This is a genomic window from Microcoleus sp. bin38.metabat.b11b12b14.051 (genome assembly GCF_013299165.1).
GTDB lineage: Bacteria > Cyanobacteriota > Cyanobacteriia > Cyanobacteriales > Microcoleaceae > Microcoleus.
The window spans coordinates 57,672-115,342 of record NZ_JAAFKD010000012.1; the positions used below are offsets into that span (position 1 = coordinate 57,672).

37 protein-coding genes and 1 tRNA gene (2 of these 38 cut by a window edge) are annotated in these 57,671 nt (G+C 45.7%); 28 read left to right on the forward strand and 10 right to left on the reverse strand.

The window, feature by feature from the left end; all coding sequences use genetic code 11:
- Positions 1 to 962, reverse strand: partial view of a serine/threonine-protein kinase gene (locus QZW47_RS14610; RefSeq protein ID WP_293128166.1) — the 5' portion only. 508 nt of this gene lie to the left of the window's left edge; only the first 962 of its 1,470 coding nucleotides appear in the window; its start codon is at positions 960 to 962; its stop codon lies off the left edge, out of view.
- Between the two features lie 696 nt (positions 963 to 1,658).
- Complete coding sequence (locus QZW47_RS14615) at positions 1,659 to 2,438, reverse strand: calcium-binding protein (RefSeq protein WP_293128167.1); 780 nt, start codon at positions 2,436 to 2,438, stop codon at positions 1,659 to 1,661.
- 225 nt (positions 2,439 to 2,663) lie between these two features.
- Between QZW47_RS14615 and QZW47_RS14620 the strand changes: the two genes are divergently transcribed.
- The 4 genes from QZW47_RS14620 to QZW47_RS14635 all read left to right on the forward strand — a co-directional run bounded on the left by QZW47_RS14620 (position 2,664) and on the right by QZW47_RS14635 (position 12,125).
- Positions 2,664 to 2,864: a hypothetical protein gene (locus QZW47_RS14620; RefSeq protein WP_293128168.1), complete on the forward strand. Its 201-nt coding sequence runs from the start codon at positions 2,664 to 2,666 to the stop codon at positions 2,862 to 2,864.
- Between the two features lie 364 nt (positions 2,865 to 3,228).
- Positions 3,229 to 5,613, forward strand: a complete 2,385-nt coding sequence (locus tag QZW47_RS14625; protein ID WP_293128169.1) for a GAF domain-containing protein — start codon at positions 3,229 to 3,231, stop codon at positions 5,611 to 5,613.
- A 313-nt stretch (positions 5,614 to 5,926) separates the two neighbouring features.
- Positions 5,927 to 11,383: an ATP-binding sensor histidine kinase gene (locus tag QZW47_RS14630; protein ID WP_293128170.1), complete on the forward strand. Its 5,457-nt coding sequence runs from the start codon at positions 5,927 to 5,929 to the stop codon at positions 11,381 to 11,383.
- 322 nt (positions 11,384 to 11,705) lie between these two features.
- The gene (locus tag QZW47_RS14635; RefSeq protein WP_293128171.1) at positions 11,706 to 12,125 is read left to right on the forward strand and encodes a hypothetical protein; all 420 of its coding nucleotides are present in this window, start codon (positions 11,706 to 11,708) and stop codon (positions 12,123 to 12,125) included.
- Positions 12,126 to 12,532: 407 nt separating this feature from the next.
- On the opposite strand, the gene QZW47_RS14640 is transcribed toward QZW47_RS14635, so the two are convergent.
- Together QZW47_RS14640 and QZW47_RS14645 are read right to left on the reverse strand one after the other, a co-directional pair.
- Positions 12,533 to 12,955: a thiol-disulfide oxidoreductase DCC family protein gene (locus QZW47_RS14640; RefSeq protein ID WP_293128172.1), complete on the reverse strand. Its 423-nt coding sequence runs from the start codon at positions 12,953 to 12,955 to the stop codon at positions 12,533 to 12,535.
- Between the two features lie 131 nt (positions 12,956 to 13,086).
- Positions 13,087 to 16,149, reverse strand: coding sequence for a PAS domain S-box protein (locus QZW47_RS14645; RefSeq protein WP_293128173.1), 3,063 nt, complete (start codon positions 16,147 to 16,149; stop codon positions 13,087 to 13,089).
- Positions 16,150 to 17,018: 869 nt separating this feature from the next.
- Between QZW47_RS14645 and QZW47_RS14650 the strand changes: the two genes are divergently transcribed.
- From QZW47_RS14650 to QZW47_RS14660, 3 genes are all read left to right on the forward strand, one after another.
- Positions 17,019 to 18,212 carry an NAD(P)/FAD-dependent oxidoreductase gene (locus QZW47_RS14650; protein ID WP_293128174.1) on the forward strand — a complete coding sequence of 398 codons (1,194 nt, stop codon included), beginning with the start codon at positions 17,019 to 17,021 and terminating at the stop codon, positions 18,210 to 18,212.
- A gap of 451 nt (positions 18,213 to 18,663) precedes the next feature.
- Positions 18,664 to 19,383, forward strand: coding sequence for an HAD-IA family hydrolase (locus tag QZW47_RS14655; RefSeq protein WP_293128175.1), 720 nt, complete (start codon positions 18,664 to 18,666; stop codon positions 19,381 to 19,383).
- A gap of 597 nt (positions 19,384 to 19,980) precedes the next feature.
- The gene (locus tag QZW47_RS14660; RefSeq protein WP_293128176.1) at positions 19,981 to 20,757 is read left to right on the forward strand and encodes an ABC transporter permease; all 777 of its coding nucleotides are present in this window, start codon (positions 19,981 to 19,983) and stop codon (positions 20,755 to 20,757) included.
- Positions 20,758 to 21,050: 293 nt separating this feature from the next.
- Here QZW47_RS14660 and QZW47_RS14665 read toward each other — a convergent pair whose 3' ends face one another.
- Together QZW47_RS14665 and QZW47_RS14670 are read right to left on the reverse strand one after the other, a co-directional pair.
- Positions 21,051 to 22,511, reverse strand: coding sequence for a serine/threonine-protein kinase (locus QZW47_RS14665; protein ID WP_293128177.1), 1,461 nt, complete (start codon positions 22,509 to 22,511; stop codon positions 21,051 to 21,053).
- Positions 22,512 to 22,870: 359 nt separating this feature from the next.
- Entirely contained in the window at positions 22,871 to 23,875 is a 1,005-nt protein-coding gene (locus QZW47_RS14670) for a LysR family transcriptional regulator (protein WP_293128178.1), read from the reverse strand.
- A 247-nt stretch (positions 23,876 to 24,122) separates the two neighbouring features.
- Between QZW47_RS14670 and QZW47_RS14675 the strand changes: the two genes are divergently transcribed.
- The 4 genes from QZW47_RS14675 to QZW47_RS14690 all read left to right on the forward strand — a co-directional run bounded on the left by QZW47_RS14675 (position 24,123) and on the right by QZW47_RS14690 (position 29,678).
- Entirely contained in the window at positions 24,123 to 24,836 is a 714-nt protein-coding gene (locus tag QZW47_RS14675; protein ID WP_293128179.1) for an NnrU family protein, read from the forward strand.
- A 45-nt stretch (positions 24,837 to 24,881) separates the two neighbouring features.
- Positions 24,882 to 25,259, forward strand: a complete 378-nt coding sequence (locus QZW47_RS14680) for a thioredoxin domain-containing protein (protein ID WP_293128180.1) — start codon at positions 24,882 to 24,884, stop codon at positions 25,257 to 25,259.
- Positions 25,260 to 25,688: 429 nt separating this feature from the next.
- Positions 25,689 to 27,734: an NAD(P)H-quinone oxidoreductase subunit 5 gene (locus tag QZW47_RS14685; RefSeq protein ID WP_293128181.1), complete on the forward strand. Its 2,046-nt coding sequence runs from the start codon at positions 25,689 to 25,691 to the stop codon at positions 27,732 to 27,734.
- 354 nt (positions 27,735 to 28,088) lie between these two features.
- Positions 28,089 to 29,678, forward strand: a complete 1,590-nt coding sequence (locus QZW47_RS14690) for an NAD(P)H-quinone oxidoreductase subunit 4 (protein ID WP_293128182.1) — start codon at positions 28,089 to 28,091, stop codon at positions 29,676 to 29,678.
- Here QZW47_RS14690 and QZW47_RS14695 read toward each other — a convergent pair.
- Complete coding sequence (locus QZW47_RS14695) at positions 29,623 to 30,054, reverse strand: hypothetical protein (protein ID WP_293128183.1); 432 nt, start codon at positions 30,052 to 30,054, stop codon at positions 29,623 to 29,625. The two genes, QZW47_RS14690 and QZW47_RS14695, sit on opposite strands and share 56 nt — an antisense overlap.
- A 248-nt stretch (positions 30,055 to 30,302) precedes the next feature.
- Entirely contained in the window at positions 30,303 to 31,178 is an 876-nt protein-coding gene (locus QZW47_RS14700) for a LysR family transcriptional regulator (RefSeq protein WP_293128184.1), read from the reverse strand.
- Positions 31,179 to 31,306: 128 nt separating this feature from the next.
- Here QZW47_RS14700 and QZW47_RS14705 point away from each other — a divergent pair, with 128 nt between their 5' ends.
- From QZW47_RS14705 to QZW47_RS14730, 6 genes are all read left to right on the forward strand, one after another.
- Complete coding sequence (locus tag QZW47_RS14705; RefSeq protein WP_293128185.1) at positions 31,307 to 31,684, forward strand: hypothetical protein; 378 nt, start codon at positions 31,307 to 31,309, stop codon at positions 31,682 to 31,684.
- A 69-nt stretch (positions 31,685 to 31,753) separates the two neighbouring features.
- Positions 31,754 to 32,458, forward strand: a complete 705-nt coding sequence (locus QZW47_RS14710; RefSeq protein ID WP_293128186.1) for a DUF4079 domain-containing protein — start codon at positions 31,754 to 31,756, stop codon at positions 32,456 to 32,458.
- Positions 32,459 to 32,476: 18 nt separating this feature from the next.
- Positions 32,477 to 32,827: a cupin domain-containing protein gene (locus QZW47_RS14715; RefSeq protein ID WP_293128187.1), complete on the forward strand. Its 351-nt coding sequence runs from the start codon at positions 32,477 to 32,479 to the stop codon at positions 32,825 to 32,827.
- Between the two features lie 104 nt (positions 32,828 to 32,931).
- A complete protein-coding gene (locus QZW47_RS14720; RefSeq protein ID WP_293128188.1) occupies positions 32,932 to 33,978 on the forward strand; it encodes a DMT family transporter in 1,047 nt (348 codons plus the stop codon).
- Positions 33,979 to 34,189: 211 nt separating this feature from the next.
- Positions 34,190 to 34,339 carry a hypothetical protein gene (locus tag QZW47_RS14725; protein ID WP_293128189.1) on the forward strand — a complete coding sequence of 50 codons (150 nt, stop codon included), beginning with the start codon at positions 34,190 to 34,192 and terminating at the stop codon, positions 34,337 to 34,339.
- Between the two features lie 50 nt (positions 34,340 to 34,389).
- Positions 34,390 to 36,417 (forward strand): bifunctional serine/threonine-protein kinase/formylglycine-generating enzyme family protein, encoded by a 2,028-nt coding sequence (locus QZW47_RS14730; protein WP_293128190.1) that lies wholly within the window; start codon positions 34,390 to 34,392, stop codon positions 36,415 to 36,417.
- A gap of 215 nt (positions 36,418 to 36,632) precedes the next feature.
- Here the strand turns inward: QZW47_RS14730 and QZW47_RS14735 are convergent, their stop codons facing one another.
- Positions 36,633 to 38,405, reverse strand: coding sequence for a DMT family transporter (locus QZW47_RS14735; protein ID WP_293128191.1), 1,773 nt, complete (start codon positions 38,403 to 38,405; stop codon positions 36,633 to 36,635).
- 483 nt (positions 38,406 to 38,888) lie between these two features.
- Here QZW47_RS14735 and QZW47_RS14740 point away from each other — a divergent pair, with 483 nt between their 5' ends.
- From QZW47_RS14740 to QZW47_RS14755, 4 genes are all read left to right on the forward strand, one after another.
- Positions 38,889 to 40,148 carry a transposase gene (locus QZW47_RS14740; RefSeq protein ID WP_293128192.1) on the forward strand — a complete coding sequence of 420 codons (1,260 nt, stop codon included), beginning with the start codon at positions 38,889 to 38,891 and terminating at the stop codon, positions 40,146 to 40,148.
- A gap of 52 nt (positions 40,149 to 40,200) precedes the next feature.
- Positions 40,201 to 43,641 carry an amino acid adenylation domain-containing protein gene (locus QZW47_RS14745; RefSeq protein WP_293128193.1) on the forward strand — a complete coding sequence of 1,147 codons (3,441 nt, stop codon included), beginning with the start codon at positions 40,201 to 40,203 and terminating at the stop codon, positions 43,639 to 43,641.
- The gene (locus QZW47_RS14750) at positions 43,638 to 48,527 is read left to right on the forward strand and encodes a non-ribosomal peptide synthetase (RefSeq protein ID WP_293128194.1); all 4,890 of its coding nucleotides are present in this window, start codon (positions 43,638 to 43,640) and stop codon (positions 48,525 to 48,527) included. The genes QZW47_RS14745 and QZW47_RS14750 overlap by 4 nt, the downstream gene beginning before the upstream one ends.
- A gap of 170 nt (positions 48,528 to 48,697) precedes the next feature.
- Complete coding sequence (locus tag QZW47_RS14755) at positions 48,698 to 52,735, forward strand: non-ribosomal peptide synthetase (RefSeq protein WP_293128195.1); 4,038 nt, start codon at positions 48,698 to 48,700, stop codon at positions 52,733 to 52,735.
- 468 nt (positions 52,736 to 53,203) lie between these two features.
- Here the strand turns inward: QZW47_RS14755 and QZW47_RS14760 are convergent, their stop codons facing one another.
- On the reverse strand, positions 53,204 to 54,559 hold the full coding sequence (locus tag QZW47_RS14760) for an inorganic phosphate transporter (RefSeq protein WP_293128196.1): 1,356 nt from the start codon (positions 54,557 to 54,559) through the stop codon (positions 53,204 to 53,206).
- Positions 54,560 to 54,626: 67 nt separating this feature from the next.
- On the opposite strand from QZW47_RS14760, the gene rplS reads away from it, so the two are divergent.
- From rplS to rplA, 7 genes are all read left to right on the forward strand, one after another.
- Positions 54,627 to 55,013, forward strand: coding sequence for a 50S ribosomal protein L19 (gene rplS / locus QZW47_RS14765; RefSeq protein WP_293128197.1), 387 nt, complete (start codon positions 54,627 to 54,629; stop codon positions 55,011 to 55,013).
- A gap of 135 nt (positions 55,014 to 55,148) precedes the next feature.
- Positions 55,149 to 55,221: transfer RNA gene (locus QZW47_RS14770), tRNA-Trp, on the forward strand.
- Positions 55,192 to 55,380, forward strand: coding sequence for a hypothetical protein (locus QZW47_RS14775; RefSeq protein ID WP_293128198.1), 189 nt, complete (start codon positions 55,192 to 55,194; stop codon positions 55,378 to 55,380). The genes QZW47_RS14770 and QZW47_RS14775 overlap by 30 nt, the downstream gene beginning before the upstream one ends.
- A 291-nt stretch (positions 55,381 to 55,671) precedes the next feature.
- Entirely contained in the window at positions 55,672 to 55,905 is a 234-nt protein-coding gene (secE, locus tag QZW47_RS14780) for a preprotein translocase subunit SecE (RefSeq protein ID WP_293128199.1), read from the forward strand.
- On the forward strand, positions 55,902 to 56,540 hold the full coding sequence (gene nusG / locus QZW47_RS14785) for a transcription termination/antitermination protein NusG (protein ID WP_293128200.1): 639 nt from the start codon (positions 55,902 to 55,904) through the stop codon (positions 56,538 to 56,540). Before secE ends, nusG begins: the two co-directional genes overlap by 4 nt.
- A gap of 3 nt (positions 56,541 to 56,543) precedes the next feature.
- A complete protein-coding gene (rplK, locus tag QZW47_RS14790) occupies positions 56,544 to 56,969 on the forward strand; it encodes a 50S ribosomal protein L11 (RefSeq protein WP_194061482.1) in 426 nt (141 codons plus the stop codon).
- Positions 56,970 to 57,246: 277 nt separating this feature from the next.
- On the forward strand, positions 57,247 to 57,671 hold the 5' portion of the coding sequence (gene rplA, locus QZW47_RS14795) for a 50S ribosomal protein L1 (RefSeq protein ID WP_293128201.1). The gene runs 289 nt beyond the window's last position; the window shows 425 of its 714 coding nt (coding positions 1-425); it begins with the start codon at positions 57,247 to 57,249; its stop codon lies off the right edge, out of view.

Genomic DNA, 57,671 nt, shown 5'->3' on the forward strand with positions numbered 1-57,671 from the left:
GTAAATACGGCTGACACGCCAAATATGACAGCCAAAATAATACCAACTAAACCTATTTTATGTTCTCGCGTCCAGGTACTCATTAATGTAAATAAGTTAGAAGGTGATGATAATAAAGTAGAAGCTGCCGGAGGGGGATTTGATGAAATTCTTAACTTGTTAACATCTTGCAACACTTCGGAGGCTAACTGGTAGCGCTTGTGGCAATCCGATCGCACCATTTTATCCAAGATTTTAGCAAAATCGTTGCTAACTTCTGCTTGATTGCGCCAAATAACTTCACCATCAGCATTTTTGGGTAACTGATTGGGAAATGTACCAGTCAGACATTCAATACCAATCATTCCCACAGCATATATATCGCTACAAAAGTTAGGATCTCCTAATTTTTGTTCCGGCGGCATATAGCCATGTGTACCAATTGAAACAGTTGCCGGTCTTTGCCCGATAGAGTTAGCTACTTGAGTGCTAATCTGTTTGACAGCTCCAAAGTCAATCAAAACTATTCTACCGTCAGAACTGCGCCTCATTAAATTAGAAGGTTTAATATCCCGATGGATGACTTTATGCTGCTGAATAAATACTAATGTTTCGATGATATCTTGCAAAATGGCAATAACTTCAAACTCGCGCAACCTGTTACCAGGGATAAGTTCTTTACTTAAATCTTTCCCTTCAATCAACTCTTGAACTAAATAAAATTCTTGATTTTCTTCAAAGTTATCCAAGAGTTCAGGAATTTGAGAATGAGTCCCTAGCTTGTGGAGGGTTTCTGTTTCTGTTTTAAATAAACGTCTCGCTACTTGTAAAGTATGCGGATCGTTGTGCGGTTTTAGTTGCTTGACTACACACCGAAGATTGCCCGATCGCTTTCGATCTTGGGCCAGGTAAGTTTGACCAAAGCTACCTTCTCCCAAGAGTTCTAGGATATAGTAACGTCCTGCAAGTGTATGTCCGATCATGAGATTGATGTTGGGTAGCGGTATTTGGCAAACTGAATTATCGATCGGGATTTACGCACTACGAAGCTAGAAACCGAATTTCTTCACAGGCAAGTCTTCGATCGAAATAAGCTTTTGCATAAGTATAGGTGAAAAATAAATATCCGCAGCGTAGAAATGTAGGAGTTTTTCAGAGAATGGCGATTGTTATGACATTTCGTACATTTCGTACATCTTCGGTATTAAACTGGCGCACGTCTAATGTTGACAATCCTGTTTCTTTAAACTCTTGTGGGGTGGGCTTTGAGCAGCGCCCCAAGTAACAGGCTGTCCGGCCTGTTGCACAATAATAACTATTTTTTGTAAACCTAAGTCACACAAAAGATGCCTGTTCCATAATACGGGTACATAACTGTAGGGACGCAGCACTCCCTCCGCTACGCTTCGCCCAAAGCCGTGTCAACAATCGCCTAAAAGTCATGAGAAATCTCGCTTTGACCCAAGCCTATAACCCCCGCGTATCCCCCTTATTAAGGGGGACTAAAGAGAAGATTCTTATCCCCCCCCTTAGCAAGGGGGGGTTAGGGGGGGTTAAGAGCCAAACCGCCAAACAGCAGTCTCTGAGTACGTTTTACCTGATTGTTAACACGGCTTTGATCGCTGCCGTGTCCATACTAGAAACTAGCCCGATCGCCCGTAAAGTCCGCCTACAAATAACTAAGCCAAAAACTGGAACTGAGAACCGTTTACTGCCAAAGCAAACGGACTCGCTTGTTCAAATGCACCCACAAGTTCAAAGTTATCCGTGTTTAAAACAACCCCCACAATCTGTCCGTTTCTGGCGTTAAGAATCACCATATCGTTGATAATTCCGTCGTTGTCGTAAGCGATCAAATTGTCGTCTGCGAAGAGGAGGTCTAATTCTGTTAAACCATCTGTCAAACCGATGCGATCGCCATCGTCAAACCTAAAATCCGTAATGACATCGGCTCCATTCACTCCAAATTGTTCGTTGCTTCTGAGGACAAATACGTCAGCACCAAGGCCTCCGGTGAGTACGTCAATTCCGCGATCGCCCACCAAGAAATCGTTGCCCTCATTGCCGTCTAAATCGTCGTCTCCTTGCCCTCCCCGCAAAATATCGTTCCCGGGCCCTCCAAAAATCAGGTCGTTTCCTGCGTCGCCCCTAACTACGTCATTGCCATCATTTCCATCCAGAGCATCGTTATCTTTGCCGCCGTAAATGATATCATTTCCGCCCCCACCGCCGATAACATCGTTGCCGTTATTTCCCAACAGCCGTTCGTTGGAATCCGAGGAACCTGCTATAGTATCGTTGCCGTCTAGGCCCCAAACTCCCCAGGAAAAAGACGACAAATTTCCATCCTCTACGTCAATCTCATCTGATGTAGGGAATCCCAAAAGCCGTGGCCCACCGCCAGCAAATACAGGAAATCCAGTCAAATCGCTGATGAGATTGTTAATCGTCAAAGCCATAGGTATATCCTTTTTCAAGTGCTACTATAGCAATCCTAAATCATTATCGAGTCCGTTCATCAGTGTAATTCTTGTAGGGGCAACCCCCCGTGGTTGCCCTCTTTAGTTGACGCTGGGGGTAGGCACGGGGGCACTACCCCTACAAATATGTACAAATCATTTAGGATTGCTATAGCTCTATTATAGATTTTAATTATTCTTTTGCCAAATACCGAGAAAATTGAGATGATCCCTCATCTTTATTTGCTAGATTACAGATTCACAACCTGCTTGCTAATTCGCAATTGGCAATTCCCACGGCTTTACCTAATTCAAGCTAAAGCTGCTATGTATCTAGCCTCTGACTTAAATAGTATTAATCGCTCGTTCCGCCGCCAAAAATGGATACAAGCCCCAGAATTAAGTCGTCGATATCCCAAAATTTGAAACGCTAGTTCAATCTCCCAGATTCATCTGCACCAGTCAACCTAAAATCTCAAACCTAAAATCTAAAATCTAAAATCTAAAATCTAGAATCTAAAATCGACTGATACTATCCGCTACGGCTTACCGCTTATAATGGGTGTTACCCACCAGGTGGTAAAAACGTTAATATCACCTATAACGTCGAGACTCAGAGGTTGTTTGTGAAGAAAAGTAAAACTCTCGCGCGCCGATCGCCCGAGAAAACACTCAGTTTCTGATACCCATACACAAACTTTACAAACAGGCTCTAAGTTCTTGAAAAAGCAATAAATCGCCGATCGCTCGCATTATTTAACAAAATCCACTGCTTTCAGGTGTTTTACTCATGTCTACTCCTAAATCGTCGGCCCATCCAAACAACAACAACTCCGTAAAATCACTGCCAACAGCAGGTATCATTCCCACAGAGCCGCACACTGAAAATCTGCCGGAACCAAGCATGGAAGAGATACTGTCCGCTTTAGCGGCGCAAGTACCCAGTGAATCTACTGAAATTGAACGTTTGAAAACTTGGAAACAAGATTTAGAGCGATTGTTTCAATTTTTAGGCGATCGCCGCGTTTTAATTGCAGTCATGGAACCCGGAACTTTTGCCATGCGTTATGCTAACGTGGCATTTTGCCGCTTGGCCGGTTGGGAGGGAACGCCTTTGGTAGCTCAATCTACTAACGGTTGGTTTGCAGAAACTGGCATCAGCTTGGTGGAACTGTTCGAGGAGTGCGATGCTAAAATAGCAGAGCAATTGTACCGCCGCCACCTTTTACACTGGGTATTTAAGCTATTTTATCAAATTGACCTTGACGGTTTGCGCGTGCTCGACGAACCAGTCACGGCCAGTGTCAAAAATGCCACAGGTGGAGAACCTAAATTTATTGAATTTTGGCTGGGTTCGGAACAGTTAAAAATTACTCAGATTGATGCAAAAATTGATGAGTTTTCTGATATTCCCTTAAATTTAATGTCGGTTCCCGAACGGGAAGCTTGGCTGATGCAGCCGAATCAACTGGCAAATTTAGCCGCTCGCCTAAATTTGGATAATTACCGCGTCGAAGGTTTGCTATTGCTAGAAGGTTTTGATGTCACCGTACAGGAGCAAATTCGGCGCCTGACTCAGTTATTGATCGATCGAGATTCCATGCTGCGGCCAGACAAATTTGAGAGAATCGATCGCTGTTTGCGATCGCTCTTTAATGCTGACGGCACTTTGCTAATGCGCCCCGACGGCGAACACGTACAGATATTAGTTGCCAAAGACGGCCAACATTTGCAGCCGGTTCTTTATTCAATGCAGTCCCTAGAATCTTCTCACTTTATGAAGGCCACCGCAGCAAATCAAGTTTGGAACGTCCCAGACTTGCGCCGCGAGTGCCGCACCGACTGCGAGCGAACTTTGCGGAAAATGGGCGCTCAATCGATGCTGCTGGTGCCCCTGGTAGTCAAATCTGTTACCCGCGAGGGCACCGGGCTGCGGATTTTGGGCGTCGTGGGGTTGTTGTGCGATCGGGCCAACCACTTCAACAACATAGACGCCCAACACGCCCAAGAACTCATTCCCGCCTTCATTGCAGCCCTGCGGCAAGCCATCCAACAGCGGTTTACCCACATTCACAACATCCACCCCGCAGTCGAGTGGCGGTTCGCCCAAGAAGCAGAAAGGCGGAGTTGGGGACTTCCTCAAGAGACGATCGTATTTGCAGACGTTCATCCGCTGTACGGAATTTCCGACATCCGCGGTTCCAGCGACGAGAGAAACCGAGCCATTCAAACAGATTTGCTCGAACAATTCCGCTTAGGTTTAGCCATAGCCGATGCCGTTTGTCAAACACAAACTACCCACCTCGGCGAGCAACTGCGGCTCGACTTGCTCGACTACATCGAGCATTTAAAAGAAAAAGTAACAGTCGATATGGAAGTGCGAGCAGCCGAGTATTTAAACGAGCGTTTAGAAGTATATTTTGACTATTTTGTGCAGTGCGGGCCCCTGGTTCTGGCAGCAGTTGAAGCTTACCGAGCCGCCTGCGAAAACGAACACAACTGCGTTTATGGCGATCGTACTCGCTACGATCAAATGCTCAACCTGATCGGCAACAAACTCCAAGAAACCTGGGCCCGCTGGCAAGAAAAAATGCAGCAAATCCTCCCCCACTACTGCGACATCGAATGCACCGACGGCATGGATCACATGATATATGTCGGAAAGGCGATCGACCCCAAATTCAGCCAATTTCACCTGCACAGTTTGCGATACGAACAACTGCGAGCAATTTGTGACTGCGGCCGCACAGTTTTTCGCCTACAAGCCGAGTCCCAAATTAACATGGAACTAGCACATTTAGTATTAGTACAGAATACCACTATCGACATATTTCACAATGAAAACACCGAAAAAATGTTCGATGTCAAAGGCACTCGCGACATCCGCTACGAACTCGTCAAAAAGCGGATAGAAAAAGCCGTTGACAAAGACGCACAAGAACGAATTACCCAGTCAGGAATGCTAACCGTAGTTTATTCCACCGAAGACGAATGGGAAGAGTATCAACAATATTTACGCTACTTGTCACGCGAAGGTTGGGTAGAAGCAAAAGTGCAAACTGGCATGGTAGAATCACTGCAAGGAGTCAGTGGTTTAAAATTCGCCCGCGTCCGTATTTTACCGGAACCCGAATCAATTGTTCATGTCAGTGAAGTTACGGTTGTTACCGATTGAAAACCGTTCTTAAATCCCGGTAATTGTAGGGTGCGTCAGGGTTCAATGTTTTGACTAAAGACTCATAATTTTCCCCCTGACCCACCCTACGGACTTACCACTGACAACAACGAACAGTACCGTGTTTTCACTTAGTGTCTGTGACCAGTAATTTCCAATAGCAAAAAAATACACGATTTGAATCACACCCAGTCAAGCTAAAATAGTGTTAATTTACTGACAATTACAAAAATTACGCAACACCGAAGAAACCAGGTTTCTGAACTCTCGTGCGTAATTCCTAAATTAGAGCCTTTACTTATTAAGTTAAATTATGTTGACATTATCAGAATACAAAATCAAATCTACTCTGCACGAAGGCGTCGAAACAATCATCTATCGCGCACAAACAGCCACAGACGGCGCGGCAAAAATTCTCAAAGTGCTCAAAGCCGAATATCCGACACTCGAAGCCATTACCAGACTTAAACACGAATATCAAATCCGCCAAAATTTAGACAGCGAACAAATCGTCAAAGCCATCAGCATCAAAACCTTTGACCACCGATTAGGACTGGTTTTAGAAGACTTTGGTGGCGAATCCCTTGCCCAACTCATGGAAAGAGAGAATTTGAGTCCGCAAGCAAATTTAAACATCGCCATCCCAATAGTCAAAGCCCTACAATACCTGCATTTACAAAACATTATTCACAAAGATATCAAACCCAGCAACATCATCATCAACTCCCAAACAAAACAAGTAAAACTTACCGACTTCGGGATAGCCACAAAACTCAACAAAGAAAACCCGCAATTCAACAATTCCAACTCAGTCGAAGGCACATTAACCTATATGTCACCCGAACAAACCGGGAGAATGAACCGCACCCTCGACTACCGCACCGATTTTTATTCCCTCGGCATCACCTTGTATGAAATGCTGACCGGAAAATTGCCTTTCCCCAGCAACGACCCCTTAGAAATAGTTTACAGCCACATCGCAGTTCAAGCCATTTCGCCGCATCAAATAAATCCCGAAATCCCCGCACCAATCTCGGAAATTGTCATGAAATTGATGGCAAAAAACGCCGAAGATAGATATCAAAGTGCCACAGGATTATTAGCAGACTTAGAAACTTGTTTACATCAGCTAGAAACCACAGGGGAAATAACAGATTTCATCCCCGGCCGCTTAGATATTCTCAGCCAACTGTTAATCCCCCAAAAGTTGTACGGTAGAGAACAACAAGTCAGCGAACTATTAGCAGCATTTGAACGTGTAGGGACGGGTTTAGCCAACAATTTGTTAGAAAAACCAACAACCTCAGAACAAAACCAGCCCTTATCAGGAACTAGCGAACTAATGCTAGTCTCTGGTTACTCAGGCATCGGCAAATCCGCCGTAGTCAACGAAGTTAGCAAACCCATTACTAAGTCAAAAGGTTACTTCATTAGCGGCAAGTTCGATCAATTCAAACGCAACATTCCCTATGCCTCATTAATCCAAGCATTTAACTCCTTACTGCGGCAATTGCTAACAGAAAGCGCAGCTTCATTAAAAACATGGCGCACCAAAATATTAACAGCATTGGGAACAGACGGCCAAGTAATTGCCGACGTAATTCCCGAACTGGAATTAATAATTGGCAAACAGCCAGCAGTGCGAGAAGTCGGCCCGGCAGAAGCACAAAATCGCTTCAATCGGCTGTTTAAAGAATTTTTGCGGGTTTTCGCGCAAAAAGAACATCCGCTAGTCATATTTTTAGACGATTTGCAGTGGGCTGATTCAGCAACATTGAAATTAATGCAACTGCTGATTACTGACCCTGAACAGCAGTATCTCTTAGTAATTGGTGCTTATCGAGATAATGAAGTTAGCCCGACTCACCCGTTAATTCAGACTGTAGAAGAGATTGAAAAAACTGGTACAATTGTCAACAATATCCTGCTGCAACCGCTGGATTTAGCAGATGTGACTGAGTTAGTGGCTGACACACTTAATAGTTGCACAGAAAAAGTCACAAATCTAGCAGAGTTGATCTGGAATAAAACGGGCGGCAATCCTTTTTTCTTGACGCAATTACTCCAAGCACTATATCAAGACAATCTTTTGAAATTTGATTTTAATGCCATTGCAGATGATGCAACTAAAGGAGGCTGGGATTGGAATATCGATGAAATTCAAGCGATTGGCATTACAGATAAAAGTGTCGTAGAACTCGTAGCTTCTCGGATTGAAAAATTGCCAGAATCCACGCAAGAAATTTTGAAATTAGCAGCTTGTGTGGGTGATAAATTTGCTCTAGATGTGCTATCTATTGTCAGCGAACAGTCGGCTAATGCTACAGCTACTGAACTTTATTGTGCTTTACAATCTGGGTTAATTTTGCCCTTGAGCGATGCTTATCGCATCCCTTTACTATTTACGCAAGCAGAGGCGGTTAATCTGAGTTTTGACACGTCGCGGGTGGGATATCGATTTTTGCACGATCGCGTCCAGCAAGCCGCCTATTCGCTCATTCCCGAAGATCAAAAGCAATCCACTCATTTAAACATCGGTCAGTTACTGCTACAGAACACTCCAGACGAAAAGCTCGAAGACAACATCTTTGATATCGTGAATCAGTTGAATTTCGGAATTGACACGATTAGCAAACCGGCAGAAAAGACGCAGTTAGCAAAATTAAATTTAATAGCTGGACGTAAAGCCAAAGTAGCGACTGCTTATGAAGGTGCTGTTAGGTATTTGTCGGTGGCTATGGGATTATTAGCAGAGGATTGTTGGCAAAGTCAGTATGAGTTAACGTTAGTAATTTACGAGTCAACAGCAGAAGCTGAATATTTAAACATTAACTATGAAGAATCGAAAAAATTAGTTAACATCATCATAAACGAAGCCAAAACTATACTGGAAAAAGTAAATGCTTATGAACTTCAACTCCAGTCTTACAATGTTCAAAATAGACTTTTAGAAGCACTAAATACAGGACTAGAAGTCCTTAAATTGTTAGGAATTTATTTACCTAAAAACCCCAATTCGCTAAATATTGTGGTTGGATTAATTAACACAAAACTGAGCTTGGGACTTAAACGAATTGACGATTTAGCTAACTTGCCAGAAATGACAAATCCCAATCAACAAGCAGCGATGCGGATTTTATCAGGGATTCTCGGCACTGCTATCCAGGCTAAGCCCCGACTGCTACCACTGCTGACATTTATGATGGTCAAGCAGTGCATTAAATATGGAAATTCTCCTTATGCAAGTATTGCCTATGTTTATTATGCCATAATTCTGTGCAGACTAGGAGATATTAGTTTGGGATACCAATTCGGCGAACTCGCAATTAGGCTGTTAAAAAGATTTCCATCCGGTTCAATTAAAAGTAGAGTTTATGCAGCCTTTGGTTCTTTTATTCAACATTGGAAAACAGATATTGAGTTAGGATTAGGCTATCTCATGGAAGGTTTTCAAATCGGCCTGGAAACTGGAGATTTGGAATATGTGGGTTATTGCATTGATGTATATTGTACTTATAAACTGTGGATGGGATATCCTCTCAATCTGGTTGAAGAGGAGACAGGTAAGTATCTGAAACTAATGCAGCAACTTAAACAAGAAAGCTCTTCAAATTATATAAGTATAGAGAGACAGACAGCCCTAAATTTGTCTGGCAAAGCTGTCGAACCATGCCATTTAGTCGGCGATAACTTTAATGAAATAAAAACGCTCCCCGTTCTAATAGCAGCTAAAAGCTTTTTTTTAGTTTGTTTGGTTTATAATGCCAAAGCTATGCTTAATTTTTTGTTCAAAAACTATGCCCAAACATTGGAGAATTCAAAGTTATTTGAGAAATATGAAGAAGCCGCAGCCGGACTTTATGTGGTTCCCATCAATAACTTCTACTACTCTCTCACTCTCCTCGCCTTGTATCCAGCAACTGGCAAAGGGGAGCAAAAGCAATATCTGAAAAGAGTGGTAAATTTTCAAAAAAAGATGAAAAAATGGGCAGTTGATGCTCCGATGAATTATCAACATAAATACGACTTGGTAGCAGCGGAAAAAGCGCGAGTTTTGGGGTATGATTGCCAAGCAATGGATTTGTACGATCGCGCAATTTCAGGCGCTGCCAAAAACGGTTATATTCAAGAAGAAGCATTAGCCTATGAATTAGCCGGAGAATTCTATCTATCTTTGGGAAAACAGATAATTTCTCAAGCATATCTGACTAAGGCTTATTACGGCTATATCCGCTGGGGAGCTCTAGCAAAAGTTAAGCACTTAGAGTCTATACATCCTTTCTTAGTAGCACAAACGCGGGCCGCAGAAACTCCAACCCTCGATGTCACCCGCACTACCACGGGAAGCACTATCAGTAACAGTTTAGGCAATTTATTAGATTTGAACGCTTTTGTCAAAGCTTCCCAAGCTATTACCAGTGAAATTGTTTTGGAAAAGTTATTGACTAAGTTAATCAATGTTTTGTTGGAAAATGCGGCGGCTCAAAAAGTAGTGCTGATGCTGCTAAAAAACGATATCCTCTGCATAGAAGCTACGGGCACTCCTACTCAGGATCAAGTGACACTTTTACCGTCTATTCCAGTAGAAACTTTTCAAGATATACCGCTGTCTGCGATTAATTACGTACACCGCAGTCAAAAGCATCTGGTTTTAGACAACGCGACTATTGCCGAACCTTTTAATGCGGATGCTTACATTCGGAAATATCAACCAAAATCAATCCTCTGTTTGCCGATTATTTATCAATCGCAGCGACGTGGAATTATTTATTTGGAAAATGCTTTGACGGTAGGAGCTTTTACGACAGAGAGGGTAGAAGTATTCAAAGTGTTGATTTCTCAAGTTGCGATTGCTGTAGAAAATGCTGGTTTATACGCACGGGAACAAGAAAAGTCTCAACAGTTAGAAAAATCTTTGAATGAATTGCAAGAGACACAACTGCGACTGATTCAGAGTGAAAAAATGTCGGCTTTGGGGAATTTGATTGCAGGGGTGGCTCACGAAATTAACAATCCGCTGGGTTATATTGCGGGGAATGTTGATGCTGCGGCTGAGGCGAGTTCGGATTTAATTGATTATTTGCAACTTTATCAAAAAAAGTTTCCGAATCCCGGAGATGATTTGCAGGAGAAAGCGTCGGATATCGATCTAGAATATTTGATGGAAGATTTGCCAAAAATGCTGTTATCGATGAAGTCTGGTACTGAGCGCATTCGCAATATTAGTACGTCTCTCCGCACTTTTTCCCGCGCGGATACTGTGAATAAGGTGTCGGCAAATATTCATGAGGGTATTGATAGCACTTTGCTGATTTTGCAGTATCGGCTGAAGGCTAAGGATTCTCGCCCTGCGATTCAAGTGATTAAGGAATATGGATATACGCCGCCTGTTAAGTGTTATTTTGGGCAGTTGAATCAGGTGTTTATGAATTTGTTGGCAAATGCGATCGACTGTTTTGACGAATTTAATGTGGGTCGCAGTTATGCTGAGATTGAGGCTGTACCGAATACGATCGCCATTATCACCCATGTCTCGCCGGATAACAACAGCGTGGTGATTCGCATCAAAGATAATGGCGCAGGGATGTCAACCCAGGTGAGGGCGCAAATATTTGACCATTTGTTTACTACGAAGGGAGTCGGGAAGGGTACGGGTTTGGGGCTTTCTATCAGCCGCCAAATTGTGGAGGAAACTCACGGTGGTAAGCTGAGTTGCGAGTCTGTGTTGGGTGCAGGTACGGAATTTGCGATCGAACTTCCTTTGAATTAAGGGACTCGGCGTGTTTTTAAACCCGGAGATCCCCCCTAACCCCCCTTAATAAGGGGGGGACAAGAGCATTCTCAAAGTCCCCCTTTTTAAGGGGGATTTAGGGGGATCTCCGGGGCAATCAAACACGGACTCGGCGGTTGAAACCGCGTCTACACGAACGAAGTCTGCCTCCGCAGACTAAGAGTGATTAACACATATTTTTAAATTTGTCAATGTCTAATTATCTCTGAAAAAGTCCGCTGTTTACCGTTTAAAGTAGGCAATATGCAGTTACATTGTTAGCTAAATTGTGTAATAACTGTATTTGATAGGAGTATTTCTAGTGAACGCTGCCGAACAAGCCAGAAATATAGAAGTTGCTAGCAAAATTGCTGCGGTTGTTAATTTATTCAAATCGGAATTCCCGGATGCGAAAGTTGATTTGAAACCTTGGATGAATGATCGGGATACTAGGGAACTTGTCGATCCAGATTCGATCGACATTGGCTTCCATTTTCCCGGTAGAAGTCGCTTGTTGCAAAGCCGCAGCATCTTGATCCAAATCCGATTTTACCAAGATCCGGTCGAAGATTCTCGGCGGGCGATCGGGGTTGAGGTGGCAGGTTACGATCATACTGGCGAGCAGTGGCGCTTTTCTACGGTGGAAAATTGGGGTTTTGTGGGTGAAACTGAGCCCGCTGCGGAATCGGCAGAAAAGCTCAAACACTTTTGTCGTGAGATATTTGGTTTGTTTAATGGCTAATATTAATTCCCGGTTAATTACGCATCATAAATCAGGTTTGTAGTGAGGACTTTAGTCCTTCTTGAATTAAATTCTCCTGGATGCAGAGGACTGAAGTCCTTACTACGAACCTAAGAGGACTGAAGTTCTTACTACGAACCTAAGAGGACTAAAGTCCTTACTACGAACCTAAGAGGACTAAAGTCCTTACTACGAACCTAAGAGGACTGAAGTCCTTACTACGAACCTAAGAGGACTGAAGTCCTTACTACGAACCTAAGAGGACTGAAGTCCTTACTACGAACCTGAGAGGACTGAAGTCCTTACTACGAACCTAAGAGGACTGAAGTCCTTACTACGAACCTGAGAGGACTAAAGTCCTTACTACGAACCTGAGAGGACTAAAGTCCTTACTACGAACCGAGTTTTTAGTTTTGATTGTCGCAATTGTCGATCGACCTACAGCCCACTGCATAAGCCGATTTGTAGGTTGTCGATCGCCTGCCAAACAAAGTATAGCGGTTATCGCGCACTTGTTCGTAAACGCGATCGCCCATCCACTTCATCCCCGGCATTGCGCGGTAAGCAGCCACAAACACCTCACCGGTGGGCAATATCCGCCCGATTTCCTCGGCAGCATCGCTACCTTGCCAGCGTTTTGCGGGATGATCTGCATCTATCAAAATCATCCCCATTTCGCAGTCGCCAGAAGTTATCCCAAAGCGCTGTAATCCATCCAAATCTTGCATTGAAATATACTCAAAATTCTGGCCTTTATCTAAGTTTTCTAGTAACTGTACCAAGGTGACACAGAGATTGCAATTGCCGTCGTAAATTACGTTGTAATTCATTTGTAATGGTAACTTGACTACTGTTCGCGAGCGTTCCCGCTCGCACTACTAATGACGAATGACCAATGACGAATGACCAATGACTAATGACTAATGACTACTGTCAACTGTCAACTGTCAACTGTCAACTGTCAACTGTCAACTGATCTTCTAGCGATAGGAATCTCGATCGCAAATTCCGTACCTTGGCCCGGTGCAGAATTGCACTTCAGCCGCCCGCCGTGTTTTTCCACCACAATTTGATAGCTGATAGACAGCCCCAAACCAGTACCTTTACCCGGTTCTTTCGTAGTAAAAAATGGATCGAACAGCCGTTGGTGAACCTCTGTCGGAATTCCCGGGCCGTTGTCAGCAATCCGAATCACAATATGAGAAGGACGGCGGCTCGAATCATCAGAAACAGCGTCCTGTTCGTATTTTACACCAGTACAGATCCGCAGCGCCGGCGAAGGACAAGAAGGAATATGCGCCAGTTCTCCCTCCGCCCACTGTCCAGTTTCCATTGCTTCTTCTAAAGCATCAATGGCATTGCCAATAATATTCATAAATACCTGATTTAACTGTCCCGCATAACACTGTACGCGCGGCAAATCTCCGAACTCTTTAAGCAGCACAATTTTTGGATGTCCGGCTGTTTCTTTGAACCTGTGCTGCAAAATTAATAAAGTGCTGTCAATGCCTTCGTGAATGTCAACCTGCTTTTGTTCCGCTTCATCCAAGCGCGAGAAATTCTTCAGCGACAGCACAATCTGGCGAATTCGCTCGGCTCCCATTTGCATTGACGTTAACAGTTTAGGCAAATCTTTGAGCATGAAATTTAAATCTATATCATCTATTTGTTCTCGAATTGCCTCTGTTGGTTGGGGGTATTCCCGCTGGTAAAGTTGCAGCATTTTTAGCAAGTCTTTAAAGTAATCGTCAGCGTGCATGACGTTGCCGTAAATAAAGCTAACTGGATTGTTGATTTCGTGAGCGACTCCAGCTACTAACTGTCCCAAACTTACCATTTTTTCATTTTGAACCATCATGCTTTGAGTTTTATGCACGTCCCGCAGGGCTTTCGCCAATTCTTCATTTTTAGTTCTCAATTGACTTTCGGACAGGCGGACTGCTTCTTCTGCTTGTTTGCGATCGGTAATATCTTTGCGAATTGCTACGTATTGGTGGGGTTCTCCCCGCGAATTTAAGAAAGGTACAATTGTAGTATCAAGCCACAATAATTTACCGTCTTTGGCTTGATTTTTGATTTCTCCTCGCCAAACGTTGCCCTGACGAATTGTTGACCAAAGCTGCTTGAAAAATTCGGTTGGGTGATAGCCAGAATTGACAAGTTTGTGGGTTTTGCCTATTAGTTCTTCTCGGGGATATTTTAAAAGTTCAGAAAATTGGTCGTTGACATAGGTAATAACGCCGAATTCGTCGGTATTTGAGACAATTGCTGATTGATCTAAGGCAAATTTTTCAAATTCTAATTCTTGGAGAGTTTGGCGCAATTCTGCTTCGGCTTGTTTGCGATCGCTAATATCGGTAATCATCCGCAAAACCCCGGCAAATTCGCCCTCAGCGTCGAACATTGGCGTTGCGGAGACGATCGCCCACAAGTGAGAGCCATCAGAGCGAGTAAACTCAAAATCGTGGCGCTCGCGAATGCCTTGCCGCCTGCGCTGTACATAACTTTCGGCTATTTCCCGAGATGCGTCATCGATAAACTCAAATAGCGATCGCCCCAGCATTTCTTCCACAGTATACCCCAGCATTTCGGCCATCCGACAGTTAGCAAAAGTCGTGGTGCTGTCGGCGTCAAACATCCAAACGCCCTCTGAAGCCGTCTCGACTATGCAGCGGTAATAACTCTCGCTTTCCCTGACTGTTACCTCTGCTTGCTTGCGATCGGTAATATCAGTTTCCACCGCAATAAAACCTTCTAGTTCCCCGGTTTCTTGATAAATAGGGGCGATCGAAAGCGCCACCCAATAACCCTTTCCATCCTTCCTGCAATTGTAAATTTCCTGATTGAAAGGCTCGCCCCTATCCAAAGCCGATCGCAATTGAGCAATAGTTACGGGATCTGTTTGAGGACATTGCAGCACATCACCGAGTTTTTGTCCCAACATTTGGGCCAGCGAGTAACCGCTAATCCGAGTAAATCCTTGATTCACCCATTCTATACAGCCTTCAGCATTAGTAATAATCACACCATTTTGCGTTTTTTGAGCAACGATCGCCAACCGCAACAATTCTGTTTCATTTTTTTTGCTTTCGGTAATATCTTGAGCAATACCCAAAATGTATTTAGGCGCGCCACAACCGTCAAACAAAGGAACTTTTTTAGTATGCAAAATCCGCTTTCCCCGGCGCGGAAGTTGAATAATTTCTTCCGGCACATCGAGACCTTTTCCCGTAGCAAATACTTCTAAATCTTGTGCTTGCAAGTAATTAGCCTGCTCTGCTTCAAACAAATCAGCAGCGTTGTTTCCCAACACTTCGTCGCTGGAATAGCCAAACAATTCTTCACTAGCAGCATTCCAATAAATAAATCTTTGTTCCACAGCATCTTTAATAAACACGCTAACCGGGAGATTTTGCAGTACCGCATTCAAAAAATCTTGAGTGTTTCGCAATTGTTCCTCAGCCCGCTTTCGCTCAGTAATATCCCACATTACTCCATCGATATACACAACCTGACATAAAGAATTTTCCAGCGGCGAAATCGCCGAAATCACCGCAGATAAAAATTCCTCAATTTCTGCTTGTTCCTCTTGTTTTCCTCTAACCTCATCCCCATCGCTACAAACAGCTTGGCCTTTTTCGTAAACCCAGGTAATTTCGCCGTCAGCCCGGACAATCCGGTATTCAACAATGTACGGAGTTCTGGTTGCTACACTTTTTTTGAGAGCAGCCTCCACATTTTTACGGTCTTGAGGATGGATAATGCTGGCAAAAGAACGCACGCGATCGTTGATAAAATCAGAGGATGGATAGCCAGATATTTCTTGAACACCCTCGCTCAAAAACGCCATTGTCCGTATTAATTCGCCATCAGGCCCCGTCCATTCGCAGTTACAGCAGTATACAGCACCGGGAATATTAGCTACTAAATTTTTATATCGTTCTTCGCTGCTTAACAAAGATGAGCCGTCTTCGCTAGGGCGAGCGCCGTTCTTAACTTTAGAAGAATTCGAGGAAATTTGCATGATTTTGTCACTTGTGAGTGCGGGGGCAAGTGTTAGAGTAGATCCCTGTATAAAAACTGAATTTAATTGGCGAAATAATTCGTTATTAACTAATATAGTACAAAATTACTTGTCCGAACATTCAAAAAATTTGAGGGCGGCTAATAGGCAGAGCTAATCAAAGATATTATGTAGAAGGCAGAAGGCAGTTCGGCAAGGGATTGTATAATTTGTATAACGGACGTAACGGATGTAACGGATGGATGTTCAGGGGAAAATTTTCCAACTCTCCCCCTCTCCCACTCTCCCACTCTCGTTACCGAAAAATGGGTCGAAAGCCCCGCCGTTCTAGGGCAACTTTCTCTCTTAATCAAGGTAACGATCCAAGGAACTCACGCAGAATATCTGTCTTTGTTCGCTTCGTCTTTTTTGGATACCGTTCCAACTGTTTCATTTCTTCCTCGAAAACTCTAACGTGCAGTTGTTTATCTGCCATCTTGTGTACCAATCTGATACACTAATTGTAGTGGAAAAGGTAATCAACCACGCTAAAAACCTTGTCGTCGAAAGACACGCTGCACCTTGACAATTGAATCTATGCGGTTCTACTGCATTGTTCTAGATTCCACCTCGCAGTAGGTAAAAGATTCAGAGGAACTAGACGAACAGTTTTTGAAACGATATGTTTCAAATCAAAAAAGAACTTGGAACAATCCAACTAGGGTAGGGCATACCCGAAGTCGCTTGGGGAGAGTCCCACCTCTGGGCTAGACACTGCAAGGTATCTGGTTTAAGTGGTCTCGGTGAGCCAAGAATCCTCGCGCCTTTAGGAGGAGGAGTGTCAAAATAAGATAAGTTGCCTTGCTATCGATCGCCCTCACACAAAAACCATGACTCAACAACAACCCCGGATTTGCATTCTCGGCGGAGGCTTCGGCGGACTCTACACAGCCCTGCGCCTGAGTCAGTTACCCTTCTCCAAAGCCGAAAAACCCGAAATAGTCCTAGTCGATCGGCGCGATCGCTTTTTGTTCGTTCCCCTGCTGTACGAACTCCTGACTGGCGAACTCCAAACCTGGGAAATCGCCCCGCCGTTTGCCGAACTCCTAGAAAACACAGGCGTGCGCTTTTGTCAAGGCACTGTCTCCGGCATCGACGTAGAGTCGAAGCGAGTGCAATTGCACGACGGGCCAGAAATTCCGTGCGATCGCCTAGTTTTAGCTTTAGGTGGCGAAACTCCCCTAGATATGGTCAAAGGAGCCGTTGAATACGCTTACTCGTTCCGCAGCCTAGACGACGCCTACCGCTTAGAAGAAAGACTGCGGTTTCTCGAAGCTAGCAACCCCGACAAAATTCGGATTGCGATCGTCGGAGCCGGTTACTCGGGAGTAGAATTAGCTTGTAAATTAGCCGATCGACTCGGAGAAAAAGGTCGCGTCCGATTAGTCGAGCAAGGCGACACGATTTTGCGGACATCACCCGAGTTTAACCGCGAAGCCGCCAACAAAGCACTAGAACAACGCAAAGTCTGGATCGACTTAGAAACAGCAGTAGAGGCGATCGAATCCGACACCATATCCTTACTTTACAAAGGACAATTAGACGTTCTCCCCGTAGACATAGTATTGTGGACAGTAGGAACCCAAGTCAGTCAAGCAGTGCGATCGCTCCCCCTCAAACAAAACCACCGCGGTCAACTAATAGTTAACTCCCAGATGCAAATTATCGACCATCCAGACATATTTGCCTTGGGAGACTTAGCCGAATGTCACGACGCCACAGGTCAAAAAGTCCCATCCACAGCTCAAACAGCCTTCCAGCAAGCAGACTACACCGCCTGGAATATTTGGGCATCCCTGAGCGATCGACCATTACTACCTTTCCGGTACCAGCCGCTAGGAGAAATGATGACATTAGGAATTGACAACGCCACCCTCACAGGTTTAGGAATCAAACTCGACGGACAACTAGCACACATTGCTCGTCGCCTAGCCTATCTCTATCGAATGCCAACATTTGACCACCAACTAAAAGTTGGTTTCAATTGGATTAGTAAGCCAATTCAAGAACTACTGAAAAAGTAATAGATCAGAAGGCGAATAGAATTCGCGTGTATACAAACAATGTCCGCCTCCGCGGATTAAAAAAAATAACTTAATTCCATTCGCCCGGTCTTCTTCTTCTTCTTCTTCTTCTTCAACCTGCGGAGGCAGGTTTTGTTTGTGTAGACGCGAATTCCATTCGCCCGGTCTTCTGGTTAATCCTATTACGTTACACAGGTTTTGTTTGTGTACACGCGAATTCCATTCGCCCGGTCTTCTTCTTCTTCTTCTTCTTATTCTTCTTCTTCAACCTGCGGAGGCAGGTTTTGTTGGTGTAGACGCGAATTCCATTCGCCCGGTCTTTTGGTTAATCCTATTACGTTACACAGGTTTTGTTGGTGTAGACGCGAATTCCATTCGCCCGGTCTTTTGGTTAATCCTATTACGTTACATCCCGTACATTGCTCGTTGCCGAACTTCCTTCTTCCAACTAATGACAAAAATTATCTTTTTAGATGCCGCTGGTACACTCTTTGACGTGCGCGGCAGCGTCGGCGAAGTCTACGGACAACTAGCCCAAAAATTCGGAGTAACAGTTAATAGTGAAGAGTTAAATGCAGCATTTTACCAAAGCTTCGCCTCAGCAACTCCGATGACATTTCCAGGAATAGAAGCAGCAAAAATTACCCAGCTAGAATTTGAGTGGTGGCTAGAAGTTTCTGCAAAATCATTCCAAATAGCAGGCATTCTCCATCAATTTTCAGACTTTCCCAAATTTTTTGCCAAACTCTACGATCATTTTGCCACCGCCGAACCTTGGTTCGTCTATCCCGACGTATTCCCAGCATTAAATAAGTGGCAAAAACAAGGAATTGAATTAGCAGTAGTCTCAAATTTCGATTCGCGACTTTATCCAGTATTAAAAGCCCTCAACTTAGCAGAATATTTCAGATCAGTGACAATTTCCACCGAAGTAGGTGCCGCCAAACCCCAGCCGGAAATTTTCACCGCAGCGCTGCAAAAACACAACTGCACAGCCGAGAATGTCTTGCATATCGGCGATAGCTTCAAAGCAGATTATTGCGGTGCTAAATCCGCAGGCTTAAAAGCAATTTGGTTGAACCGACAACAGGAAAAAGTAGAGTCAGGTAAATTGCCTTTAACTGAAACCAAATTAGAACAGTGCAGCAGCCTTGATTATTTAACCTTTTAATCTGATAATGAGCAAGATGTAATATCATGTCCGGTCAATTACCCGCCAAAGGTTCGTAATGAGGACTTTAGTCCTTCTTATTCTGCGGACTAAAGTCCTCACTACAAACCAATATTACTATGGTCTTTCGAGCGAAAAGGTTCGTAGTGAGGACTTTAGTCCTTCTTATTCTGCGGACTAAAGTCCTCACTACAAACCAATGTTACTATGGTCTTTCGAGCGAAAAGGTTCGTAGTGAGGACTTTAGTCCTTCTTATTCTGCGGACTAAAGTCCTCACTACAAACCAATATTACTATGGTCTTTCGAGCGAAAAGGTTCGTAGTGAGGACTTTAGTCCTTCTTATTCTGCGGACTAAAGTCCTGAGGACTTTAGTCCTTCTTATTCTGCGGACTAAAGTCCTCACTACAAACCAATATTACTATGGTCTTTCGAGCGAAAAGGTTCGTAGTGAGGACTTTAGTCCTTCTTATTCTGCGGACTAAAGTCCTCACTACAAACCAATGTTACTATGGTCTTTCGAGCGGACATGATATAATATTTAGTCCCGTTAATTGACAGGACTTGATATCAAGTATGCAAATCACCTCGCCCAACCATGAAAAAAACCTCAATTCAAACTATACTAACAGACACAATCACCGTATTTTGGGGAGAATGGCTAGATTTGCGAGTCCGAATCTTGCCCATTGTCGCCGCTGGTTTAACATCGCCATTAATTTACATTCTAGCTTTTGGTTTTGGTTTGGGTTCTTCCATGTCTAAACCTGCAATTGGCGGCAATTATCTAGAATTTATGCTGCCGGGAATGGTTGCGCTTTCATCGATGACAGTCAGTTTTACTGGCGCAGTATTTTCTATTTGTGGCGAACGACTTTATAGTAAAACATTTGAGGAATTGCTGCTGATGCCGGTACACCCGTTAGCTTTGCACGCTGGTAAAATGCTAGCGGGAATATTGCGGGGACTACTAACTTCGGTTTCGGTGATTTTAGTTGCAGTTTTGTTTACTCAAAAGCTGGTATTTCTGCATCCGCTATTTTTGTTAGTGATTGTTCTCAATTCCGCTGTGTTTGCGGGGATGGGAGTGATAGTTGGTTTAAATGTAAAATCTCTCGAATCAGTTGGATTGTACAACAATTTTTTGATAACTCCGATGTCATTTTTAGGTGCGACATTTTTTGACCCTACGTCGCTACCGATCGCCCTCAAAGGCATAGTTTATCTGTTACCGCTGACTTATGCCAGCATTGGGTTGAGAGCGGCTGCTTACGATATCGCCAAGTTTCCTTGGTACAGCATACCTGTTTTGTTGGTGGCTGCGATCGCCTTTTCTGCGATCGGTGCCCGCCAGTTTTATACCCAACAAGACTGAAGTCAGTTGTCAGTTGTCAGTTGTCAATTGTCATTAGCCACAGTAGTCGTAGGGTGTGTCGCACGAGAAGAATCCCTAAATTTCACCCCATATCTCATAGCGACGCACCTTACATATTGGGTGGACAAAAAAACCTAAAAATTCTATTGCAGCAAACTTTTTTCTCCTAAATCATATCAGATAGATTCCGGTCAATCACTGGCGATTAAATTAGTAGAGTGAGGACTTTAGTCCTCGGAAAGAAGGACTAAAGTCCTCACTACAAACCAGGCCTCTCGAATTTAAAATAAGGCTTAAAAAATATTAGAAAGTAACTTATAGATCAAGCGAAATATCGCTGTTGCCCCGATCGCCCCCAACGCCGCCAACCATCCGACAAACAACACGCCTGCGATCGGAGAATTCGGATAAATCGTCACTGCGGTACGCAAAGCCGGGAAAAACCACAGCAAGGCCAAAGTACCCCCGCTAATAATCAGCATCTCAGTTTGTTCGATCGATCTGCGGTACTGGCCGAAAATCATCCCCCCGACAATCATCCCCAACAATCCGATGCTGACACTAGGAGACGGTAGCAAACTCGTCAGGGCGATCGCCAGCAACCCCCCTTCAAAACCCGTAAACGCAGCCCCACCCAAAACATCCCAAATTGAAAAAGCCTGTCTCGGCGCAGGTTGTAGGTTTCCCGGAGGAGCCGCCACCACAGGAGGCACAGGAGGCTGCTGAGTCGGTGGTGGTGGCTGAGTCTGTAGGGGAGGCGGAGTCGGTATTGTTGGAGGCTGCACGACCATCGTAGGCTGTTGAGAATTGTATTTCAGAGCCGCTTCTACCTCGGCGGCCGATTGATAGCGCTGGCTGGGAGCTGGTAACAACATTCGATCGAGAACTTCAGCCAAACGCGAACTTACCTGCACGCGCGATCGCCAATTCCACTCATTTTGATAACTATCAAACAACTCCGTCGGCTGCAAACCGCTGAGCAAAGTAATGCAAGTCACAGCCAAAGCATAAAAATCTGTTGCTGGATAAACTTCTTGTCCGCTCATTTGTTCTGGCGGAGCGTAACCCAAAGAATAAATACCAGTCGAAGCCTTAGAAGTGCCCGCAGTTTGCGTCACCTGTTTGACAGCCCCAAAATCTAATAAATAAAGCCGACCATTTTTACCCCGCATAATATTAGCAGGTTTAATATCCCGGTGAATCGAACCGCGAGAGTGGACAAAATCGAGAACTTTCAAAATTTCCCGCAGCACCTCCATCGTTTCAGATTCCGAAAACTTGCCTTTTATAGCAAGTTCCTCCTCCAAATTTTCACCATCAATAAATTCTTGAACCAGATAGAAAAACTGATCGTTTTTTTCCGGCTGCAAACTCGGAACAGTCAGCTCAAAAAACGCCAGCAAACTTGGAATTTGCGAATGTTCGTTTCCCAATTCTTCCAGCACCGCCGCTTCCCGTTCAAACAGAGTTTGAGCGATTTTTAGCTGTGCCGGAGTCAGATTGACCGACGGCTGCAAAAGTTTAGCAACGCACTGCCGCATCGCCGGAGTATAGCGGTCTCTGGCCAAAAATGCCGCCCCAAAACCGCCTTGACCCAACAACCTCACGGGCAAATAGCGACCGCTCAAAATTAGGGGCATTCCGCAGGTTTTGCAATACCTTTGCTGCACTGTTTTCAGCAGGGAACTGTCATCGAGGTCTGAAAAATAGTTTTGAGGGCGGGGGCAGCCCGGGCGGGTGCAGTAAACTTCCATTTTGGTTTGGTAATTGGGAATTTGTAATTTGGAATTGGAATTGGAAATTGGAATTGGGAATTGGGAATTGGGAATTTGTAATAGATAATTAGTAACTGGGATTGCTAGTTGCTAATGGTTTAATTCCTAATTCTGCGCGCTCAAACTTTCCTTTTATGCCAATTTCAGTTTATTTTACCCTCTTTAGCTAGTTTTGGTATTAGCTTTTGGCATCAAACAAGCCAATTACCGATTACCGATTACCGATTCCCCATTCCCAATTACCCATTCCCAACTTGCAAATTTTTCCCAGGGTTATCAAACCAGATTATAATGTCTCAACTAATGGCGAACTGAGCGCCTGCGGGCGATGTAACAGATTAACTTCCCGCAGAGTTGGGAGTTGCTATTTCTATGAGTCCTAAATCCAGGCCCGCAGGTTCTTTTTTCTCCGGGATGGCAGAATAAGTAGCAAAGGAAGGCAAAATTTCATTGCTGAAAGCCTCTGCTGCTTTAGAACGGTAGCGGTTGGGGTTGTAAATCAGCGATAAAATCCGAGTTACTAAAACTTCGTCCATCCGAGATTTGTGCAAAACGCCCATCATCAACTCTTTTTCGATCGCCGAAACCGACACAAAAGCAGCACCCAACCCAGACTGAACGGCATTTTTAATAGCTTCTATCGAGTTGAGCTCCATCTCGATTTTCAGGCGGCGGGTATCAATGCCGCAGCGAGTCAGTACCTGATCGATGACTTTGCGGATAGTAGACTGCGAATCCAAGGATATAAACTGCAATTTATAAAGGTCTTCTTTTTGAATGCTGTCTTGTTGTACCATCGGGTGAGAAGGCGGGAGAATTAGAGCCAGTTCGTCCTCAGCGTAAGGAACAATTACTAAAGCTTCTACAAGTTCGGTAGGGATTTCTCCGCCAACAATTGCTAAATCGATTTGCCCGTTGGCGACACTCCACGCCGTGCGCCTAGTCGAGTGCACGTGAAGCTGTACCGCCACATCCGGGTACTTTTGCCGAAACATCCCAATCATTCGCGGTAGCAAGTATGTCCCGGTTGTTTGAGAAGCGCCGACGATCAAAGTACCGCCTTGGAGATTTTGCAAGTCTTCGAGAGCTCGACAAGTTTCTTGACAAAGCGATAGAATTTTCTCGCCGTAACTCAGCAGCAGGTGTCCGGCTTCGGTCAGTTGAGCCCGCCGCCCCCCCCGATCGAACAGCGGCACGTCCAACTGTCTCTCTAGGTTTTGCACCTGCAAGCTAACTGCTGGCTGGGATACGTAGAGGCTGTCGGCGGCGCGTTTGAAGCTTCCTTCAGAGGCGATCGCCTTGAGAATGCGTAACTGGTCTAAAGTGAAAGGAAGGTCAGACATATATCTAAATTGTCAGTTGTCATTTGTCAGTTAACTGTTGACGGTTGACGGTTGACGGTTGACGGCAAACAGCAAACAGCGATCGATCGGCAAACAGTGAACAGTCAACAGCGAACAGCGAACAGTCAACAGTCAACAGCGAACAGCGAACAGCGAACAGTTAACTGACTGATAACCGCTGAATGCTCCTATAGATACTTTGTGACACAATTTGGCCACGAATCAATAACTTTTCTTAATATTTGCAATGACGATCGACTTAGCGCTTGACTCCCACTTAGTTATTCTCGGACTTTTATTTGGTTTTGCGATCGCCCACAGCGGTTTAGCAGCCCTGCGCCCGAAAGGTGAAAAGCTGATCGGGCCGAGACTTTACCGCGTTTTGTTTGCCCTTGTCAGTTTGCCGCTGGCGGTGATTTTGGTTGTCTACTTTTTCAACCACCGCTACGACGGCGTGCAGCTTTGGCAAGTACAGGGCGTGCCCGGAGTTAAACCAGTGGTTTGGATACTGTCGGCAATTTCCTTTCTGTTTCTGTACCCAGCAACCTTCAACCTTCTAGAAATTGCCGCCATCCAAAAGCCGGAAGTTCACCTCTACCAAGCCGGGATCATCCGCGTCACCCGTCACCCGCAAATGGTGGGACAGGTGATTTGGTGCGTGGCCCACACCCTCTGGATTGGCACTAGCTTTACCCTCGTCACTTCCATCGGTTTGATACTTCACCACCTATTCGGAGTGTGGCACGGCGACAGCCGGCTGCGGGCTCGTTTTGGCGAATCCTTTGAAACCATCAAATCTCAAACCTCAATTATTCCATTTTTGGCAATCCTGCAAAAGCGTCAAACCCTTGATTTGCTTGAGTTCCTGCGCCCTTCCTACCTAGGCGTAGTCATTTTTACAGGCCTGCTGTGGAAAATTCATCCTTTTCTGATGCGTGTCACTGCGAACATATACTGGTAGCATGATCCCTAGGATAGAAAAAAAATTATTAAATTTTGAGGGATCATGGTGTTGTCGGTTAGCGAACGCACTTTTGCACAAGAGGTATTTCAAGCCTCTACCCCCGTTTTAGTTCACTTTTGGGCACCTTGGTGCGGTTTGTGCCGCGCGCTCGACCCCACGCTTACGAATTTTGAGGCACAGTGGGCAGGAAAAGTCAAGCTCCTAGGGGTGAATGCCGATCAAAGTTTGAAGTTGGCAACGACTTACCGGCTGACAAGTCTGCCGACACTGATTTTGTTTGAGGGCGATCGAGTTCTATTTAGATTTGAAAATTATCAAGGACGCGAGGAACTGCGGCACACTCTGGATTCCTGGATGCTCGCAACTCAGAATTATCCCCGAACTCAACGCCTGCAACGGCAGGAAGCATTGAACAGGTAACATTTCAAAAGCATTGGGCTCTTGTTGAAAAAGCATTGGGAATTGCCAGTTTGTCGATCGGCCATCCCATCCAAAATAAATATCGCCGTCTTGGGATTTCAAGACGGCGATATTTGTCTATAGCGGTTCTCAAGCGTGGTGAGGATAGCCCTATGCCCTATGCCCTATGCCCTATGCCCCATGCCCTATGCCCTATGCCCTATGCCCCGGAGAGTACCTCATCTTTCTGAGACTCGGCTATATATATCTTTAGACATAGATTTAAAGCGAACTAGATCGATCGGGAAAATAGGCAGGAATTCTTAAGAATTGTCGATCGGCAATACTTAAGAATTGTAGGGAGTCTTACTGCCCAGTCGTGCAGGCTTGTGTCACAATTGTTTACAGTTTTCGCAATATCTAGTAGAAACTTTAAACTACCTATCAGTCATGGAACTGCTTTATCAATACGCTTGGCTGATTCCAGTCCTCCCACTGGCAGGCGCAATGCTAGTAGGTTTAGGCTTAATCACCTTTAACCAAGCAACCAACAAACTCCGACAAGCGAATGCGATTTTAATCCTTTCGACCCTCGGAGGAGCAACGGTAATGTCTTTCGCATTGCTGTGGAGTCAACTACAGGGCCACGAACCCTACACCCGAACCATTCAGTGGGCCTCTGCTGGGGACTTCTCGCTGAATATGGGCTATATCATCGACCCCCTCACGTCGGTAATGCTGGCGATCGTCACTACGGTCGCTTTTTTGGTGATGATTTACACCGACGGCTACATGGCACACGATGACGGGTACGTGCGATTTTACGCCTACCTGAGCATCTTCAGCGCCTCAATGCTAGGTCTAGTAATCAGCCCCAACATCGTTCAGATTTACATTTTCTGGGAACTGGTAGGTATGTGTTCGTACCTGCTAGTCGGCTTCTGGTACGATCGCAAACCCGCTGCTGACGCTTGCCAAAAAGCCTTCGTCACCAACCGCGTCGGCGACTTCGGCCTGTTGCTGGGCATCCTCGGCATTTACTGGGCCACCGGCAGCTTTGAATTTGAGGTGATGGGCGAACGCCTCCACTCTTTAGTCGAATCCGGCGCCCTTTCCGCCACTCTGGCGACAATCTTCGGCGTTTTGATATTTTTGGGCCCAGCAGCCAAATCGGCTCAGTTCCCCCTCCACGTCTGGCTCCCAGACGCCATGGAAGGCCCGACACCGATTTCTGCCTTAATCCACGCCGCCACGATGGTAGCCGCCGGCGTCTTTTTGATCGCTCGGATGTATCCAGTGTTTGAAGGCTTGCCAGTAGTCATGAATTTGATCGCCTGCACCGGCTGTTTTACAGCCTTCATGGGTGCTTCGATCGCAATTACCCAAAATGACATCAAAAAAGGCCTCGCCTACTCCACAATCTCCCAATTGGGCTACATGGTAATGGCAATGGGAGTCGGCGCCTACAGTGCCGGACTCTTCCACCTAATGACTCACGCTTACTTCAAAGCAATGCTGTTCCTGTGTTCGGGTTCAGTCATTCACGGCATGGAAGATGTCGTCGGGCACAACCCCGCCCTCGCTCAAGACATGAGAGTTATGGGTGGCTTGCGGAAATATATGCCGATTACCGCTACTTGCTTTTTAATCGGCAATTTAGCAATCTGCGGCATTCCGCCCTTTGCCGGTTTCTGGTCAAAAGACGAAATCCTCGCCCAAGCTTTTCAAGCAAATCCCGCTCTGTGGGCTGTGAGCTGGGTAACTGCGGGGATGACCGCGTTTTATATGTTTCGGATGTATTTCAGCACCTTTGAGGGCGAATTCCGGGGCAATAATAACGCCATCAAGCAACAACTCCTGCAACCGGGTCTAGTTTTCGGCCCCGGAGCGATGAACGTTAAGGAATTGGCACCAACTGGCGAAAGTCACGACGCACACGACCATTTTCCTCACGAATCTCCTCTGACAATGGCTCTACCGTTGGTATTGCTGGCTGTACCTTCTGTGTTTATCGGTTTTCTCGGTACGCCGTTTGCCAATTATTTCGAGCAGTTTGTCCGCGCGCCAGGGGAGTCTCTGGAAGAAGTTTTGGAACACGCCGCTAAGTTTGATTTGACGGAATTTCTAATCATGGGCGGCAGTTCTGTCGGTATTGCTTTGCTGGGCATTACCTTGGCTTCTCTGATGTATTTGAGCCGGAAAATTGATGCCGGTGCGATCGCCCAAAAAATCAAACCGCTCTATGAATTCTCCCTCAACAAGTGGTATCTCGACGATATCAACGAAGTTCTCTTCGTCAGAGGCAGCCGTCGTTTAGCGCGGCAAGTCATGGAAGTGGATTTGCGAGTTGTCGATGGTTTGGTCAACTTGACAGGGTTTCTCACCCTGGTAACAGGCGAAGCTTTGAAATACTTTGAAAACGGCCGCGCTCAATTTTATGCCCTGATTGTGTTTGTGGCAGTGTTGGGTTTTGCGATCGTTTCTGGAGTTGGTTAAATCGATCGGGACACGGCATTCCCGTGTCCTCCATTTAGGTAGGGAAATGACACCACCAATTAGATAATACGGCGGTTGAAACCGCGTCTACAAAAACGAAGTCCGCCGGACGCCGACTGAAGAAAATAAGGTGATTTTAACCACCGGTTCTTCAACCCGCGAAGGCGGGTTTTGTTTTTGTAGACGCGAATTCTATTCGCCCGGTCTTCTTGGATTAAACTCAAATTGTGCGATCGTACAAATAGTAGCCAACACAGCAAAAAAAATAGTTTCGTATAAAGAAAGTATAAAATTTAGGCTAAAACAGCCAAAATGTGTTTAAACCTAATAATTGATGGCTAATTTTAAAACGCAATGGATACAGCTAACTTTCCCTGGTTAACAACAACAATTCTGTTTCCCATTGCTGCGTCCCTGCTGATTCCTTTGATTCCCGATAAGGATGGCAAGACGGTGCGGTGGTATGCACTAATTGTAGGTTTGATCGATTTTGCCCTACTTGTTTACGCTTTTTGCACTCAATACGACTTCAGCAATCCAGACTTGCAACTGGTAGAAAGTTATACTTGGGTGCAGCAACTCGATTTAAATTGGTCTGTCGGTGCTGACGGTTTGTCAATGCCGCTGATTTTGCTAACTGGTTTTATTACTACCCTGGCTACTTTAGCTGCTTGGCCAGTCACATTTAAACCAAAGCTATTTTACTTTTTGATGCTGACAATGTACGGCGGGCAAATCGCAGTTTTTGCCGTACAGGATATGTTGCTGTTTTTCCTGGTTTGGGAACTAGAATTAGTTCCGATTTACCTAATTTTGTCGATCTGGGGCGGGAAAAAGCGTCTCTACGCAGCTACCAAGTTTATCCTGTACACCGCAGGCGGTTCGCTGTTTATTTTGGTGGGCGCGCTGACAATGGCGTTTTACGGCGATACCGTGACTTTCGATATGCGGGCGATCGCAGCCAAAGAATTCGCCCCCAATGTAGAATTGCTCCTGTACACAGGATTCTTAATAGCTTACGGCGTCAAACTGCCAATTTTCCCCCTGCACACTTGGCTTCCTGACGCCCACGGCGAAGCAACCGCACCCGCCCATATGTTGCTAGCAGGAATTCTGCTCAAAATGGGTGGCTACGCCTTACTGCGGATGAATGCCGGAATGCTACCCGATGCTCACGCTACCTTCGCACCCCTCTTAGTAATTTTGGGTGTAGTGAACATTGTTTATGCCGCCTTAACCTCTTTTGCTCAGCGCAACTTGAAGCGAAAAATTGCCTATTCTTCAATTTCCCACATGGGATTTGTGCTGATTGGGATAGCTTCTTTTACCGATTTGGGAACTAGCGGCGCCATGCTGCAAATGGTTTCCCACGGTTTGATCGGAGCGAGTTTGTTCTTCATGGTAGGCTGTACTTACGATCGCACGCACACGCTGATGCTGGACGAAATGGGCGGCGTTGGCAAGAAAATGCGGAAAGTTTTCGCCATGTGGACTGCTTGCTCTATGGCTTCTTTGGCATTGCCGGGAATGAGCGGTTTTGTAGCAGAATTGATGGTGTTTGTAGGTTTTGCAACCAGCGATGCTTACAACCCGGTGTTTAAGGTTTGTGTGGTATTTCTGGCCGCTGTTGGCGTGATTTTGACTCCGATTTACCTGCTGTCAATGCTGCGGGAAATCTTCTACGGCCCGGAAAATAAGGAATTGGCGGAACATGAAGAGTTGGTGGATGCGGAACCGCGAGAAGTGTTTATTATTGCCGCTTTGTTAGTGCCGATTATTGGCATTGGTTTGTATCCAAAAATGCTCACTCAGGTTTACGATGCGACGACTACACAGTTGACTGCCAAATTGCGCGATTCTGTGCCATCGTTGGTGTTGGCGAAGGCTGCTACCGATAAAACAGTGTCTCTGCGCGCTCCGGCGATCGAACCCAGTAAGTTGTAAATAGGTTCGTAGTGAGGACTTCAGTCCGCATCAAAGCCAGGACTAAAGTCCTCACTACAAGCCTGGTAAATAGGTTCGTAGTGAGGACTTCAGTCCGCATCAAAGCCAGGACTAAAGTCCTCACTACAAGCCTGGTAAATTCGTTCGTAGTGAGGACTTCAGTCCGCATCAAAGCCAGGACTAAAGTCCTCACTACAAGCCTGGTAAATTCGTTCGTAGTGAGGACTTCAGTCCGCATCAAAGCCAGGACTAAAGTCCTCACTACAAGCCTGGTAAATTCGTTCGTAGTGAGGACTTCAGTCCGCATCAAAGCCAGGACTAAAGTCCTCACTACAAGCCTGGTAAATTCGTTCGTAGTGAGGACTTCAGTCCGCATAAAAAAGAGAAATAGCCGTAGGGTGCGCCGCCATTTTTAAATCCATAAATAAAAATCGACAATCTCACATATCCGCACCTTACCTAATAGTTGATAAAACAAGCTCAAATTATTGTAATATTTTTTATAAATGATATTAGTTTGTAGCCTTAATTGTTCTTGTTTCTATACTTGCTAGAAAAGTTAGAGTTAAGAATTTTTACGAACTCATCTTAGCCGTTATACCTCGATCGCAATACCCCATAATCTCAAACCCAGGCATCGAGCTTAAACTCTTCCGCTAAAAAATCAATAAAACTCATTATTTTTGCCGGATAAAAGCGGCTGCGACGATACACCGCATAAATTGGCAACGGAGTCGGCTGATAATCCTGCAATACAATCTTGAGTTCGCCCCGGTAAATCTCATCACCAAACATCCACACTGGCGCGACAGCAATACCCAAACCCGATAACACTGCCGATCGAATAGCAACAGAACTATTAGTTTGAAAACAGCCCCCAACCCGCACCTTAATCGTGCCATCTGTTCCTAAAAAATGCCACTCATTCCCCGTAGAAAGATGGGTATAAACAATACAATCATGATCCACTAAATCATCCGGTATTTGGGGCTCTCCCGCTTGCTCAAAATAGGCTGTTGTTGCCACTGTGACACGGCGCGTCGTGCCAATGCGATGGCTAATCAAGGAACTATCCAGATGATTGCCAATGCGGATCAAAAGGTCTAAACCATTCTCTACAATGTCCACAAAATGATCCGCCATCATCAGATCGATCTTGACATCGGGATAGCGTTTCATAAAAGCTTTTAAACGAGGGACAATCTGCATTTGCCCAAACAGCACAGGACAGCCCAATCGTAAAATGCCTGTTGCTCGTTCTTTCTCTTTTAAACAAGCCTCCGCTTCGGCCACGGTTTCCAAAATCTGCTGACAGTATTGATAGTATCTTTTGCCCTCCTCGGTCAAACTCAAGTTGGTAGTTGAACGAGTGAGTAATTGTACCCCCAGATATTTTTCTAGAGCGGCGATTTGCTTGCTAATGGTGGGTTGCGTCGTCTGTTGTTCCCGCGCTACCGCAGAAAAACTCTTCAGTTCGATCGCCCGAACGAAAGTCTGCATACAGGAAATTCGATCCATACAGCACCTATTCCAAAATGGCATATAACATATTCTATTCTGCCTCCTTCTCAAAAAAATTGAAATAGATCATGATATTGTCATCGACCGTTCCTCAGGTAAAAACGAAGATGTTCAAACTCAAATCCCTCAGTCCTCTGTTCGCTACTCTAGCCATTGCTAGCGCTATCAGTGCGGGAGACGTAGCTGTACATAGCTTTTTGCCAAAATTCCAAAATACGGCGATCGCCGCCCCGGAAATGACGGTTCAGCAAAAAATCGATATTATTAGTAAAAGTAAAGGACAAGTTGGTAGTGGCGACCAATTGCGACGATTTTTCTATGGTGATTTATTACCCTTAGGAGTACAACCCGGTGGAGCAGGCATGGTGGTCAATCTCTACAACAAGGCCAACAATGTTACCTTCTCTTACTGTGCTACCTACGATGTTGTTGTCGCTGTGAAGCAAGGGAGAGTAGCGACTTTTCCCGCCGCTGAAGTGAAGTAATTTGTCTGTTCCCTTGCTGGTGGTAAGTAAGGGACAATTCCCGATCTATATAATTAATGGATATGTAACATGGAACTTCAAGACATCTTTGCGTTATTACATCCGGCGATCGCCATTCTTGTAGTCTTTCCCTTAATCGGCATTGTCGTGAATCGCGCCCTACTCACCCGTCAGCGTCGCCTGCAAGTTGCCGGTGGGGAAAAAAGTAAAATTCCGCCAGTAGTAGGTTCCGAGCACGTAGCGATCGGTAATTGGTTGAGTGGCTCAGTTGTAGCCGTTGCCCTACTGGGAATGGCCTATGCCATCTTCTCAAAAATCCTCAGTAACGACACCCTTACCAAAGAACCCTTTCGAGTCGGGTTTCTGATCGCGATGTTCCTGTTAAGTATTGCTTCTTTCACACTACTATTTAAGGCAAAAGTTAAACTATGGCGAGGCATTTTTGCCACTTTAACTGGCATGGGATTGATTATTTTAGGGTTTCAGCCAGAAATTTATCGTCAAGATAATGAATGGTTTGTTTCCCATTTTTACTACGGTATTACAGCCGCTTTATTGATGATTTTTTCAGTGGCGATCGTCCAAGATATTTATCAGGATAGACAAAATCGCTGGCGCACCGTTCATATCATTCTCAATTGTTTTGCTCTGCTGCTATTTATCGGTGAGGGAATGACTGGTGCCAAAGCTTTACTAGAGATTCCCCTCCATTGGCAAGAACCCTATATTTATCAATGTGATTTTACCAACAAAACCTGTCCTCAACCCAAATAAAACGGTAATTCAAAAATCATGCAAGACAGAATTTTGGCCTTAGAAGCTTATGTTCGTTTCTCCGATAAAGTCGCTAAGGTGACACAGATTATTGAGACAGAAAATTCTAGCATCGCTATTTGGGGCGTCAAGGCTGGGCAAATTGTACAAGCTCATTTTCACCCCGACGGACAAGATACTTGGGTGATGCTGCGGGGCACTTTGACTTATTATTTAGGCAATGGTGAAAGTCAAAGCTTGAATGCTGGCGAAGTTGCCATCGCAGACAAAAATCAGATTCATGGGGCAGTGAATGAGAATAGTGAAGATGCTGTGTTTGTCTCCATTTATTCGGCTCCGAAAATTGGCTATGAAAAGGCATCACCTTAAGCTAAGTATAGCAGTTGACAGTTGACAGTTGACAGTTGACAGTTGATAGCAAACAGGTTGACAGTTGACAGTTACATAGTACGGGAATCAAACCATATCAAATCATGAATATTGTTAATGGAGTCCATAAGATTTTAATGCGACTTCCCAGCAGCATACATCTTGGGATTGCTGTTTTAATTTTTGCGAGTTCAAATTCCTTAACTCGTAAAATCGTTGAAATTGGACAAGCTCATGCTGTAAATGGCAGAAATCCCATCTCACTCTGCAATGTCTTATTTGTGGGTAATATTTGTGCTTTGGGGTTAATGACTGTAATTTTTTATCGAGACTGGAACCCGAATACTCTGAAAGCTTTGACTCGTAAAGATTGGATGAGTTTAACCATTACAGGTATTTTATCGGGGGCGATCGCTCCAGCGTTAATTTTTAATGCCCTCGCACAGACAAATGTTACCAATATCGTTTTAATTGGGCGCATCGAACCAATTTTAACCTTGGTATTGGGTGTTTGGCTGTTCGGTGTGCGGGTAAATTTTTGGGCAGGTGCAGGCTCTGTGATTTCCTTAGCCGGGGTGATAGTGACTGCTGTTTTAGGGAGTTCAGGCCAAACGATGACGATGGCTGGATTTCAAATTGGAATAGGAGAGCTTAGTGTAGCGCTTGCCGCGATCATTGGTTCCATTTCGACAGTTGTTGGTAAACTACAATTACAATCAATTCCCTTGGGAATTTTTAGTATTTATCGCAATATTCTAGGGACGGTAATTTTTTTCCTATTGGCTAATATCCTTTACGGGCCAAACCATTTTGCAGAAGTGTTATCTCCTTTTCTTTGGAAATGGATGATAGTCTATGCGGCGATTATTGTCGTCACGGGTCAATTATGTTGGTTCGCTGCTTTGAAAAATGCGACTTCAACGGAACTAAATTTAGCCAATTTAGTGAGCCCAATTGCAGCTATAGTGATGGCTTATTTGATTTTAGGGGAATCTCCTACTTTAGCTCAATATTTAGGGGCAAGTTTATTGTTGGTCGGGATTATATTAGCTTTTATTGGCCACCGATATGAGGCTAAAGTAAATCGAAAATTAGTTAACCCCAGTCCTCGCGATGCAATGGAAACGCCGATCGGTTTCCGGGGAGTTTAATATTTTTATCTGCATCTTGAAGTAGCCCAAAGGCTAATAAACTAATCAGCGACAGTATTTCAGTGATATTTGCCACCACTGCACCGAGTCGTTAGCTGGCGATCGCCCAACGAATACGATTTTCGATTTTAGAATAGGAGATGATAGACTGCATCAGGATTTGGAGCTGACTTACAGTTGCATTATTTTGGGAAACTGGTATGAATACTCAATGGTTCAAAATTACCAGTGGCTCGATCGCTCTTCAATTCGGTACGAGCTCTTCTTGTCTGTAGCCCGATCGCGCTCCGGAGAGTGCGATGCTTTTTCGTTGGGCGATCGCCGAGTTGTACGATACTTTCCTCTGTTAAATAAATATTAACAGGCAGAAAAGGTATATTATAACTTTAACCAGATCATCTCTTAAGAGATATGTTCTACTGCTCGAATCCAAGGTGCTCTAATCCTTTCAATCCCGACAAATCTAAATTTTGTCAAAGTTGCGGCCAGGCCGACCTCACGCCTCTATTCAGGAACCGCTACCGCGTGATTCGACTGTTGGGCGAGGGGGGATTTGGCAGAACTTATGAAGCGGTAGATATCGATCGCATGGACGATCCCTGCGTCATCAAGCAGTTTATGCCCCAAGTTCAGGGAACCTCAGCACTGGAAAAGGCTACAGAACTGTTTAAGCAAGAAGCTAAACGACTTTACGAACTCGGCGAACATCCCCAAATTCCTCGATTAATTGCTTATTTTGAACAAGACAAGCGGCTTTATTTAGTACAAGAGTTGATTGAAGGCCAAAATTTACTGGCTGAATTAACTCAGCAGGGCGTTTTTAGCGAAGAAAAAATTTGGCAGTTGCTGGCAGATATTTTGCCGATTCTGAAATTTGTGCACGATCGCAATGTGATTCACCGAGACATCAAACTTGAGAATATCATCCGCCGCCGCACCTCCCCCAATCCATCTCTATTGGCGGGAAATTTCCGCAACTCAGCTTTCCGCAGGGGAGCGCGCCGAGAGTTAGTTTTGATTGATTTCGGCGTTTCCAAACAAGTGACGGGCTCGCTGATGAGCCAAGTAGGTACCACCGTAGGAACGCCCGGATATTCGCCTCTAGAACAAATGCGCGGTCAAGTTTTCCCCGGAAGCGATTTGTACAGTTTGGGGATAACTTGTCTGAGGCTGCTAACTCAATGTTTGCCGAAAGTTGACGGTTCCGACGACCTTTACGATCCGATTAACGGCGGCTGGATTTGGAGAGAACGGTTGCCAGCCGACACAAAAATCAGCAGCGAGTTGGCAACAATTTTAGATAAATTAATTCAAGATTATCTCAAAAATAGATATCAATCTGCTGATGAAGTCATTAAAGCTTTAAATCTCTATTCTTTACCTCCTCAACCCCATTTTGTCAAAAGTGGGCAACTTGCTTTAAATTCTTCTCAAACCAAGGCAGCCCTACCTCCCCTCAATGCTTATCTAACCGAGGGAGGAAAACTTGCTATCAATAGCCAGCTCAATCATAGCGGGCAAATCAACAGCAATATCTCTGTGAATCAGAGGGTAAAATCTAACACAAATCCGCCTCACAACGAGGGAAGACAAAAGATTGCTGCTGTCAAAAGCACTTTTGAATTTCAGGTGGTGACAGTAGACAATCGCGGGAAGCAAATTAATATTAAAAGTGGCAAAGCGCATTTTTTTGAAGAAGATATCGGCCGCAGCGCAGTCATGGAAATGGTATCTGTTCCTGGCGGTACTTTCCTGATGGGTACCCCAAAAGATCGGGGTGATGGCGACGAAAAACCGCAGCACTCAGTAACGATATCACCTTTTTATATTGGCAAATTTCCAGTTACTCAGTCGCAATGGACAGCAGTAGCAGCCCTGCCGGAAATTAAAATATATCTCAATCCCGATGCTCCCCGTTTTAAAGGTGTAAATCGACCTGTCGAGAATGTATCTTGGTACGAGGCTGTCGAATTTTGCGCTAGACTTTCTCGCAAAACAGGTAAGAAGTATGGCTTGCCGAGCGAGGCCCAATGGGAATATGCTTGTCGGGGGGAAACTTCGGGGCCCTTTCACTTTGGGGAAACGATTACCAGCGAGTTAGCAAATTACAACGGAAATTCTAATTACGCTGATGCGCCGAAGGGTGTTTATCGCTTTCAAACTACAGATGTGGGCAGTTTTAAACCCAATGCTTTCGGATTGTACGATTTCCACGGAAATGTGTGGGAATGGTGCGCGGATGCTTGGCACAATAATTACAACGGTGCGCCTGTTGATGGTAGCGTTTGGGAGTCTAGCGGCGACTTTTCGCTGAGGTTGTTGCGGGGCGGTTCTTGGAACGATCATCCTCCGAATTGTCGCAGTGCGTGCCGCCTGAGATACCAGCCGGATTGTAAGGCTAGTATTGTAGGTTTTCGAGTTGTTGTTTCTGTCGTTTGATTTTGTGTCCGCTTCTATTTTAAGCGCCATAAAACAGGTTCGTAGTGAGGACTTTAGTCCGCATAAATCCAGGTTCGTAGTGAGGACTTTAGTCCTTAAAATCAGAGGACTAAAGTCCTCACTACAAACACTTAATAAAACAGGTTCGTAGTGAGGACTTTAGTCCGCATAAATCCCAGGACTAAAGCCCGCACGATCAAACACCAGTTTCTACCTTAAGTAGCCTTCTTCTGAGGAGCCATCATACGTTCTACACTCATCGCAGCCACGCTCAACGTCACCACAATCATGCCGAGAATTGCCACAGGCTCCAACTTTTCATTGATAATTAGAAACCCGAAAAGTGCGGTCATCGCCGGGCCCAAAGTCCCAATTACTGACGCTAAGGCTGCCCCCGCGAACCGGATGGCAAAATTGTTCAAAAGATAGCTAAACAGCGTCAGGACGCCTAAAATAACGCCTCCTACAATCAAACCAGGCCAAACGTTTTGGTCGATTTGAGGAGCCAAATTTTCCGAGAGCGGCACCCACAAACTCAGGGCGGAAAATACAAAAATTGCGGCGAAATTAACTAAACTAAAAGGAATCGGGTGCAGCTTGCCAGCGGCCATCTGCGTCAGCAATACGTAACCTGCAAAGGTAATCCCAGAAGCCAGTGCCGCGGAGACTCCCACCCCGACATTGCCACCGCCCGGAGCTGGTGCGGCAAAACTCGGCCATCCAGCTAAAATCAGACCTGCGGTAATCCCGAACATTGCCAAAAAGCCGATCGTACTTGGGCGAGCGCCAAACAAGACCCAAGAACCGAGTACAGTGACGATCGGGTAAATAAAGAAAATGGTAATTGCAATCCCTGCCGGAATATTGCCGATCGCCAGATAAATCAAAACCTGAGACAAAAACAGAAAAAATGCGCTTCCTAAAACCTTGCTCCACAAAGCTCGATCGCCCGACTGGAACAATCGTTTAATATCTTTCCACACAGAAGGATACAGAAATGTCGCCAATACCGGCATCAAAGTCATTACCACGATCAGCCGCATCAACAAAATCAACAAAGAATTTCCAAAACCCCGAGTTACCACCCCATCAAGTTCAAACAAGCCAAAAATCATCCGAGGATTTCTGCTTTTAATGATAATTCTCAAACAAACATTAAACAGCGACAATACCACCGCCGAAGACAAAGCTAGAATCAAACCTGCTTGCACTTGAGAAGTTGCTGTCGCGACTGCCGAAGGCGCCGCTGTTGGCTGGGGCACGGCTCGCCGCGCATCCGCAGGTGCTGGCGGCAGAACTTGCGGGCGGATAGAATTAACCGAATTAGTTGATGCTTCGGGATAGGAATCTTGAGCGTCGAAAGGATTGTCAAGATATGCTTCTTCTTCTTCGAGTTCTTCCCGAATGCGGTTGACAAGATTTTGTAACAGCTCTTCCCCTTGGAGTTCGAGGGTTTTCATGTTGTTGAGCCGCACAGATAGCTCGCTTTCATAGCTGCTCAAATCTTGTTCCAGCATCTGGAAACTGCGATCGATCCGCTCATCTAACGCCGCGAGTAATTCCGAGGCCCGTTCGTCGTAATTGCTCGGGGGCATCGGGATCGGGAATTCGCCGCTGGGAATCGGGCTGCTGAGAGAATGTCCTGAGTTAGCGCTGAGTTCGTTGAACCGCTGCACCAACAAATCTTGCAAATTGTGAGCCAAAACTTGAGCCAACTGCTTCAGCCACAATTGCTGCTGCTGAATGTATCGCCCAGACAGAGATTCCATTTGCTGGGACTGCAATTTGCGATATTGATCCCGGAGGCCTTCAATATCTTCAATCAGGTGATTTTTTTCAGTTTGCAGGCGAGTAATGTCCTGATTTAACTGACCTTTGACATTTTCATGCAAAGCGTCCAGTTCCTGCATCACTGAGTTGAGGACTTCTTCTGCTGATTGTGCATCCCCTGCGTCGCCTTTTGGCGAGTATCTGTTCCGGTTCGCCATTAGCCTATAACCTCTAATTTAAACTGCACGTTCAATGTTCTTAAGTAATTTGGCTGCATCAGGTCGCAAGTTCTAGAGAGTTGCTCTCAAAGATTGCGGACACTGTTGAATCTATAGTAGTCGCTAAGCTAGAAATGTTAGAAATTTGCGATCGCCCCAAAAACACTTTGTGCAATTAGAAATCATACTACAGCTTGACCTCTGCACCGATTGCCCCCGATAATTCTCGCATCTAACTCATCCGCCTCGCAAGCTCGCTCGCCCTTTCCCCACAACTCAAGTTGAGGGTAGGGCCGAGACTCCTCACCCCTAAAGGCATAATTTGAGCCTTAAACGGTGATCAACCCGGTTTCTGGGCGCAAGTCTCTGCCGCACTCTTGCACCCGGATTTATCAGAAAACTGGGTTTAAAACCCCGTCCTTCGCTTGACGGGTTTATATTTACTGGTGTTGTACCTGCCACTAAATATGTCAAGGTAGTGAAATGCTAACCATGAATTACCGCTATCGAATCTATCCCAGCATCACTCAAGAGCAGTCGCTCAAAGAGTGGATGGATGTTTGTCGCGTCGCCTATAACTATGGGCTGCGCGAAATTAAGGATTGGTGCAATAGCCGGAAGTGCATGGTTGACAGATGCTCTATCAGTCATGAGTACATCATGGCTGCCGACAGTCCTTTTCCTAGCGAAGTGAATCAACTTAATGCTTTGCCAAGCGCTAAAAAGGTATTTCCCCGGTTGGGCGAAGTACCAAGCCAAGTTTTGCAGCAGGCTATTAAACAAATGCACCGAGCTTGGGATGGGTTTCAAAAAGTTGGACATGGATTTCCCAGATTCAAAAAGTTTGGACAATTCAAGTCTTTGTTGTTTCCCCAATTTAAACAGAATCCAGTGCAGGGAGTGCATATTGCCTTGCCTAAGTTGGGGCTGATTCCAATTAAGCTGCATCGCCCGATACCAGGTGGGTTTGTGGTTAAGCAGGTTCGGATAATTAACAAAGCTAATATTTGGTACGCTAACGTCAATATCCAATGCGATGTTAGTGTTCCCAATCCTATGCCTCATGGTCATCCAATTGGGGTAGACGTTGGAATTTCCAAGTTTTTGGCAACTAGCGACGGTGTTATTGTAAAATCGCCGAAGTTCTTGAGAGTGATGCAAAGCAAGCTGAAATTGCTGCAACGCAGACTTGATAGAAAAAAGAAGCGTTCTAAAAATTACGAGAAACAACGGATTAAAGTCGCTAGAATCCACCACACGATTGATAATACCCGTAAGGATTTTCACTTCAAGCAAGCTCACGCCCTTTGCGACGCTGGTGATATGGTCTTCATGGAAGACTTGGATTACCGAATTCTGGCTAAAGGGATGCTTGGCAAACAGATGCTTGACGCTGGTTTTGGGCAATTCCGAGCTATCACCAAGTACCTGTGTTGGAAGCGTGGTAAGTTCTTTGGGGAAGTTAACGCCAGGGGGACTTCTCAAGAGTGTCCTGAGTGTGGCGCAACAGTTAAAAAAGACTTGAGTGTGAGAGTACATCATTGTCAAGAATGTGGATTCATTGCCGATAGAGATGTGGCTAGTGGTCAAGTAATCAGAAATAGAGGAATAGAATCAATTAGTACGGCGGGACACGTCGGAATCCAAAACGCCTATGCAGACGGTTTGCCGGGGACTGAAATCTCTCAGTCTAGGTCAAAGTCGAAAACCCGTAAGGGAACAACTAGGAAATCTTTGAAGTGATTCAAAGAAGCTCCGTACCCTGACAGTCGGAGTCATGTCACGATGTTAAAAGTTGTGCTCTTTTGCTCGCCAAAGTTTTAAGAGGCGATCGCACCCTCAAGAAGCCACCCCGCGCGATCGAGAAACTAACACATCCCATCCCCCGAGAGCAACAGATATGGTTTCCGAAAATTATGACAATTCCTTTACAGGCTATCGCCCAAACCTGAATATTTCTGAGCGAGCCGAAGTGTTTGTCTTTCCGGCATCATTTGCACAACAGCGCCTGTGGTTTCTCGACCAATTCGCACCGGAAAATCCTTTCTACAATGTAGTAACAGCACTGCGCTTAACTGGTTCCCTCAACATAACTGCCTTAGAGCAAACCTTCAACGAAATAGTCCAGCGCCACGAAACTTTGCGAACCACTTTTGCAGCGGTATCGGGCGAACCAATGCAGATAATTTCTCCCGATTCTCCGATTAATTTACAAATATTAGAACTGCAAGATTTGCCGCCAGAACAACGGCACACAGAAGCCCAAAAAATCACCTGCGCCGAATCTCTTCGCCCTTTCAATTTATCCACCGGGCCGCTGATGCGAGTCACTATTTTGCGGCTGACAGAGCGCGATCATGTTCTGTTGCTAAATATGCACCACATCGCCTCCGATGATTGGTCGATCGGCGTGCTAATTCGCGAAATACAAGCTATTTATACAGCTTTGATAAACCGACAACCATCTCCCCTGCCAGAATTATCACTGCAATATGCCGACTTTGCCGAATGGCAGCGCCAATGGCTGCAACGAGAAGTATTAGAAACTCAGCTAGCTTATTGGCGGCAGCAATTGCGCGGGATTTCGGTGTTGAATTTGCCGATCGCTCGCCCTGCACCAGCTCGCCAAAGTTATCGCGGACAAACTCAATATTTAGAACTACCTAAAAAGCTCCAAGATGGACTTGTAGCTATGTCGCAGCGAGCGGGAGCTACTTTATTTATGACATTGCTCGCCGCATTTCAAACTTTGCTTTACCGCTATACAGGACAAGCTGATATTGTTGTCGGTTCGCCGATCGCCAATCGCAACCGCAGCGAAATAGAAGCATTAATCGGCTTTTTTGTCAATACTTTAGTGCTGCGAACAGACTGCTCGGGAAACCCGACATTTCGAGATTTTTTGGGGCGGGTGCGGGAAGTCACCCTGGGAGCTTACGCTCATCAAGATTTGCCTTTTGAGAAACTCGTCGAGGAATTGCACCCAGAGCGATCGCTCAACCGACACCCGCTGTTTCAGGTAGTATTCGGTTTGCAAAATGCGCCTGTGGACGAGCTAGAATTGCCAGAATTAAAGTTGAGTTCTTTTTATTTGGAAACTCAAACCACGCGCTTTGATTTGGAGCTGCATTTGTGGGAAGCTGCGGATAAGTTTCGCAGCAGGTACGGCGCACAGTGGCAAGATTCGGAAGGGCTTAGAGGCGTGCTTATTTACAATCCCGATTTATTTGATGAAATTACGATCGCCCGAATGCTGAGTCATTTTAAAACCCTGCTGGAAAGCATTGTGGCGAATCCGGAACAAGGAATTGCCAACTTACCTTTATTGAGCGAGGATGAAGTGAATCAATTATTAGGAGAATGGAACGATACTCGCACAGATTATCCTCAAAATAAGTGCATTCATCAGTTATTTGAGGAGCGGGTTGAGCAGCATTCGGAGGATGTCGCGGTAACTTGCGACAGCCAGCATTTAACTTACAAAGAACTTAACATTAAAGCCAACCAATTGGCGCGCTATTTACAAAAACAGGGCGTGGGGGCGGAGGTTTTGGTGGGGCTGTGCGCCGAAAGATCGATCGACCTAATTGTCGGGATGCTGGGTATACTGAAGGCTGGAGGCGCTTATTTACCGTTAGATCCGAGCTATCCGCGCGATCGGCTAAACTTGATGCTGGAAGATGCGGGAATCGAAGTCTTGGTAATTCAAGATAAATTGAGCGCAAATTTCCGAGACTTCTCGCATTTGGTTATTAAGTGCGATCGCGACTGGGAACAAATCGCCACAGAAAGTACAGAAAATCTCACCAACACAGTCACAGCCGATAACCTAGCTTACGTTATTTACACATCCGGCTCCACCGGAAAACCCAAGGGAGTTGCTGTCACCCACAAAGCAGTAAATCGGCTGGTACTCAACACCAACTACATAAACATAGAACCTACGGACAAAATTGCCCAAGCATCAAACGCTTCATTCGATGCAGCCACCTTCGAGATTTGGGGAGCCTTGCTCAACGGCGCTCAACTCGCTATAATTAGCACTAATATTACGCTTTCGCCTCACGATTTAGCATTGGAATTGCGGCAACAACAAATTACCATTTTATTTTTAACTACAGCTTTGTTTCAACAAATTGCCAGAGTTTTACCCCAAGCTTTTAATTCTTTGCGCTGCTTGCTGTTTGGCGGCGAAGTTGCGGATGTGAGATGCGTGAAAAAAGTTTTAAAACAGTTGCAAACTACTCAACTAATTCACGTTTACGGCCCTACCGAGAATACCACATTTTCGGCTTATTATCCGGTGCGAGACGTACCGGAAACCGCTACATCACTCGCGATAGGGCGGGCGATCGCCAATACGCAAATTTATCTGCTGGATGGGGAATTGCAGCCAGTGGCGATCGGCATTCCCGGCGAATTGTACCTCGGTGGCGACGGGCTGGCGCGAGGCTACCTCAACCGCCCAGATTTAACTGCTGCTGCATTCATTCGCGATCGTTTTAGCAACAAACCAGATTCATACCTTTACAAAACAGGCGATTTATGCCGCTATTGGGTTGACGGCAATATCGAGTTTTTAGGCCGTGCTGACAACCAAGTAAAAATTCGCGGCTACCGCATCGAATTAGGCGAAATAGAAGCTGCTTTGTGCCAACACCCACAAGTAAGCCAAGCCGCAGTAATTGTCAGAGAAGACATCCCCGGCGAAAAAGATTTAGCAGCTTACATTATTCTTGACGACATTAATCAAAACTCAGAAATTCCCAATCTCAAACCAACTGACTTGCGCCAATTATTGAAACAAAAGTTACCAGGATATATGGTACCTGCAACTTATACAGTGTTGGAGTCTATGCCGCTAACCCCCAACGGTAAAGTTGACCGCCGGCTATTACCTCAGATAGATACAGCCAGCGAGGATCTAACAGTAAATTATGTAGAACCTCGGAATGATATCGAAGAGGCGCTGGCGAAAATTTGGGCTAAAGTTTTGAGAAAACAGCAAGTTAGTATCTACGATAATTTCTTTGAATTAGGCGGGCATTCCCTGCTAGCAACGCAGTTAATTTCTCGCATCCGAGATGCTTTGCAAGTCGAATTACCTGTCAGCAATTTGTTTGAATCCCCGACAGTGGCGAGTCTAGCAAAATACATTGAAACAGTGCGCTGGGCTGCTAAAAATCAAACGACTACCAACCATAGCGTAGATACTAGAGAAGAGGTGGAATTTTGAATATAGTTGAATTTATCTCTTACCTTCGCAGTCTAGATATTAATATTTTTGTGGAAGGTGAGCGCCTGCGCTGCAACGCTCCTGAAGGCATTATCACGCCGGAATTGCGCGCCGAAATTTCTCAGACAAAAGCCGAAATTATTTCATTTTTACAAGCAGCTAATCGTACTTCTAATTTTACTTTGGCACCGATAGTTCCTATTGCGCGCGACGGAAATCTACCGCTATCCTTTGCACAGCAGCGGTTGTGGTTTCTCGACGAATTAGTGCCGAACAATCCTTTTTATAATGTTCCCGCCGCCTTGCGCGTGACGGGATCGCTCAATTTTCCGGCGCTACAACAAACCTTCAATGAAATATTGCGCCGTCACGAAGCTTTGCGGACGACTTTAGCGGTGGTGGCGGGCGAACCCGTGCAGAGAATAGCTGATGCTTTTCACCTGCCGATTTATGTATTTGACTTGCGAAATTTGCCCGAGGAATCTCGCCAAAGTGAAGCAAATCGGCTCACGGCTAAGGAAGCTCAACGCCCTTTTAATTTGTCTACAGATTTGTTGCTGCGCGTGACATTATTGCATTTAGATGATGGCGAATATTTGCTGATGCTGAATATGCACCACATTGTCTCCGACGGTTGGTCGATCGGAGTGCTAATTCAGGAATTAGGCGCAATTTATACGGCCTTTGCGATCGGCAAACCTTCGCCTTTACCGGAGTTGTCGGTGCAGTACGCTGATTTTGCAAAATGGCAGCGCGAATGGCTCCAAGGCGAAGTTTTAGAAACGCAGCTTGCTTACTGGCGGCGGCAGTTAAACGGCATTTCGATGTTAAATTTGCCTGCGGATCTGCCCCGCCCCGCAGTTCAAAGTTATCGAGGAAAAAGGCTGCTTTTGCAACTGCCAAAACCGCTCAGCGAGGCTTTGGAAATGTTGAGCCAGCGCCAAGGAGTGACGCTGTTTATGACAATGCTGGCAGCTTTTCAAACGTTGCTTTACCATTACGCGCAGCAGGAGGATATTGTTGTCGGTTCGCCGATCGCCAATCGCAACCGCAGCGAAATCGAAGCATTAATCGGTTTCTTTGTCAACAGTTTAGTGCTGCGTACAGATTTGTCGGGAAATCCCACTTTTGTGGAACTTTTAAACCGAGTCAAAGAAGTCGCATTAGGAGCTTACGCTCACCAAGATTTGCCGTTTGAGAAGTTAGTCGAAGAATTGCACCCCGATCGCGCGCTGAACCAAAATCCCTTATTTCAGGTAGCCTTTGCGCTGCAAAACGCGCCCGCACAGCCGCTAGAATTGCCAGAATTAACCTTCAGCCCGCAGCAGTTAGACGTGCAAACAGCCAGGTTTGACTTAGAATTGCATTTGTGGGAGCGATCGCCCAACAGCTCGGAAAGCAACGAATCGCCGAGCAATAAGCTCTGGGTTGACACTTCCGAAGGCATTAGCGGGATGATGATTTACAGCGCCGATTTATTCGATGAAGCGACAATTTCTAGAATGATTGGGCATTTTCAAACCTTGTTAGAAAGTATTGTGGTAAATCCCGAAGAGCGCATCGCCTACTTGCAATATATGAGCGAGCAAGAGCGCGATCGTTTGTTATTTGAGTGCAACAAAACTGCCGTTAATTATCCGCAATATTTTTGCGTACACCAGCTTTTTGAGCTTCACGCCAAGCAAACGCCGGATGCAGTGGCGCTAATATTTGGAAACGAGCAAATTACCTATGGAGAGCTAAATATCCGCAGCAACCAACTAGCACGTTACTTGCAAAAAATTGGGGTGGGGGCGGAAGTTTTAGTCGGGCTGGGCTGCGATCGCTCGATCGAGCTAATTGTCGGGATGTTGGGTATCCTGAAAGCGGGGGGAGCTTATCTCATTTTAGATCCGAGCTATCCCGCGGCGCGATCGCACTTGACGATAAAAGACGCTCAAGTGTCAGTATTGCTTACCCGCCAGGGGTTGAAACCCCTGTCTAACAGCGAAAGTCGTCTAAAGACGACTGAAACAGGAGAAGTTTCTAGTCGGCTTCAGCCGACTTCAGCTATGAGCCAGGGAATTTATTCCCTGGCGGATGATGGCGAAGTGCAAGATTTAGAAACACAGTCAGATGATAAAATTCACCATCCAAGGGTTGTTTTTCTAGACACAGACTGGGCGACGATTTCTTGCGAAATCGCCGACAATCCGACTAGCGCAGCCACAGCCGAAAATCTGGCTTACGCGATTTACACCTCCGGCTCCACGGGAAAGCCGAAAGCGGTGGAAATTGAGCACGGGAGCCTGTTGAATCTGGTTTTTTGGCATCAAAGAGAGTTTGAGGTGTCAGCGGGCGATCGGGCTACGCAAATTGCTGCGATCGCCTTTGATGCTTGCGGCTGGGAAATTTGGCCGTATCTCGCCACCGGATGTAGCATCTACTTTCCCGAAGATGAGATCCGGCGAGATCCTGAAAAACTGCAAAACTGGTTAATCTCAAAATCAATTACAATTAGCTTTGTACCGACACCGTTAGCCGATCGTATTTTGCGATTAGATTGGCCTCCAACAACAGCATTGCGAATCCTCCTGACAGGCGGCGAAAAACTGCAACAACATCCCATCAAATCTTATCCATTTAAGCTCGTAAATAATTACGGCCCCACCGAAAATACTGTTGTCGCAACTTCCGGTTATATTCCCGCCACAGAGCGAGACATCGCCCCGACAATTGGCCGCCCGATCGCGAACACTCAAGCATACATATTAGACAAATATTTGCAACCAGTACCCGCAGGCGTTGTCGGCGAATTGTACATCGGTGGAAACGGACTCGCTCGCGGCTACCTCAACCGCCCGGAGTTAACCGCAGCCAGCTTTATTTCCAATCCTTTTCAGCGAAATTCACGAGAGCGAATTTACAAAACCGGCGACTTAGTGCGGTACATATCCGACTACAACCTAGAATTTTTAGGACGGATTGACGAACAAGTAAAAATTCGCGGTTTCCGCATCGAATTAGGCGAAATAGAAACAGTATTGACTCAACATCCGGCGGTACAGCAAACTGTAGTAACAACTGCGGAAGACGGACAAGAAAATAAACGTTTATTAGCTTATATCGCTCTGAATCCAGAATATAGCAGCGCCAGCGAAACCGACCAAATTATCGAATTGCAAGCCGAACAAGTTTCGCAGTGGCAAATGCTCTACAATGAAACCTACAATCAACCTGCCGCCGAGTCAGATCCAACATTTAATATAGTCGGCTGGAATAGCAGTTATACCAATCAGCCACTCCCAGCGGAACAGGTGCGCGAATGGGCGAACAATCAAGCCGCCCAAATTTTAGCTTTGGAGCCGCAGCGAGTCTTAGAAATTGGCTGCGGCACAGGCTTAATGCTGTTTCAAATTGCACCTCGCTGCACTGAATATTGCGCCACTGATTTTTCCCCAATTTCGATTAACTACATTCAACAGCACCTAGCAAATCAAGAGTTAGCTAATGTCACGCTACATCAGAAAATGGCTGCTGACTTTACCGGAATAGAAACAGCAGCTTTTGACGCAGTAATTCTCAACTCTGTAGTGCAGTATTTCCCGAATATCGACTATCTCATGCAAGTGCTAGAAGGTGCCGTGCAAGCAACTGCTCCCGGCGGCTTTATCTTCATCGGAGATGTGCGGAGTTTGCCGCTGCTGGCTGCTTTCCACGCTTCAGTACAACTGTATCAAGCCGAACCGAGTCTGGCTGGTGAACAGTTGCAGCAGCGAGTACAAATGCAAATGTTTCAAGAAACAGAGTTAGTCATTCACCCAGATTTTTTTAGTGCATTACAGCACCGCTTTCCGCAGATTGGCGGCGTAGAAATTCAATTAATTCGTGGCAGTTACCACAATGAGTTAACTAATTTTCGGTACAATGCTATTCTGCATCTGGCACCGGAAAACAATCTACCAAACCCCCCTAATAAACAAGAGATTGAGACATCGCAACGGCTAGATTGGTCGGCGCCAAATCAGCATCTGACTGTTAGCAATGTGCAACAAATATTATTAGAGAATCAACTGGATAGCTTGACAATTGCCAACGTACCTAATGCACGGGTAACTGCTGCGGTAAAAACTGCCGAATTGCTTTCAAATCCTGAGACAATTAAAACAGCAGCTCAGTTACAGAAAGCTTTGGAAAAACTTGGAGATTTAGGAATAGATCCCGAAGCTTGGCATGACTTGGAAGTTCCATATAATGTTAGTATTGCTTGGTCTAATTCCGACAGTGACGGGCGCTACGATGTAGTGTTGGCGCGAGGCGAAACTCGAAATTTTGTGCGATCGATCGCAGGCGACAAGTTGCTTCCGTGGCGCTCTTATGCTAACAACCCCTTACAAGCGAAAGCAGCGCGCAAATTAGTGCCGCAGTTGCAGGCTTATCTAGCAGAAAAACTGCCGGAATACATGATTCCGTCGGCTTTTGTGGTACTGGAGTCGCTACCGGTGACGGCTAACGGAAAGGTCGATCGCCTCGCTTTACCCGCACCAGAGCCGATTAAGTTAGAATGGGCTGACGGTTATCTTGCGCCTCAGACTGCGATCGAGCAAATGTTAGTCAAAATTTGGGTTGAGGTTTTGGGAATCAAGCGAGTGAGTATCCGCGACAATTTCTTTGAATTGGGAGGCCATTCGCTGCTGGCGACGCAGCTTGTTTCGAGAGTGCGAGATGCTTTCGGGATAGAGTTACCTTTACGCAGCGTTTTTGAAGCACCGACAATCGCAGAATTATCTGAAGTTGTGGAAAGTTTAAAGGATAAGAATGCTAAAAGCGAAGTTCCGGCTTTAGTGCCGATTTCCCGGGATAGTCGGCGGCGAAAGCTATCATCTTTGAATCAAAAAAGTAAATAAAAAGGTTCGTAGTGAGGACTTTAGTCCGCATTTTTCAGAGGACTAAAGTCCTCACTACGAACCTTTTGATGGCGATTTTATTTTTTATACAGAGGACTAAAGTCCTTACTACGAACCTTTTGATTAGCGACTAACAATCGGATATGATATTATCTGAACCTGATTGAAATATGCAGCAAGAAACAGAAGTTTTCGTCTTCCCCGCATCCTTTGCTCAGCAGCGGCTGTGGTTCCTCAATCAACTAGCACCGGACAACCCTTTCTACAATGTTTCAACCGCACTTTACTTAACAGGTTCCCTCAACATAAGAGCCTTAGAGCAAACCTTCAACGAAATTGTGCAACGACACGAAAGTTTGCGTACTACTTTTGCAATGTTGGAAGGCGAAATCGTGCAAATTATTGCTCCGATGCTCGCGATATCTCTCCCCACAATCGACTTACAAAATCTCTCGCCAACCCAGCAGCAAACCACAGCGCTGCAACTTGCAATTGATGCTGCACAACGCCCTTTTGATTTAGCCACCGGGCCGTTATTTAAAGTAACGCTATTAAAACAAAGTGAAACAGAGCATATTTTGTTGCTGAATTTGCATCATATTGTGGCTGATGGTTGGTCGATGGGAGTGCTAATTCGAGAGCTGGGAACGCTCTACACCGCATTTGTAAATAACAGGCGATCGCCCCTCGCAGCACTCCCCTTGCAGTACGCCGACTTTGCAGAATGGCAGCACCAATATTTGCAGGGCGAAGTGTTAGCAACTCAGTTAGCTTATTGGCGCCAGCAGTTAAGCGCAATTAGTGCGATCGATCTACCGACAGACAGACAAAGGCCTGTGGTTCCCTCCTACCGCGGCGCCAAAGAGTCGATCGCACTATCGCCTGCTTTAAGTAACTCGCTAAAGTCGCTGAGCCAGCAAGAAGGTGCGACTTTATTTATCACCTTGCTCGCGGCTTTTCAAACTTTGCTGTACCGCTATACAGGACAAGCTGATATTGCAATAGGAACGCCGATCGCCAATCGCAATCGCAGTGAAATCGAAGCATTAATCGGTTTTTTTGTCAACAGTTTAGTGCTGCGCGCAGATTTATCGGGAAACCCAACGTTTCAGGAACTATTACAGCGGGTAAAAAACGTCGCGATGACAGCCTACGCCCACCAAGATTTGCCCTTCGAGAAGCTGGTGGAGGAATTGCACCCCGATCGCGAATTGAGCCGCAATCCCCTGTTTCAAATTAGTTTCAGCCTGCAAAACACTCCTGTAGCAGCGCTCGAATTGCCGGGAATTGCTTTTAGGGCGCTCGACTTTGACTGCGGAAGCGCCAAGCTCGACTTAGAGTGCAACTTGTGGGAAGATGCAGGAAGCATTCACGGGCAATTTGTCTACAGTACCGACTTATTCGATCGCGCCACGATTTCGCGGATGGCGGGACATTTTCAAACGCTACTCGCAGCGATTGTTGCTAATCCCAAACAGCGCCTTAACGACTTGGCTTTGCTGACAGCGCCAGAATCCCAACAATTATTAATTGATTGGAATGACACTCGCAGAGATTATCCGCAAAACCAGTGTTTCCCCCAGCTTTTTGCAGAGCAAGTCGCGCGCCATCCCGATGCTGTCGCCGCCGTCTTTGAAAACCAGCAATTAACCTACCGTCAACTCAACAGCCGAGCCAACCAACTCGCAGGCTACTTGCAGCAATCGGGAGCCAAACCAGAAGTTTTAATCGGCATTTATGTAGAACGTTCTTTAGAGGCGATCGTCGCAATTTTAGGCATTATCAAAGCAGGCGCAGCGTATCTGCCTTTAGATCTAAATTATCCTCAAGAGCGCCTTAACTTCATGTTAGCAGATGCTGGCGTGTCTATTTTAGTAACTCAACAGCACTTAGCAAAAAACTTAACTGCGCCGGAATGTGCAGTAGTTTGTGTGGACTCCGACAGAGAACATATCGCCCGACAAAGCCCAGCCAACTTAACTTTAGATATCATACCAGAAAACCTGGCTTATGTCATCTACACATCCGGTTCAACCGGAAAACCCAAAGGCGTTTTAATCGAACATCGCGGACTTTACAACTTAGCTTTAGCTCAAATAGCAGCTTTTAACTTAAACTCAAATCACCGCGTTTTGCAATTCGCATCCCTGAGTTTTGATGCCTCGATTTTTGAGATTGTCATGGCCTTGGGAAGCGGAGCCACACTTTACTGCGCGCGCAAAGAATCTTTGTTACCCGGACAAACATTAATTCAATTTTTGCAGGACAATGCTATTACCCACGCCACCTTCCCGCCGTCGCTGCTAGCTGTGCTTCCAGACGCCGAACTTCCCGCACTGCAAACAATTATCTGTGCTGGCGAATCCTGTTCCTTGGATGTGGTGAAACGCTGGGCTTCTGGGCGCAGGTTTTTTAATGCTTACGGCCCTACAGAGGCGACTGTGTGGTCGAGTTTTGCCGAAATTGGCGATTGCAAAAAACCGCCAATCGGCCGCCCAATTGCCAACACGCAACTCTATATTTTAGATGAAAATTTACAGCCCGTACCCGTCGGAATTCCCGGTGAATTGTACATCGGCGGTGCTGGTTTAGCCCGAGGCTACATCAACCGCCCCGAATTAACCGCTCAGCGCTTTATTCCTCATCCGTTTAGCGAGAAAGCCGGAGAACGAATTTACAAAACAGGTGACTTAGCTCGCTATTTACCCGATCGCAATATTGAGTTTTTAGGCCGCACTGACGCACAGGTAAAAATTCGCGGCTATCGCATAGAATTAGGAGAGATTGAAGCGCTGCTGGTGGAGCATCCAGCAGTCAAAGAAACAGCCGTGGTGGCTGAAGCTGATTTATCGGGAAACCAGCGCCTAGTTGCTTATGTCGTCCCCGATCGCGATCGGGCGCTCAATCCCTTGGAAATGCGTAATTTTCTCAAGCAAAAGCTGCCCGAATACATGATTCCCCATGCCTTTGTGGCGATCGCATTTCTGCCCCTAACTCCCAACGGCAAAATCGATCGCCTGCGCCTCAAAGCAGCGGATAATATCACTAGCAATACCACAGATAAAAGCTGCATTGCACCTCGCACGCCAACCGAATCAGCCCTCGCCAAAATTTGGTCAGAAATCCTCAACACTGAGCCAGTTGGAATTCGCGACAACTTCTTCGATTTGGGTGGAGATTCCCTGCTAACAATTCGCCTGATTAAGGAGATTAACCAGCAATTTAACTCCGAGTTACCGCTATCATCTTTGTTCTTAAATCCTACAATAGAAGGTTTAGCAGATTCGCTCGATTCAGGAACAAATCCTAGGGAATGGTCGCCCTTAGTAGCAATTAAACCTCGCGGTAAAAATCCGCCTTTCTTCTGCGTCCATCCCATCTTTGGCGTCGTATTTCCTTATTGCGATCTAGCATTTCAGTTAGGAGAAAATCAACCATTTTACGGACTGCAACCAAAGGGAATTGACGGCGAAACTGCTCCGCTAACTCGCATTGAAGATATGGCGGCTGACTACATTGCAGCCTTGCGTACAGTTCAACCACAAGGCCCTTATTTTTTAGGAGGTTGGTCTTTTGGGGGTTTAGTGGCTTTTGAAATGGCTCAACAGTTGCTCGCAGCCGGGGAAGAAGTGGCTTTACTGGCGGTGCTGGATACTTTAGCGCCGGTTGCTGCTAACAAACCTTCTGTTTGGGACGGTTGCAAGTTTATTCTGACTACTGTTTCGCGATCAATCTGGCCTTTTGTCGTCGATTATTTTCGGTTGGTTGCTGCTGCGGAAAATGTCCAATTTAGTGGTATAGCTGCGCGGTTTCCCAAGTTAAATAACTTGCTAAATTTTGTAGCTAAGTTTTGGCAATGCTGGAATTGGAAACAGGCCGTTATGGTGAGCATTTTATCTCAGGAGTCAAACCAAAACAACTGGCGCGAGCTGGCAATTCCCTCGATGTTTACTTTATTTCAGGCTAACAGTCAAGCAACTCTCAGCTATGTACCGAAAATTTATCCGCACCGAATTACTCTGTTGCGATCGGGAGAAAAGCTGAAGGCGAATCATCAAGATCCGACTCTGGGCTGGAAGGATTTAACGACGGAACAAGTAGAGGTGATTCGAGTTCCGGGAAATCACCTGACTATGTTGAGAAAACCCTATGTTGAGGTGCTAGCCAGACAGCTAAAGCTTTGCTTAGAGAACGAAATAATTGATTAGGTTCGTAGTGAGGACTTTAGTCCGCAAAAAAGAGAGGACTGAAGTCCTTACTACAAACCTAATAACGCTCGTAGTGAGGACTTTAGTCCGCAAAAAAAGAGAGGACTGAAGTCCTTACTACAAACCTAATAACGCTCGTAGTGAGGACTTTAGTCCGCAAAAAAAGAGAGGACTGAAGTCCTTACTACAAACCTAATAACGCTCGTAGTGAGGACTTTAGTCCGCAAAAAAAGAGAGGACTGAAGTCCTTACTACAAACCTAATAACGCTCGTAGTGAGGACTTTAGTCCGCAAAAAAAGAGAGGACTGAAGTCCTTACTACAAACCTAATAACGCTCGTAGTGAGGACTTTAGTCCGCAAAAAAAGAGAGGACTGAAGTCCTTACTACAAACCTAATAACGCTCGTAGTGAGGACTTTAGTCCGCAAAAAAGAGAGGACTGAAGTCCTTACTACGAACCTATTGCGTTCATTTAACTAAAATCCATTGGGCGATACTGAAAATGCTAGCACCCAAACCGGCGGCGATCGGGATTGTCACCAGCCAAGCCGAACCAATTGACTGCAAAGTTTGCCATCGTACCGATTTCCAACCTTTAATCAGCCCGACTCCCACAACTGCACCGACTAAAGCGTGGGATGTGGAAACCGGCAAACCTAAACGAGATGCTAATAATACTGTGGTAGCTGTCGCTAATTCCGCGCAAAATCCGCCGCTGGGTTGCAGTTGGATGATATTTTCGCCGACAGTAGCGATCACTGTTTTGCCCCAGATGGCTAAACCGATGACGATTCCTGCGCCCCCAAGGACTAAAATCCACAAAGGAACCCTGAAATCTTCTAGGGGAAAGGAACCTGTACGCTGGATGTAGGCGATCGCAGCTAAAGGCGCAACCGCATTCCCTACGTCATTAGAACCATGTGCAAATGCTACAAAACAAGCACTCAAGACTTGAAATCTCGCCATCTGTCGCTCGATAGCAGAGTGAGAGGGAGGGCGAGATTGGGATAATATTCCCTCTTCCTTCTTCCCTCTTCCTTCTTCCCTCTTCCCTCTTCCTTCTTCCTTCGCTAAGTTTTTCCAACTATTGAACGAAAGCCCGATCGCCCCAATACTCCCAATGCCAATCACAATATCGTGAATTGGCAGACTCCAGCCAAATGTATCGCGCAAAAAGTCGATCGCACCTGTCTGCACCAAACCCACATCCACAACAGACGGCAAAACAATTATCCCAAATACGGTCAACAGCGCCGCACTCAGCCAAGGTATCCACTCGCGCAGTTGAAATAGAGGATCTGGGCGATCGAGAATCCAATGCTTTACCCCACTGTAAAATAGTGCAGCTAAAGCACCGCTAGCAAAAGGTGTCGCCACCCAAGTTAACGAGATCCTGCCGATAATCGGCCAATCAACCGCATGAATTCCGGCTGCTACCCAGCTAAAACCTGCGATCGCACCTACCACCGCATGGGATGACGAAACCGGCAAACCTCGACTGGTAGCAATTTGCAGCCACAAGCCGCAAGCTGCTAACACTGACACCATCCCGATTAAAAATACCTGCGGTTTTGCCACAAACACTTCTGCATTCACAACTCCTGTTGCAAGAGTTTCGGAAACTCCTTCCCCGAACAGCACTGCACCGGAAAACTCCAGTATCCCTGCAACAATTATTGCTTGTCGCAGCGTCAGCGCCTTCGAGCCTACCGATGTCCCCATTGAGTTCGCCACATCGTTAGCCCCCAAGTTGGCGGCGACATACAAGGCTAGCGTGGCGATCGCGCCCAGTTGCAGAAATTCCACCCCAGAAGTATTTAACATAGAATTTTTTTGAGATAAAACTGGCAGTTCGATATATGATAAGGGATTGTGAGTTTTGGAAATTTTTATGAAAGGCGCAGCAGAAATAATCCGTTCGCTCGAAACGGCAGAAATAAATAGAGTCAAAGTAGAACTCAGCAAAGTGCTCCCCGATATTTACGTTGGCGACACCGTGCGCGTCGGCGTGAGAATTAAAGAGGGCGCGAAAGAACGGGTTCAACCCTACGAAGGCACTGTGATTGCCATGCGGAACGGCGGGATTAATGAAACAATCACCGTCCGTCGCGTGTTTCAGGGCGTCGGCGTGGAACGGGTGTTTTTGATTCACTCGCCCCGCATCGCTAATGTCCAAGTCATGCGTCGCGGTAAAGTCCGTAGAGCCAAACTTTACTACCTGCGCGATCGCGTCGGCAAAGCAACTCGCGTCAAACAGCGGTTCGATCGCTCCCTCTAGGAATGCACCCAGCCTCCTATTGGTGAGAGAGAAAATGGGAAATTAAAAAAATAAAAAAAAAAGTTTCCCATTTCCGATCACACTGTGTTAAAATACGAATCTAGAGGTTAAGCGAATTTCAGCAACCTCACCTGTGCGCTCTTAGTTCAGTTGGTAGAACGCAGGTCTCCAAAACCTGATGTCGGGGGTTCAAGTCCTCCAGGGCGCGCTGAATCACCAAAATTTTAATTCTGCCCGAAAGCGCCCGGATAATTGGCTGGAAACAGCCGAAACCGAAGACTTTCGGGTAGAATTAATTTTTGTGGGCGGTTCGCAACAAAGGCCATCAACAAATGCTCGGTTTAAACAGTTGACAGTTGACAGTTGACCTGGGACAGCGAAGTGATAAGAACGAAGATTTAAGCTCCGTTCTTATCATAATCTGCCGACCTGAGTAAGGGCTTCAAACCCCGGCTATTCTGTGGCTTCTGGCTCGTCGGTTTCGGCGATCGGCATTTACACCGTTGATGGCTTAGGCTTGTAAAAAAGTGCTGGCTTTGGATTTGAGATTTTGGACTTGGGCGTAAGTGGTTAGTGTCAAAAAATCAAAGAGCCGCGAGCCACTCACAAAATCTAAAATCTAAAATCTGAAATCTGAAATCGCAAGGGGGATTCGATCGTGGCGAAAAAAGACGAAGCTCAAGAAACTCAAGAAATGACTGCGCCTGGGTTCGATCCTGCGGGTTTTTTTAAGGAAACTAGAGAAGAACTCGATAAAGTGGTCTGGCCGAGCCGCCAGCAGCTAATTAGCGAGTCTTTGGCCGTGCTTTTGATGGTAATCCTCTCAGCAAGCCTGATCTATTTGGTGGATAACTTCTTTAACTGGGGCGCAGGAAAGGTGTTTGGGCCATGACTTTTGCATCAGAAGAATCTGATTATTCCACAGAAGCGACGGGACAGGCAGCATCGCCAGATAAGCCGGAGATTCAGGCTCGCTGGTATGCTGTTCAGGTAGCCTCAGGCTGCGAGAAGCGCGTGAAGGCAAACTTGGATCAGCGGATTCAAACTTTGGATGTTGCCGATCGTATCGTTCAAGTCGAAATTCCGCAAACTCCAGCGATCAAAGTCGGCAAAGACGGTTCCCGGCGCCAGTCAGATGAGAAAATTTTCCCCGGCTACGTACTCATCCGTATGTATATGGACGAGGATACGTGGCAGGTGATTAAAAATACCCCGAACGTAATTAATTTTGTAGGGGCAGAGCAAAAACGCCGCTACGGGCGCGGCAGGGGTCACGTCAAACCGCTACCTCTGAGTCATTCGGAAGTAGAACGGATCTTCAGAAACGCTCAGGAATCAGAACCAGTTGTCAAAGTATCGATGGCGACAGGAGACCACGTTGTGGTACTTTCCGGGCCATTTAAGGATTTTGAAGGTGATGTGATTGAAGTTAGCCCGGAACGGAACAAGCTCAAAGTTTTACTCTCGATTTTTGGGCGCGATACGCCTGTAGAATTAGAGTTCAATCAGGTTCAGAAACAGAACTAACTAATGGCAAAGAAAGTTGTTGCAGTAATTAAGTTGGCGATTACGGCGGGAAAAGCCAACCCAGCTCCTCCGATCGGCCCAGCCTTGGGTCAGCACGGCGTCAATATTATGATGTTTTGCAAGGAGTACAATGCTAGAACCGCAGACCAAGCAGGTCTCGTGGTTCCGGTAGAAATTTCGGTTTTTGAAGACCGCAGTTTTACGTTTATTCTCAAAACCCCTCCGGCTTCGGTTTTGATTCAAAAAGCTGCTGGTATTGCTAAGGGTTCGGGTGAACCTAACCGCAAGCAAGTAGGGAAAATTACACAGGCTCAGTTGCGAGAAATCGCTGAGACTAAAATGCCTGACCTCAATGCTAATGATGTTGAAGCTGCTATGAAAATTGTAGCGGGAACAGCTAAAAACATGGGCGTGGCGATCGCTGATTGAAGGAAGAAGGAAGAAGGAAGAAGGAAGAAGGAAGAAGGAAGAAGGAAGAAGGAAAAGTTTTTTCTGATTCGTAATTCTTACTTGTCAGTCTTAAATCCTAAATTGCTAATCCAAAATTCCTGATTTTCAATCCAAAATCCAAAATCGCAAGTCGGTTCAGGGGGAGAAGTAATACTTCGCTAGCAACCGCAAATTTTTTAGATTTTAAATGACCGAAATGGTTCAATCTAAAATCTAAAATCTAAAATCCAAAATAGACTGACCCCAGGAAATAACAATGGCAAAGAAAGTATCCAGAAGACTGCAAGAACTTCTCAAAAAAGTTGAAGAGAGACCTTACCTACCGCTGGAAGCTCTGCAACTTTTGAAAGAAACAGCAACCGCTAAGTTTGGCGAATCTGCTGAAGCTCACATCCGTTTGGGAATTGACCCGAAATATACTGACCAACAGTTGCGGACAACTGTATCGCTACCAAAAGGAACTGGTCAAGTAGTCAGAATTGCGGTGATTGCTAAGGGCGAAAAAGTTAAAGAAGCTCTGAATGCTGGCGCGGATATTGCTGGTTCTGAAGAGTTGATCGAAGAAATTCAAAAGGGCATGATGGACTTCGATTGTCTGATTGCTACTCCAGATGTGATGCCGTTGGTGGCAAAATTGGGTCGGTTGTTGGGCCCGCGCGGCTTGATGCCTTCTCCCAAAGG

What these genes read in the sequence shown, in the direction of transcription:
- QZW47_RS14665 (WP_293128177.1), bottom strand. Translation starts at nt 22,511, where the DNA reads ATGGAAGTTTACTGCACCCGCCCGGGCTGCCCCCGCCCTCAAAACTAT.
- QZW47_RS14715 (WP_293128187.1), top strand. Translation starts at nt 32,477, where the DNA reads ATGCAAGACAGAATTTTGGCCTTAGAAGCTTATGTTCGTTTCTCCGAT.
- QZW47_RS14620 (WP_293128168.1), top strand. Translation starts at nt 2,664, where the DNA reads ATGATCCCTCATCTTTATTTGCTAGATTACAGATTCACAACCTGCTTG.
- QZW47_RS14705 (WP_293128185.1), top strand. Translation starts at nt 31,307, where the DNA reads ATGTTCAAACTCAAATCCCTCAGTCCTCTGTTCGCTACTCTAGCCATT.
- QZW47_RS14700 (WP_293128184.1), bottom strand. Translation starts at nt 31,178, where the DNA reads ATGCAGACTTTCGTTCGGGCGATCGAACTGAAGAGTTTTTCTGCGGTA.
- QZW47_RS14695 (WP_293128183.1), bottom strand. Translation starts at nt 30,054, where the DNA reads ATGCGGACTGAAGTCCTCACTACGAACGAATTTACCAGGCTTGTAGTG.
- QZW47_RS14730 (WP_293128190.1), top strand. Translation starts at nt 34,390, where the DNA reads ATGTTCTACTGCTCGAATCCAAGGTGCTCTAATCCTTTCAATCCCGAC.
- QZW47_RS14615 (WP_293128167.1), bottom strand. Translation starts at nt 2,438, where the DNA reads ATGGCTTTGACGATTAACAATCTCATCAGCGATTTGACTGGATTTCCT.
- QZW47_RS14680 (WP_293128180.1), top strand. Translation starts at nt 24,882, where the DNA reads ATGGTGTTGTCGGTTAGCGAACGCACTTTTGCACAAGAGGTATTTCAA.
- QZW47_RS14640 (WP_293128172.1), bottom strand. Translation starts at nt 12,955, where the DNA reads ATGAATTACAACGTAATTTACGACGGCAATTGCAATCTCTGTGTCACC.
- QZW47_RS14630 (WP_293128170.1), top strand. Translation starts at nt 5,927, where the DNA reads ATGTTGACATTATCAGAATACAAAATCAAATCTACTCTGCACGAAGGC.
- QZW47_RS14645 (WP_293128173.1), bottom strand. Translation starts at nt 16,149, where the DNA reads ATGCAAATTTCCTCGAATTCTTCTAAAGTTAAGAACGGCGCTCGCCCT.
- QZW47_RS14660 (WP_293128176.1), top strand. Translation starts at nt 19,981, where the DNA reads ATGAAAAAAACCTCAATTCAAACTATACTAACAGACACAATCACCGTA.
- QZW47_RS14775 (WP_293128198.1), top strand. Translation starts at nt 55,192, where the DNA reads ATGTCGGGGGTTCAAGTCCTCCAGGGCGCGCTGAATCACCAAAATTTT.
- rplS (WP_293128197.1), top strand. Translation starts at nt 54,627, where the DNA reads ATGAAAGGCGCAGCAGAAATAATCCGTTCGCTCGAAACGGCAGAAATA.
- nusG (WP_293128200.1), top strand. Translation starts at nt 55,902, where the DNA reads ATGACTTTTGCATCAGAAGAATCTGATTATTCCACAGAAGCGACGGGA.
- QZW47_RS14735 (WP_293128191.1), bottom strand. Translation starts at nt 38,405, where the DNA reads ATGGCGAACCGGAACAGATACTCGCCAAAAGGCGACGCAGGGGATGCA.
- QZW47_RS14755 (WP_293128195.1), top strand. Translation starts at nt 48,698, where the DNA reads ATGCAGCAAGAAACAGAAGTTTTCGTCTTCCCCGCATCCTTTGCTCAG.
- QZW47_RS14740 (WP_293128192.1), top strand. Translation starts at nt 38,889, where the DNA reads ATGCTAACCATGAATTACCGCTATCGAATCTATCCCAGCATCACTCAA.
- QZW47_RS14710 (WP_293128186.1), top strand. Translation starts at nt 31,754, where the DNA reads ATGGAACTTCAAGACATCTTTGCGTTATTACATCCGGCGATCGCCATT.
- QZW47_RS14625 (WP_293128169.1), top strand. Translation starts at nt 3,229, where the DNA reads ATGTCTACTCCTAAATCGTCGGCCCATCCAAACAACAACAACTCCGTA.
- QZW47_RS14690 (WP_293128182.1), top strand. Translation starts at nt 28,089, where the DNA reads ATGGATACAGCTAACTTTCCCTGGTTAACAACAACAATTCTGTTTCCC.
- QZW47_RS14650 (WP_293128174.1), top strand. Translation starts at nt 17,019, where the DNA reads ATGACTCAACAACAACCCCGGATTTGCATTCTCGGCGGAGGCTTCGGC.
- QZW47_RS14670 (WP_293128178.1), bottom strand. Translation starts at nt 23,875, where the DNA reads ATGTCTGACCTTCCTTTCACTTTAGACCAGTTACGCATTCTCAAGGCG.
- QZW47_RS14725 (WP_293128189.1), top strand. Translation starts at nt 34,190, where the DNA reads ATGGTTCAAAATTACCAGTGGCTCGATCGCTCTTCAATTCGGTACGAG.
- QZW47_RS14655 (WP_293128175.1), top strand. Translation starts at nt 18,664, where the DNA reads ATGACAAAAATTATCTTTTTAGATGCCGCTGGTACACTCTTTGACGTG.
- QZW47_RS14760 (WP_293128196.1), bottom strand. Translation starts at nt 54,559, where the DNA reads ATGTTAAATACTTCTGGGGTGGAATTTCTGCAACTGGGCGCGATCGCC.
- QZW47_RS14720 (WP_293128188.1), top strand. Translation starts at nt 32,932, where the DNA reads ATGAATATTGTTAATGGAGTCCATAAGATTTTAATGCGACTTCCCAGC.
- rplK (WP_194061482.1), top strand. Translation starts at nt 56,544, where the DNA reads ATGGCAAAGAAAGTTGTTGCAGTAATTAAGTTGGCGATTACGGCGGGA.
- QZW47_RS14685 (WP_293128181.1), top strand. Translation starts at nt 25,689, where the DNA reads ATGGAACTGCTTTATCAATACGCTTGGCTGATTCCAGTCCTCCCACTG.
- QZW47_RS14675 (WP_293128179.1), top strand. Translation starts at nt 24,123, where the DNA reads ATGACGATCGACTTAGCGCTTGACTCCCACTTAGTTATTCTCGGACTT.